We start from the raw sequence: 56,437 nt of genomic DNA, 5'->3' as shown, positions 1-56,437 counted from the left end.
GGTGACGTCGCAATGACCGACCACATGGGCGTCGAGTTCGCGCGCCAGGGGCTCGACCCGCTTCTTCAGGGCATCGCCCTGGTAGCTGAAGGCGAGCTTGGCCCCATGGGCATGGGCGCTCTTGGCGATGCCCCAGGCGATGGACCGGTTATTGGCGACACCGAGCACCAGACCGCATTTTCCGGCGAGCAAGCCGCCGACGTGATCGTGTACCGGGTTCGTGTCCGCCATGAGTCACCTGAGCGAGAGGCTGTCGCGCGCTGGAGCGGACCCATCCGCAGCCGGGGGAAGCGCTCGCGCCGAGGCATCCTTAGCGGAGGTGTGCCGGTGACGGAAGTCCGAGCCTAGACCTGTCCAGAGCCGGTGCGCGCCGCCCGGCGGTTCTTAGCGTAGGCGAGGAGGGATTCGTCCTCACCCGCGGGCAGCGAAATCGCCGTGGTGGCGAACAGGTCGCCGCGGGTGCCGTCCTTCTTCGGAAGGCCTTTGCCTTTGAGACGGAAGGTCCGACCCGAACTCGTCATCGCCGGGATGCGCATCTCCACGGCGCCGCTCAGCGTGGGGACCCGGATCGGGCCGCCGAGGATCGCATCCTCGAGGGGCAGGTCCACGGACGTGCGCAGGTCCGCCCCCTCCATGGAGAAGCGCGGATGCGGAAGGATGCGGATGGTCAGGAGGGCATCGCCCGGCGAAGAGCGCGGACCGCCGGCCCCACCGAGGCCGCGCAGGCGGATGGTCTGCCCGTCCACGACGCCCTTGGGTACCACGACGTCCACGTCGCGCGCGCCGAGGGAGATGCGCAGCTTCTCCTCGCTCGCCACCTGTTCCAGGGTCACGGAAAGCTCGGCCGCGAGATCCTCGCCCTTCATCGGTCCTCGGGCGCCGGGGCCCGCGCCTCCGCCGCCGCGGAACGTGTCGCCGAACAGGTGCGAGAAGATGTCCTCGCCGATCCCGCCGCCGCCGGCCCGGCTGCGTGCCGCGCTCTCGAAGTCGAATCCCGAGGCACGGCCGCCACCGGGGCCGCCGCCAAAGCCGCCGAACCCTTCGAACCCGGATGCGCGCGGCTTCCCGTCGCCATCGATCTCGCCACGGTCGAACTGGGCGCGCTTGGTCGCATCGCCGACGATCTCGTAGGCGCTGTTGGCTTCTGAGAAGCGGTCTTTCGCCTTGGCGTCGTTCTTGTTGGTGTCGGGATGATAGGCCTTGGCGAGCTTGCGATAGGCCTTCTTGATGTCGGCCTCGCTGGCGCCCTTGGCCACACCCAGAACGTCGTAGGGATTGCGCATCGTCTGATATCGGTCTCGGTGCCGCACGGGGCCGGGCTCATGCCCGCTCCCTGTCGAAGTCATCCGCTATGTGGAATGGCTGTTGCTTCTCTGCAACGGTCGTCCGACAGGATTCGTCGGTTCGATCCACGCGTCAACCCGCTGGTCCGCCGGACGATCCCCGGCATCGGACGATCTAGGCCTTAAGCCTTCGATTTTGCCATGCGGACGCGGGTCAACTCCCATTCGCCGCCCGAGGGCTTGCAGCCGGTGCCGCGAACGAACCGGCTGCGGACGGGCGCGATGACCGAGGCGAGGAAGTCCCGGCAGATCAGGTCGTTGGCGACATAGGGAAGGCCGGTCGGGCTGATCGATCCGCGCAAGGACGAATCCGGATTGTCCCATTTGACCGGGCGGCCGTTGCCCTGCGGATCGAGCGCCACCGCCAGGGCCGCATGCGCCCGGCGCCAATCCTCGTCGGACATCTCGCCGCCGAAGCTCTTCGGGCGCTTGTCGATGCTGCCCGTGACCAGGGGCTCCGGGACCGTCACGGCCGGCTCTTCCTTGGTCTCACTCTGAAACGTGAGAATGGGAATGCCGCAGCCGGCCAGCGACAAGGCCAAGACCACGCTGCCCGAGGCCAGCACGGCTGCGCATCGGGCACGAGCGGGCCGGGGTGCGACGATGGCGCGGGTGAGGGTAGGTTGGGCTTTACTCTCGCTCCGACGCATTACACCTGTTCTCACGACGTGACTCGAACAACGACAAATCGTGTCCCACGTCGGTGCCCCCGACCCGGATCTCACCAACAGGATTACGCCTTGGATCGGTTAAGGATCGATGAGCCGGCCGCGTCCGGCGCTGTCCCACCCCTCCCCGACCCGCTCGGGCCCGGTGGAGACTTCACGCTGTCCACAGACCCCTGGGCGCTGTTCGCCGCCTGGATGGGCGAGGCCGAGCGCTCGGAATCGGAGGATGCCAACGCCATGGCGCTCGCCACGGCCGGCTCCGATGGCCTTCCCGACGTCCGGATGGTCCTGCTCAAGGGCGTCGATGAAACCGGTTTCGTCTTCTATACCAACGTCGACTCTGCCAAGGGCGAGGAACTGGCGCAGAATCCGCAGGCCGCGCTCGTTCTGCACTGGAAGAGCCTGCGCCGGCAGGTCCGCGCGCGCGGAGCCGTGAGCCCTGTGACGGCCGAGGAAGCGGATGCCTATTTCGCCAGCCGCCGCCGCGAGAGCCGGATCGGCGCACATGCCAGCCGCCAGTCGCGCCCCCTCGCCGACCGCGCCACCCTCGAGGCGGAGGTCGCCGCCCTGTCGTCCCGCTACGAGGACCAGCCGGTCCCGCGGCCGGAAAACTGGACGGGCTTTCGCATCGCACCGGTCTCGATCGAGTTCTGGCAGAATGGACCCTACCGGCTCCATGACCGCGTCCGCTTCACCAGGTCCGGCGGCGGCTGGAGCGGGGCCAGGCTCTATCCTTGAGGAAAGGGGCGCTTTCTGGAAGGGTTCCAGCCTTGCTGCGCCGCGGGATCGACCCTGGATTTCCCCGTCGGCGCGGCTTAGACCTGGGCACGGCACGGCGGTTTTTTCGAGTGTTTACCGCCTCCCGATCCTGAAGGAACGGCCTTGGCCACATCGAGCAACGAACGCCGTCGCATCATGCTGCTGACGGGCGCGAGCCGCGGAATCGGCCACGCCACGGTCAAGCGCTTCTCCGCGGCCGGTTGGCGGGTGATCACCTGTTCCCGCCACGCCTTTCCCGAGAACTGCCCGTGGGAGATGGGTCCGGAGGATCACCTCCAGGTCGATCTCTCCGACCCCGAGGATACGATGCGCGGCGTGGCGGAAGTCGCCGGGCGCCTGGCCGAAGAGGGCGGTCTGCTCCACGCGCTGGTCAACAATGCCGGCATCTCGCCCAAGGGCAGCAACGGCGAGCGCCTCGGCGCCATTGCCACCGAATTCGGCGACTGGCGCAAGGTGTTCCAGGTCAACGTCTTCGCGCCCCTGCTCCTGGCACGCGGCCTGTGTGAGGAACTCACCCGCGCCAAGGGCTCCATCGTCAACGTCACCTCGATCGCGGGTTCCCGCGTGCATCCCTTCGCGGGGGCGGCCTACGGCACGTCGAAAGCGGCCCTGGCCGGCCTCACCCGCGAGATGGCCAGCGACTTCGGACCCCTCGGCGTCCGCGTGAACGCGATCTCGCCCGGCGAGATCGATACGGCGATCCTGTCGCCGGGCACCGACAAGATCGTGGCGGGCATCCCGCAGCGCCGCCTCGGCACGCCCGACGAGGTGGCGAAGGCGATCTACTTCCTGTGCACCGAAGCCTCGTCCTACGTGAACGGTGCCGAGCTGCACATCAACGGCGGCCAGCATGTCTGAACGAGGTGCGCTCTCGGCGCTCCTCGCGGCTCCAATCCTCGCCGTCTCGCTCCTGAGCGCCGAACCCGTCCAGGCGGAACCCGTCAAAACCGACCCTGTGGTGACGATCCTCGACCTGCCCTTCACGGCCCGCGCCATGCGCGGACCCGGCAGCGAGGTCTCCCTGGCGGTGGCGACGTCGGGTCTTCTCCCTCTCGCCCGCCCCAAGGGATTGAAGGGCGAGGTGGTGGAGGATGTGCCCATCGCCGTCATATGGGGCGACGAGGGCGGGGCCGCCCTGACATTCAGCGATGGCAAGGTCGCGACGATTCTGCTCGGTGCCGAAGCCGTGGAGGGGCTCGCCGCATCGGAGACCCCGCGCGGCGCTATCGCCGGCTCCCGCCGCGCGACCCTCGGCCCGGTCAGCGCCCACCTGTCCGAACCCGTTCGTCCCAATGCCAGCGAGCCCGAGCGCGCCGGCACGCTCACCATCCGCGAGCGCCAGCCAATTGGGATGAGCGCGGACCCGAAGCCCGTCCCCATCGTCACCACCGCCGTCTCGGCCGGTTCCGATGCGGCTTTCGCCCTGCGCCGCCCGGTGGTGGCGCTGATGGACGGCCGGCCGGTTTTCGTGGCGGTGACGTCGCAGGACGGCGGATCGGCCCTGGCCCTGGTCGGCAAATCCGCGGCGGAGTCCGGCAAGCCCTCGGCAGAGCCCGGCAAGCCCTCGGCGGAGACCGACAAGGCTTGGTCCATCCTCGCCCGGAGCCCCGTCCAGGCCACGAGACCGGGGGGGCAGGCATTGAAGGTCGCGGCGATCGGTCATTTCTCGGCGGCCGGACGGCCCCAGATCGCCGCGGTGGCGGCACCCGACGGGGCCGGAATCCTCCAAATCTGGACCTATGACGCCAATGCCCTGCGCCTTGCCGGCGAGGCGACCGGCTATACCGACCTGTCGCCGGGCGAGGGCGGGACCGATCTCGCGTCCGTCCTCGATGCCGATGGGGATGGCGTCCCGGAACTCGCCCTGCCGGTGGCCGACCGCAGCGCTCTCGCGATCCTGTCCCTGAAGGACGGCATCCGCGAGGTGAGGCGAATCCCTCTGCCCGGCCTTGCCGCCTTCGGTGTCGCCGCCATCGGCCAGGGCGCACGCACGCGCCTCCTCGTCGGCCTCGCCGACGGGCGCGTCGCGCTCATCTCTCCGCAACCGTGAACCCGCGAGCATCATGAGCGAAGCAGCGAGCGAGGACGGCTCCGACGTCCGGCTCTTCCCGGCGCGACCCTTCGTCGGCGCATCCATCGCCGTCATTCGCGACGGGCGGGTGCTTCTGGCCGCGAGAGCCAACGAGCCCCTGCGCGGGGTCTGGACCCTTCCCGGTGGCCTGGTCGAGGCCGGCGAGACGCTGGCGCAGGCGGCCTTGCGCGAATTGCACGAGGAAGTCGGCGTCTCGGCCATCGTCGTCCGGTCCCTGATCCCGACCGAGATCATCCTGCGCGCCGAGGACGGCCGCGTGCGTCACCATTACGTCGTCCATCCCCATGCGGCTCTCTGGGCGTCGGGAGAGCCGGCACCCGGTCCCGAGGCTCTGGACGTGCGCTGGGCCCTTCTCGAGGAGCTCGCCGATCTCGCGACGACGCCGGGGCTCCAGGAAACGGTGGCCGAGGCCTTCGCGCTGGTCGGTGACCATGCGGGACCCCGATGAGACGGGTTCACTCGTCGGTACTGTGGAGAACGGGATCGTCGGGAGAACGTTTAAGCCTGACGGATGAGGGGCACGGGAGCGAAGGACGAGGAGTGACCGTGTCGGGTGTGAAGCGACGTCCGTCTCAGGCGGTCCTGCTGGTGCTCGCAGGATTCGTGTCGAGCGTGCCCGACATCGCCACGGCGCAGCAGCGACCGGCCTCCGCACGACCTGCGCAGAAATCCTCGGAGAAGGATAAGGAGCCCCCCGCTCCGGCCGAGCCGCCGCCCGCTCCCTACGACCGCGATCTGATGCGGCTGTCCGAGATCATCGGCTCGCTCTCCTTCCTGCGCAGCCTGTGCGCGGCCTCGGATGCGGCGGAATGGCCGACCCGGATGAAGGCGCTGATGGATGCGGAGGGGGTGACGCCGGGGCGGAGGGACCGGCTCGCCGGAGCCTATAACCGTGGTTATCGCGGCTATTCCCTCACCTACCGAGCCTGCACGCCTTCCGCGAACGAAGCGGCGTCCCGCTATGTCGTGGAGGGCGAACGCCTGTCCCACGCCCTGGCCAGCCGGTTCGGGGGGTGAGAATATTGTTGCGTTCGGGCAACAAGGGATGGGCTGAGGAAAAATTCGTCGTATTCGACCGTCCGCGTTAACCGCTTCGCAATTCCCGACTTCCCGGCGCGCCGGCCTCGGCCTATGTTTCGGATATCCGCCGGGCCATTCTTCGGCGCAACCGATGTTTTCGCCATGCAGATCGATACCGCTCCCGCGCCTTTCGAGGCCGATCTCGACGACAAGCGCGCCGCCCTCGGCTACGTGTCGGAAGCGTTCGCGGAAGGCTGCCTCGACGGGCTCGACGGCGATTGCATGGCCCAGGCCGCGCTGTTCGCCGCGTTCCAGGAGCTGGTGATGACCTACGGCGAGGACGCCACCGCGCGCTACGCCGAGGGTTTCCCGGACCGCATCCGCGGCGGCGCCTTCACCACGGCGCCCCAGCATTAAGCCGAAGCGTATCGATTTTTCGACGGGTCCCTGACAAGAGATGCCTTTGGGGCGTCGATGCCAGCCTTAGGCTCCTGATTTCCAGATTCGCCGATGCAGGGACGACGGGAGACGAACTCCTGTCGGATGCGTCATGAATTGGGTGTCGGATCTCTCGATCCGTCACGGGCGGCAGGAAACCGGTCGGTCCGGGAGGATCTTCCGATCCGGATGGCGTCTTCCGCTTCCTGGTTGAGTCAAGCGGCTCCCGGTGCCGGTATGTGGATGCCGACCGGGCTCATCTCGGGCATCGTCCGCTCTTTGCTTCGCCGGTCACGGGTGAGAAGAAGGAGGGCGGAACAGACGGCCGCCCCGGCGATGAGATCGACGAAGTAATGACCGCCGATCGGAACCGTCGATATGACGACGAGGGCGTTCCAGACCGCGACGGGCACCGCGAGGACGCGCATCTCCCTCCAGGCATGAGCCGTCGCAACCGCCACGGCCGTGTGGAAGGACGGAAAGGTCACCACCCCTGCCGGCTGGGTGACGTCGATGGTTCTCGTCGCGCCGTTCCGGTACGCCTCGAAGGCGTGGAGGTGGTAGATGCCGGCCCCGTCCGGAAGTCGCGCCAGGATGTCGGATGACAGGTTCAGTGCCTCGAAAGCTCCCACGGCGGGAGCGATCCCCGAAGCCAGAGTGCAGACGAGCGCCGCGCCGACGATGCAGGCGCAGAAGCGCCACGCGCTGTGTGATCGAGACGCGAGGACGAGTGTGAACAGGGTCACGAAAATGAGGGCGATCGAGCTCTCATAGGCTGTCATCAGCACCAGAACGACCAAGTCCCACTGGGACACCCATTCAACGAAGGCCTTCGCATCGAGCCCCATCGCGCGATCGAGGGCGATGAGGTGGTGATCGATCAGGGGGGCGCCCGTCCCCAGGGCGGCCAAGGCGATCATACCGGTCATGCCGAGAGACCAGCATGTCACGGTCGTTGTCCCGAGGAGGTCGGCGATGATGCGGTTTGGTCTTATCGCCGTGTAAAATAGCTGGATTCCGACCATCAGCGATATGGCTGCGAATCCGATTGCCAGCGGCAGAATCTCAAGACGAAATCCGAGCAGGAGCGGCATCGCCAGGCCGTAAGCCGTCGCGAGCCCACCAAAGATCCATGACAAAGCTTGGTTACGCCGCATACGCCCCACCCCAGATGCTATTCAGGGTAGCATCGGCGGGTTGACGTTTTGTTACGGCGTCGTCTTCGGCAGCACCGCTTAAGCGGTAGGGACGAGCGCTACGGTGCGGTCGGCAACGCCTCGTCGAAGACCACCGCCTCCCCGCTCGATGGGCCGACGAGTTCGCCCTGCCACATCACGCGCTTGCCCCGCACGAGCGTGCCCACCGGCCAGCCGGTGACGGTGACGCCGTCATAGGGCGTCCAGCCGCATTTCGAGGCGATCCAATCGTTGCGGATGGTCTCGCGGCGTTTCAAATCCACCACCGTCACGTCGGCATCGTAACCCACCGAGAGGCGGCCCTTGCGGCTGATGCCGAACAGGCGCTTCGGGCCGGCGCTCGTCAGATCGACGAAACGGGCGAGGGAGAGGCGCCCGTTGGCGACGTGGTCGAGCATGATCGGCACCAGAGTCTGTACGCCGGTCATCCCGGAGGGTGAGTCGGGATAGGGCTTGGCCTTCTCCTCGAGCAGATGCGGCGCGTGATCCGAGCCTAGGATGTCGGCGACACCCTGTGTCAGCCCATGCCAGATCCCGTCGCGATGGGCGGCGTCGCGCACCGGCGGATTCATCTGCACCAGGGTACCGAGGCGCGCATAAGCCTCGGTGCCGTCGAGGGTGAGGTGATGCGGCGTCACCTCGACGCTGGCGACGTCCTTGTGATCGGCGAGATAGACCATCTCCTCCGCCGTGGAGATGTGCAGGATGTGGATGCGCGCGCCGGTCTCCCGCGCGATCCGCACCAGGCGCTGCGTCGCCTTCAGCGCGACCTCGGGCGAGCGCCAGACCGGGTGCGAGGACGGATCGCCTGGAACCCGCAGGCCCTTGCGCTCGCGCAGCATCGGCTCGTCCTCGGCATGGAAGGCGGCACGGCGGTGGGTACGCTTGAGGATCTCGGCGACGCCGGCATCGTCCTCTACCAATAGCGCGCCGGTGGAGGAGCCGACGAAGACCTTGATGCCGGCGGCCCCCGGCAGGCGTTCGAGCGCGGCGACCTCCGTCGCGTTCTCATGGGTGCCGCCGACCCAGAAGGCGAAGTCGCAATGCATGCGATGGTGGCCCCGCGCGACCTTGTCGGCGAGGGCCTCGGCGCTGGTGGTCAGCGGGTTGGTGTTGGGCATCTCGAAGACGGCGGTGACGCCGCCCATCACCGCGGCGCGGGATCCCGATTCGAGGTCTTCCTTGTGGTCGAGGCCGGGCTCGCGGAAATGGACCTGGGTGTCGATGACGCCGGGCAGCAGGTGCAGTCCGGTGCAGTCCTGGCGTTCGCCCTCCGCCCGGGACAGGTCGCCGATGGCGGCGATCCGCCCGTTCCTGATGCCGAGATCGGCAGCGTGCTCGCCGTCGTGATTGACGATCCTGCCGCCGGTGAGGAGGAGATCGAAGGGCTGGTCCATCGGGGTCGCTCCTGATCGGCGTTGAGACACGGCTGGCGGCGGCTTATGTCAGCCTCGTGCGGCGCGCAACGCCGCGCCCTGCACTCTCGCCCTGTAATGCTCGTTCATGACGCGTACCGGGAAGGCGTCGCAGGATGTCGTTCGAGGAGTTCACATGCCGATCGCCCTGCTGCCGGACCGCGCCGTTATGACTATCGCGGGCGAGGAGGCCACGAGTTTTCTCCAGGGCGTGGTGACCTGCAATATCGAGACCCTCGAACCGGGAGAGGCGCGCCTCGGCGGGCTGCTGACCCCGCAGGGCAAGATCCTGTTCGATTTCCTGATCTGGAGCTCCGGCGACGGCTTCCGCCTGGATTGCCCCGCCGAACAGGCCCCGGCTCTGGCCAAGCGCCTCACGCTCTATCGCCTGCGCGCCAAGGTGACGATCGCCGTCGATCCGACGCTGGGGATCGCCGCGTCATGGGACGGTGCCGAGACCTCTGCCGACACCGAACGCTTGCGCGAGGGACGCCTCGCTTCGTTGGGCGAGCGCCTCGTCTTCTCCGAAGGTGCGTTCTCGGCGGATGCCACGGAGGCCGATTATCACGCGCACCGTATCGGGCTCGGCATCCCCGAGGGTGGTCGCGACTTCGCCTATGGCGAAGCCTTCCCGCACGAGGCACTGATGGATCAACTCGGCGGCGTCGATTTTCGGAAAGGTTGCTATGTCGGGCAGGAAGTGGTGTCGCGCATGCAGCATCGTGGCACCGCCCGCACCCGCATCGTCCCCGTGATCTCCACCGAGGGCGAGGCATTGATCTCAGGCGCCGAGGTGAGTGCCGGGCCGCGCGGGCTTGGCGCGATCGGCAGCGTCTCGGGTTCGCGCGGACTCGCCATGCTGCGCCTCGACCGTCTCGCCGACGCGGTCGCCGCCGGAGAGCCGGTTCGGGCCGGCGGTACGATTCTCGGTGTCGAGAAGCCGTCCTTCGCCACTTTCGCTTTCCCTGAAGTCTCACCGGCCGGCTGACGCCGTCGTCTGGCGTTCTGCATTCGTTCCGGTTAGGCTGCGTTCATGCCGCACGATTCCACAGGCCTGATCCAGCATCCCGACGGCTGCCCGCGCTGCTGGTGGGCCGGGCTCGACCCGGTCTACGTCGCTTATCACGACACAGAATGGGGCGTGCCCGAGCATGACGGCCGAGCCTTGTACGAAAAACTGATCCTGGACGGGTTCCAGGCCGGCCTGTCCTGGATCACCATCCTGCGCCGCCGCGACGGCTTCCGCCGGGCTTTCGCCGGGTTCGGGCCGGAGGCCATCGCGCGGTTCACGCAGGATGACGTCGAGCGTCTGATGCAGGATTCCGGCATCATCCGGAACCGCGCCAAGATCGTCGGCACCATCGCGGGCGCCCGCGCCTTCCTCGCCCTCGAGGAGCGTGGGCCGGGCTTCTCGCGGTTCCTGTGGGATTTCGTCGGCGGCAGGCCGATTCAGGGGGAGGCGCGGGACAGGGCCGGCATCGCCACCGAGACGGAGGTCTCACGCCAGATCTCTCGCGCCCTCAAGGCGGAAGGATTCAGCTTCTGCGGCCCGACCATCGTCCATGCCTTCATGCAGGCGGTGGGCATGGTGAACGACCATCTCGTCGGCTGCCACCGCCATGCGGCCTGCGCGGCCATGGGAGCCCAGCCTTGAGTTCGGTCGCTCCGCGCGCTTGGCAGCGGATGCTGTCGGGCCGCCGCCTCGATCTCCTCGATCCCTCACCCAAGGATATCGAGATCGCCGATATCGCCCACGGCCTTGCCCGGGTCGCGCGCTGGAACGGCCAGACCGCCGGGCCGCACGTCTTTTCCGTGGCCCAGCACGCTCTGCTGGTGGAGGCGCTCGGCGCGGTTCTGGCACCCGGTCGAAGCCGGGTGCAGCGCCTCGAACTTCTTCTGCACGACGCGCCGGAATATGTGATCGGCGACATCATCTCGCCGTTCAAGGCGACGATCGGCCCGTCCTACAAGACGGTGGAACTGCGCCTGATGGCGGCGATCCGCCTGCGATTCGGCCTGCAGGATCCAACCGAGGAGGAAGCCCGCCTCGTCAAACGCGCCGACGCGGTGGCGGCCTATCTCGAGGCGACGAGGCTCGCGGGCTTTTCCGAGGACGAGGCCGGCATGATCTTCGGTCGTCCCGAAGCAACGGGTCTGGAGGTGTCGGCATTGATCGAGCCCTGGTCCACCGCTGAAGCGCAAGCCCGGTTCCTCGCCAGATTCCAGGCACTTATCTCCGGTTCATGATGTCGTATATCCACGTCTGCCCCCTATCCCAGTTGACGTCCAGCCTGGCGTGCACCGGCGCCAGCCACCTGATGACGTTGATGAAGGTCGGGACCGCGATCGCCCGGCCCGACATCATCGGGGAAGGTCGCCACTGCGTGATCGAGGTCAGCGACATCGTCGCTCCCCTCGATGGGCATGTCCTGCCGGGCGAGGTGCATGTGCGCCGCATCCTCGATTTTGCCGCCGCCTGGGACCGGGACCAGCCTCTCCTGATCCATTGCTATGCCGGCATCAGTCGCTCCACCGCGGCGGCCTACATCGCCGCCTGCGCCTTGGCGCCGGAGAGGGACGAGGCCGAGATCGCCCGTGCCTTGCGTGCTGCATCGCCATCGGCGACTCCCAATGCCCTGTTCGTCGAGATCGCCGACCGGCTGCTGGCGCGCGATGGGCGGATGTCGGCCGCCATCGCTGGGATCGGTCGAGGGGCCGACGCGTTCGAGGGAACGCCGTTCATGCTCGCCCTGGCGTGACGCGAGACGAGGCTCCCCCCCCCAGGTCGAGAATGGCAGGAATTCAGTGTGGCCGAAACGACGCCACCCTTGACGAAGTGCCGCCGCATGGGGCAGCCCACGCCCCCTTGGGCTTGTCGGGCAGGCGCACGCAGGCTTAGACCGGCAGGATGAGGGGTAACCTGAGATGACCGCAGCGCGATCTGCCGTGGCGGCGACAACCGATTCGAAGGCGTCCGACGAGGGCCTCGACCTGCCGTTCGAGAAGGCGCTCGAACAGCTCGAAGAGATCGTGCGGCGTCTTGAGAAGGGCGATGTGCCCCTCGACGAATCGGTCGCGATCTACGAGCGCGGCGAGGCCTTGAAGCGGCATTGCGAGGGCCTGCTGCGCAAGGCAGAGGCCCGGATTCAGACGATCACGCTGGGTCCCGACGGGCGGGCGGCGGGCGTCGCTCCCCTCGATGTCGGTTGAGGCCGAGAGGTCGCGATGCGTCTCGGTTCTCTAAAGAATATTCATCTGCCGCAAATCTTTGCGCGCATGTCTTTCCTCCGGGCGTGAGGTTGCTTCGGTGTCACGGATAGAAACCTCGATCCTCGACGGGCTTGACGAGCCGTCTTCTCTTCGTGCGCTTCCGGAGAGCGCGCTCCAGGGTGTGGCGGACGCGGTGCGTCTTGAGATGATCGACGCGGTGTCGGTGACGGGCGGTCACCTCGGGTCGGGTCTCGGCGTGGTCGAGCTGACGGTGGCGTTGCATCACGTGTTCGACACGCCCGACGACCGGATCGTGTGGGATGTCGGTCACCAGGCCTATCCGCACAAGATCCTGACGGGGCGGCGCGACCGGATCCGGACCCTGCGCCAGCCGGGCGGGCTGTCGGGCTTCACCAAGCGTTCGGAGAGCGTCTACGACCCGTTCGGCGCAGCGCATTCCTCGACCTCGATCTCGGCGGCGTTGGGCATGGCGGTGGGGCGCGATCTCGACGAGGCGTCGGCCAAGGCCAAGGGCGCGCCCGCACCCAAGCGCCGCAACATGGTGGCGGTGATCGGCGACGGCTCGATGTCGGCGGGCATGGCCTACGAGGCGATGAACAATGCCGGCGCGCTGCATTCGCGCCTGATCGTGATCCTCAACGACAACGACATGTCGATCGCCCCGCCGGTGGGGGCGATGTCGGCCTATTTCGCGCGCCTGGCCTCGGGCGGGACCTATCGCTCCCTGCGCGAGACCGCCAAGCAGCTCGGCAAGCTCCTGCCGAAGGCACTCTACCAGCGCGCCGCGGCGGCTGAGGAATATGCCCGCTCGCTGGTGGTGGGCGGCGGCACGATGTTCGAGGAGATGGGCTTCCACTATGTCGGCCCGGTCGACGGGCACAATCTCGACCATCTCCTGCCGATCCTGAAGAACGTGCGCGATTCGGATGAGGGCCCGATCCTGCTCCACGTGGTGACCCGGAAGGGCAAGGGCTACGCGCCGGCGGAGGCCTCGGCCGACCGCTACCACGGCGTCGTCAAGTTCGACGTGCTGTCGGGGGTGCAGGCCAAGGCCAAGCCGAACGCGCCGGCCTATACCCGCGTCTTCGGCGAGAGCCTGATCAAGGCGGCGGATGCCGACGACAAGGTGGTGGCGATCACCGCCGCGATGCCGGGCGGCACGGGCATCGACCTGTTCGGCAAGGCGCATCCCGACCGGACCTTCGATGTCGGCATCGCCGAGCAGCACGCGGTGACTTTCGCCGGCGGGTTGGCGACGGAGGGCTACAAGCCGTTCGTGGCGATCTACTCGACCTTCCTGCAGCGGGCCTACGACCAGGTCGTGCACGATGTGGCGCTGCAGAACCTGCCGGTGCGGTTCTGCCTCGACCGGGCCGGCCTGGTGGGGGCGGACGGCGCGACCCATGCGGGCGCGTTCGATCTCGCCTATCTGTGCTGCCTGCCGAACATGACGGTGATGGCGGCCTCGGACGAGGCCGAGCTGGTGCATATGGTGGCCACGGCGCACGCCCATGACAGCGGCCCGATCGCCCTGCGCTATCCGCGCGGCGAGGGTGTGGGCGTCGACCTGCCCGAGCGCGGCGTACCGCTGCCGGTCGGCAAGGGCCGGATCGTGCGGCGCCCCGAGGGGGCCCGCGTGGCGCTGCTCAGCCTCGGCACGCGCCTCGGCGAGGCGCTGAAGGCGGCCGACCAGCTGGAGAGCGCCGGCATCGCCGTGACGGTGGCGGATGCGCGCTTCGCCAAGCCGCTCGACGAGGCGCTGATCCTGGATCTGGCCGCCTCCCACGAGGTCCTGATCACCCTGGAAGAGGGTTCGGTCGGCGGCTTCGGCGCGATGGTGCTGCATCTCCTGTCGGAGAAGGGCGCGCTGGATGCGGGCCGGGTGCGGGTGCGGACGCTGACGCTGCCGGACCTGTACCAGGACCACAACAACCCGGACACGATGTACGCCGAAGCCGGCCTCGACGCCGACAGCATCGTCAAGACCGTCATGGCCACCTTGCCGGAACAGAAGGCACGGTCCGGCGCCAAGCTCGTGAGCATCGGCAAGGCTCAGCGCTGACCTTTCAGCGCTGAGCCAGACAAGACACAAGGCGCCCGCTCATGCGGTCGCCCTGATGTCCGTCTCGGCCGTCGTATCCCCTCGAAGCCGTGCCTCTAAGCCTTGCCTCGCAGCCATGGGTCGAGGATGCGAGGGTGGATTACTTGATCACCGAGCAGGCGATCCGGGCACCCGCACCGCCGATGGGCTGGCTGGTATGGTCGTCCGCATTGGCGTGGATGATCAGGGCCGATCCGTCGGCATCCTTCAATCCGCCCTCCCCCGTGAGCGGCGTCTCGCTCGACACTTCCGCATTCACCGAACCGTCCGCATTGGCATAGACGTTCGGCAGGTCGCCTTCGTCGGGACCTTCCGGGTTGAGCAGGCCGTGCTTGCTCTGGTCGTGGTTCACGTGGGCCTTCGACTTCTCGAACTTTTCCATGTCCGAGCAATCGGCCACGGCGTGGAAGTGGATGCCGTGCCAGCCCGGGGGCAGGCCGCCGGGTTGGATTGCCAGACGCAGCACCAACGCGCTCGCCCCATCGCGGATGGCGATCGTTCCGATCGGTTCACCCTTCCCGTTGACGACCTTGCTCTCGTAGGTCTGCGGAGCGGCCGAAGTCGCGGGTGCGGCTGCCGCAGGAGCCGGTGGCGCAGCAGTCGGGGCCTGTGCGAGGGCGGGTGCGACGCCGCCCACCAGGGCGAGGACCGACAGGAATCGTCTCATGGCGTTTCTCCTCTCCACGCCGGGGCGATTGTGGAGCTCTACAGGGGAAATCCCGGCCGACCGTTGCCGACGAAGATCGCATGGGCGAGGTCGCCTTCGCCTTCGGGTCGGTAGCCATGTGTGTCGGCCGAGCCCGGACGGCAACCGGTTTTGATCGGCACGGCCCTTGCTGCGACCTCCGATCTCGTGCGTGGACCGAACCAATGTCGACTGCCGCCTTCTCCACTGCGGTCCCCGCGACCCGCGCGCCGCTCTACACATCGCTGTTCTTCCAGGTGGTCGTGGCGCTGATCCTCGGTATCGTCCTCGGCATGGTCGCCCCCGGCTTCGCCCAAGGCCTGAAGGTGTTCAGCGACGGCTTTCTCAAGCTGATCTCGATGATCGTGGCGCCGATCGTCTTCTGTGTCGTCGTCCACGGAATCGCCGGAGCGGGCGACCTCAAGAAGGTCGGCCGGGTCGGGGTGAAGGCGCTGGTCTATTTCGAGGTCATGACCACGGTGGCCTTGGCCCTCGGTCTGATTCTGGCCTACCTGTTCGGCCCCGGCCACGGCATGAACATCGATACCTCGACTCTCGATCCGAAGGCGCTCAACACCTACGCTGAGAACGCGCACAAGCTCCAGGGCGGCGGCCTCTCCAGCTTCATCCTCAACATCATACCCACCACCTCCTTCGATGCGCTGGCCCGCAACGACGTCCTCCAAGTGCTGTTCTTCGCCATCATCTTCGGCATCAGCCTGGCTCTTGTCGGCGGAGAGGCGGGTGCCCGCGTCACCGGTCTGATCGAGGCTCTCTCCACCGTCCTGTTCAAGGCGATGGGGCTCATCGTGCGGCTGGCGCCCCTCGGCGTCCTCGGCGCCGTCGCCTACACGGTGGGTCGCTACGGAATCGGTTCGCTGCAGCAACTCGTGTCGCTCGTCGCCTTGTTCTACGTGGCGGTCTTCTTCTTCGTCGTGGTCGTGCTCGGTGGCGTGATGGCGCTGGTCGGGATCAACATCTTCAAATTCCTCGCTTATCTACGCGAGGAGCTGACCATCGTCCTGGCGACGGCCTCCTCCGATGCGGTGCTGCCGCAGATCATGCGCAAGCTCGAGCATCTCGGCGTCAAGGATTCGGTCGTCGGCCTCGTGGTGCCCACCGGCTATTCCTTCAACCTCGACGCCTTCTCGATCTATCTCACCCTCGCCGTGGTCTTCATCGCGCAGGCGACGAACACGCCGCTGAGCTTCGGCGACCTCCTGCTGGTGCTCGGCATCTCACTCGTCACCTCTAAGGGCGCCCACGGCGTGCCGGGCTCGGCCATCGTGATCCTGGCCGCGACCCTCAATGCGGTGCCGAGCATTCCGGCGATCGGCCTCGTCCTGGTCCTGTCGGTGGATTGGTTCGTCGGCATGGCTCGCGCGGTCGGCAACCTCGTCGGCAATTGCGTCGCCACCGTCGTGGTCGCCGCCTGGGAGGGGGATCTCGACCGCGAAAGGGCCCATCGGGTGCTGGCCGGAAACGGGCCCACCGATGCCACGCTGAGCTAAAGCCCCGCATTCGCTTCGCAAGCGAACCTTCATCACCGTGCGGAATGAGCCGGCCGAATGACCCGGTCAAGCCGCGACGGGTCGAAGCTTCAAATCCATCGCGGTTTGGCACAGCATCGTGGACGCGATCATAAGGTTTCGTTAAGCTCTTTCGACCGTCCGCCTTCAATTGCGGTGCGGCGAGTGCGGAGATGGATCGCTGTTTCGCATCCGATCTCTCGGCACCAGCCTGGAGAGGGTCGATGGCAGTCCAGAATCATCGGTTTTCCGCCATCGTCTCATCGATCGGCATTCTGGCGCTCGGCGCCACGTTGTTCGCGAACCCCGCTTCTGCCGAGGACGCGACGCCCGCACCGGCGGGACGGACATGGACCGATCCGCCCGAACGCAAGGCGGCGCCCTCGCCCGTCGTCGGCCGCGAGGAGACCAAGCCGCAAGAGGTCCGAAAGGCGGACGTCGCGGCCAGTGGAGGACAGGGTCCTCGGATTCGCCGCGACGTGGCTGGCAGAACCCGGTCGGCGACGGCGAACCGGCAGGCGATCAGGAAGGTATCCTCACCCAAGATCGCCCGGCGCGTCGTGCCGGCCGATCGCCAGGGCATCCGAGCCGTTGCCGTCAGGCCTCCCGTCGCTCGGATCGCGCGGGCGCAATCCTGGACCGTCCGTGCCTATCAGCCGTCCTACGTGGAAGCGTCCGGCTTTCGTTACGGCTATACCTCGGACGAAATCCCTGTCTATCGCCGTCGAGACGAGGGCTTCACGGATTACCGGGCTGCTCGACTCCGGCAGGCACGAGAGGCCGGTTATCTCGTCGTCCGCGCCGGTGATCTGAACAGCTTGCGCGGGCGCTCGTTCGAGACCATCCGCGAGCCGGAAGATCGGGACGATCCCGAAGAGTGATCGTTCCGGACGAGCCTGCATCGGCGGGCTCACGATCGGAGTTTAGCCGGCGGCATCCGCTCACGCGAAATGCCCCGCCGGATCGAGCCGGCGAGGCATCGTAGAGATAAAGTCGAGGATCGACGGTTTAGCGAAGTCGGCCGGGGCGCGCCGGCTCGAAGACGATGCGGCGGTGGAATGCACACCAGCTCTTGCCGTCCGGCGCCGGTGCGCCGCAGCAGACCGCACGATCGTTCGGCTCGCCGATGATGAACTTGCACACGAAGGCACCCGACTGTGCGAAAGGCACGCGCAGTTCGGCCGACGGTTCGGCAATGGCGTCTGCATCGCCGATCTGTGACAGGCGAACGAGTTGATTCATGTAAGACGTACTCGCAGGATCTGCGTCTCTGGCGGGCGCGCGCCCGATGGGACCGTGGATTGAAATCCGCCGTAACTGACGGTCCTTCAGCCCCGAGGCATAACGACGATGCCCTGGTTCCTTCCGATCCGTCCCGTGACTTTTAACAGGCCACGATACGACGTTGTCATGATGCCGTTGTATCTGGGGTTCTTTAGCCCTTAAAACAAGTCTCGACGCGCAAACGTGCTGCAGCGCACAGGAATTGGCGCTTTTTGGTGAGGTGAACGACGAAGCTCACCCTCCTTAGCGCTCAACCTCTTTCTTTTTCGAGAATGTCGACCGCGCGAATCGTTTGCAGCCAGCATTGCTGTGTCGAGTGATTCGCCTGCCGCGAGGCATGTTTGGCAGGCATCGACGTCGACCTGTCATGGAACTGATACGGTATCGGCTCAGAGGGCTCCCGCACCATCATCGTCGCGCGGAGAGCCTTTCCGATGTCCGATTCTCTTTCAACACAAGCCTTGCCGGCGGCCGATGCCCGCCCGGGACCGCGTCTCGACCATGGGGTCCATTCCGGTGGCGTCATCGCATTTCTGGCGGTCCTCGTGGCGGGTCTCGCCTACGCCCTGTTCAGCCTGATCCAGGATATGAACGCCGTCGGCGAAACGCCTCTGGCCATCGGTGCCTTCGCCCTTCTGGCGCTGGCGCTGCTGATCGCCCTCGCCTTCGAATTCGTGAACGGCTTCCACGATACCGCCAATGCCGTGGCGACCGTGATCTATACCCACTCCATGCCGCCGCTCGCGGCGGTGGTCTGGTCCGGCTTCTTCAACTTCCTCGGCGTCATGCTGTCTTCCGGCGCGGTCGCCTATGCCATCGTCACCCTCCTTCCCGTGGAGTTGATCCTTCAGGTCGGCTCTGGGGCGGGGTATGCGATGATCTTCTCGCTCCTCATCGCCGCGATTTTGTGGAACCTCGGCACCTGGGCGCTCGGCCTGCCGAATTCCTCCTCGCACGCCCTCATCGGCTCGGTGATCGGCGTCGGTCTCGCCAATCAGCTCATGGCCTCGGATGGCCACGGTACGTCGGGCGTTGAGTGGTCGCAGGCCTTCAAGGTGCTTCAGGGTTTGCTGATCTCACCGGTCCTCGGCTTCGTGATGGCGGCGGGGCTGCTCCTCGCCATGAAGGCCCTGATCAAACGCAAGGATCTCTACGAGGCGCCCAAGGGCGAGACCCCTCCCCCTCTCTGGATCCGTGGCGTGCTGATCTCCACCTGCACCCTCGTATCGTTCTTCCACGGCGGCAATGACGGGCAGAAGGGCATGGGGCTCATCATGCTCATTCTCATCGGCGCAGCGCCGACCGCCTACGCCCTCAACCGCACCATGTCGGACGACATGACCCCGGTCTTCGTGGAGCAATCTCACGGGGCCAGCGCCGTGTTTCAGGCCCACGCCGACGGGCGGGGATTGCCCGAGCCCGCTTCCGCCCGCATTCAGGTCGCCGAGGCCTTGCGCACCAAGGACCTGAACCAGCCTCAGGTCTATGCCGCGCTCGCCTCGCTCTCCGACGATATTGCGTCCTCGGTCCAGAAGCATGGCGCGATCCGTCAGGTGCCGGCGGCAGCGACGCCGAACCTGCGCAACGACATGTACCTCGCCTCCGATGCGATCCGCCTGCTGCGCGATGCCGGTGCGAGCCTGTCGGTGGAGGAAACCAAGACCCTGAAGGCCTATTCCGGCCTCCTCAACGACGGCACCCGCTATATCCCGACCTGGGTGAAGGTCGCGGTCGCCCTGGCACTCGGCCTCGGCACGATGGTCGGTTGGAAGCGCATCGTGGTCACCGTGGGCGAGAAGATCGGCAAGACGCATCTCACCTACGCTCAAGGGGGCTCCGCCGAGATGGTGGCCGCAGGCACGATCGGCCTCGCCGAACTCTACGGGCTGCCGGTCTCGACGACGCATATCCTGTCGAGCGGTGTCGCCGGTACCATGGCGGCCAACGGATCGGGCCTGCAGGTCTCGACGATCCGGAACATGGCGCTCGCATGGGTCCTGACGCTGCCGGCAGCGATCACGCTCGCGGGGAGCCTCTTCTTTCTGCTACGCCACGTTTTCTGAGACCGGACCCGGTCGCGGCATCTCACGCCGCGGCCTGTCGTTCGGCCGCCATAAAAATAGCCCCCATGCGCGCTGGTGCATGGGGGCTTCATCGTCCGTTGCAGCCTGCGGCCGCCGCACTCGCGGCGCTTATGCGCCGCGTCTGCTTACTTGATCAGCTTGACCAGGGCCTTGCCGGCGGGGGTCTTCAACTCGGCGGCATCGAGGGTGCCGTCGTTGTCGGGATCCGCCGCCTTGAAGCGGGACTCGACGAGGGCGAGGTACTCTTTCTTGTCGAGGGTGCCGTCCTTGTCCGGATCGGCTTCCGCGATCGCCTTCTTGCCACCGCGGCCCTTCAGCTCCTTGGCGTCGAGGGTGCCGTCCTTGTCGCCTTCGAGGGCGTCGAACTTGGCGCCGGCGACGGCCAGGACTTCCTTGAGGTCGATCGTGCCGTCATTGTCGGTGTCGATCATCGAGATGACCTTGTTGCCCTTGGCGGAGGCAGGCGAGGTGATGGCGATGGGAGCGGCCAGAGCGGCGATGGCAAGGAGAAGGGGGAGTTTGGAGCGAGCGATCATGCGTAAACCTCCTAAAGTTGAGTCAGCCGGGCGGAATTATCACATGATTTTGCGGATGCGAAGGTGTGATATTGCAGGACAGTATCCCATCCTCAACTCACTTGCGGACGACACGTCCCTCGTTGCGTGCCGACCATGGCCGCCTGAGAATGCTGCCACGAAAGCTTTGATCATCGACCGGCGAACGAGTTCTTCTTCCGCGTGGATCAAGAATGAGGTGAAGAGCAGCAAAGGAGAGCGCAGATCGACATGTTCCACCCCGTAATCAAAGTTGCCACACGTCTTCTCAAGCGCGTCTCACCCTGGAATGTCTTCAGGTCTCGGCGGTCCAGGTTCCTAGACTGTCAAACGGCCTTCGAGAGAGCCGATTGGCAGACGATCCTGACCCTGGCCCGCGACGCCGATCGCGTGAAGGAAAGCCCTCCGCTGATGGCCATGTTCATCCGTGCGGCTGGCGAGACGCAGGATGCGGACGCGCTTGGCTGGGCCGAAGGCCAGTGCCTGGACGCCGGATGGCCCCATGCGGACCGTCACGCGGTGAGCCGCAAGTTCCTGCTGCTCGGTGAGAGTGCCGCTGCCTGGAAGATTTTCACGGCCGATCCATCGGTGTTTAAGGACCCGAAATTTGCACGTCAGGCGAAATCGTTCCTGGCACATACCAAGGATGCCGCCCTTCGATCGGAGATCACGGCGGCGCTGTCCGAGGCCGGCTACGTGTCGCCCGGGTCCGCCACCGAATCCAGGGCGGCGACGGCGATCACGTTTCCGTTTCCCGATTCCGAGCGGCGTGCTCAAGGTACCGTGGAAATCCGGTCGAGCGAGCGGACCCCGTCCCATCACGCCGCCGCCGTCATCGGCGACATCGAGGGTTTCGGAAAGAGGGCCGCACGGGCAAAGCCGCCCGAGATCATCGAGTACCGTGACGTGTTCGTGGATCGGGACGGCCAGATCTGGCGCGAGGACGGCAGCGTCGTCGTCTCGAAGGGCTTGCCTGTCTCGCGCCTGTCGCGAGAAGGGGCGCCCACCATCACCGCCGGCTTCTTCGCCATCAAGGGTACGCGCGGGATCTATCACTGGCTGGTGGATCGCCTGCCGCTCTTCTCCTGGATGCTCGAGGACGCGGCGCCCGAAGCGGCGATCCTCCTCAGCGACCAGGCGCCACCCTTCGAAAAGGAGACGCTGCGCTTGTCCGGCCTGCCCCAGCAGGTGGTGGATGTCGGCGACGCTCTCTTCGTTCGCCGCCTGCTGGTTGCCCGCAGCGGCATGCAGGGCCTCACCTATTGGGAGCGCGTGGCGCCCATCATCGAGCGGGTGAAGCAATCCGCCCGCGCCATCGCCATCCAGGAGAACGCGACGGCTCCCGACGCGCTCTACATCTGCCGCCGTGATTCCGACAGACGCGCCTTGCGGAACGAGGCTGAGATCGAGGCGCAGGTCGTGGCGAGAGGGTATGCGAGCGTGATGCTCGGGAGGATGCCGCTATGGCAGCAGATCTTCATCGTGTCGTCGGCGACGCGGATCGTCGCTCCTCATGGGGCCGGCCTGGCGCACATCGTGTTCGCGGAGCCCGGCACGCGGATCACCGAGATCATTCCGATCCAGGATGGCACCTATCGTCTGCGCCTCAACTTTGCCCGCCTCAGCCTTGTGATGGGCCATCGCTACCGGGCCTGGATGGAGCCCCATATCGGCGCCCTGAACAGCTGGGACGTCGATGGTCCGGCATTTCTCCGCTTTCTCGACGAGGATCGGTCCGGTGGCGGCTCTCCCGGTAAGGCGGGAAACGCCGACGATCGGTCGCGACCGCCACGATAGGGCCTATTTCCCGCGACAGGTCCGGCGACACCGAGACTGTGTGGGAGACGCTCGGCAAGGGCATATGACTGGCTTTGACGATATGGTGCGAGAACTGGACTCGGCGACCGGACCTTGCGGACAGGGTCGCGAGGTGGGATATCCGTGCTGGGTTATCGACTAAGCCTTTGTCAGTGCGCCATTTCTCGATGCGGGCTGTTGCTTCCTGGCGTAGCATCGCTCTAGATTCGAGCAGGGAGATCGACGTGGGGCCTCGACCTGAAACACGCGCGGCGAGACGCTGCGTACCGGTCTCCCGGCGAGATGGGCGTTCATGCTGATCTTCGAGAACGTCTGGGTCAGCTCACTCCAATCGCGGTCGCATGCCGTCCTTTGCGGGCTGACCGCTGCCATCCCGACGAACCGGCGTGTCGGTATCCTATGCGCCTCGAAGGTGGAGCGCCGCGCTTTCTGCGACACCATCACGGGGGTGCGACGGCCCGCCATCGGCAGGCTTCGGCGGGAGGCGAACATCTCGAGCCCCGTGGGCCGAATGGCCGGAATCGTGTCGCATCATACGCTGAGGCGGAACTGTGTGTTCGCCGCCAAGATGCACCGGATCGACGCGGCGAGTCTGATCAAGTTCGTGTCGTTCGTGGCCAATATCGATGCCTTTATGGATGTGGAATACAAGAACGTCCCAGCCGATATCAGCGTGGCCTTCCGGTATGCTCTCTCTTACGGATTGCCCTACGAGACCTATCTCGTCGAAGGCGATGTCGTACCCCATACGGCCGAGTTCACCGACCGTTTCACGGCCGTGATCAAGCAACGGCTGGCGACGAGCGGATTCATCGTCATCTCGCCGAACGTCAACATGATCCGTGAGTTCTGCGACGTCGTCGGGGTCGTCCAGAGCGACAGGATCTCGCTCTACTCCAATGCCGAGCGGGCGATCCACGAATACAACAGGCTGCTCGACCAGAACAAACCGGACGTGGATGCCAGCGAAACGCTGCTGTCGCGGATCCGGCGCGCGTTGAAGCAAGAAGATTGGCCGATGGTCTCCGCCATCGCCACCTCCGAGATGCAGGACAATCCGGATAGCCCGACGGCGATCTGGCTACATGGCGAGATAGCACTCTCGCGGGGAGATCGTCGGCGCGGCATCGACCTGATCATCCGTGCCTGCCAGGCGAAACCATCCTTCGAGGAGCCCTGGAAGGCGTTGGTTCGCGTCGCCGACGACGAGCAGGACGAGGAGAGACTCAAATTCCTGGCGTCCGTACTCATGACCAGCGGTCAAAGCCGAGTCATGCGGATGGCGGCGAAGATCATCGAGCAGACCGGCACCGACGAGGCGGCCGTGGACGCTTGGCGGCAGGTCGCAGCGGCGGCCCAATCCGATCTCGGCATCCTGATCGAGGCCGGTGACCGCCTGCTCCGGGCCGGTGCGGCTCGCGACGCGGCCGAGATCTTCGCGGTCGCCTACGCCGCGGATCCGACGAACGGACGCCTTCTGATGCTGCTCTACCGCAGTGAATTGGCTTTCGCCGACGATCAGCGCTTGGCCGAATTGACGGCACTGATCGCGGTCGTTTGCCCCGAGGAGAGCGAGCGCGCCGTCCGCATCGCCCTGCGAGCACGTCGATTGGGAATCAAGGCGGTCGAGGATGGTCGTTCGCTGGTACTGCCCGACGCCGAGGTGGACGATACGGTGTTGGGCAGGAGCGGGCGCGCGATGAAGCTCCAGGATTGGGGTGCCCTCGCCGAGATCGCCGATGACGAGCTTCAGCGCGATCCGGAAAGTGCCACCGCGATCTGGCTCTACGGCGAGATCGCCATCGCCAAGGGGAACCGCCAGCGCGGCGGCGATCTGATCCTGCGCGCCTGTCAGTCGGATGCCGAATTCGAAGAGCCCTGGAAGACCCTCGGTCGGCTGGCCGACGAAGAGAAGGACGAGGAACGGCTGAGCTACTACGTCTCGGCACTGATGACCAACAGCCAGGGCCGGATCAGGCGGATGGCAGCCAGAGCCATCGAGTCGACGGGTGACGAGGAGTCGATCCTGGCGGCCTGGCGTGCGGTCGCCCATGTGTCCGGGGCGGATCCCAGCCTGATGCTGGAGGCGGGCGAGCGCTTGTTCCGCTATGGGGCCGCGAACGAGGCGGCCAAGATCTTCTCGCAGGCTCTCGATACCGATCCCGGGAACGGGCGTATCCTGATGTTGCTCTTCCGCAGCGAACTGAGCTTCGCCGATAACGAGCGGATGATCGTGCTTGCAGGCAAGGTCAATACGATCTGTCCGGATGAGAACGATCGCGTCATCCGCCTGACCATGCGCGCGCGCAGGGGCGAGCTGGGCAAGCTGATCCGGGAGCGGCTGGCGGTCTCCGTCTGAGGCGGCGTGAATCGCCGCCCCGTAAGCTAGCAGACGTCCGCCTTTCGGGGATTGAGTCCTATGCCTCCCGCACTCCGGGCTTGTGCCCCGGATCGAAGGTGAAGATCACACCCGCCTGTTCCAGAACCTGGCGTATTGCTTTCACGGTGTCGCGTCGCGGGCGGATAGTCGCGTCAGAATCCTCGATCCGCACGATCGTCGACACCGAAACGTTGGCGCGTCGTGCCAGTTCGTCCTTCGACAGGCCGGTCAACCCGCGTGCGGCCCTGACCTGGGCAGAAGTCAGCTCCTCGCCGCCGCGACCGATATCGGTCGCAGGGCCGCGGACGTCGGTGGTCGATGAGGCGGCCTGGAAGCGGCTCTGCCCCGGCACGCTCAAGCACACGCCGACCCACTCCTTCACCGAGCCATCCCGGTTCATGATCGGCACGCCGCGGGCGTTGAACCAGCGATAGATCCCGTCGATGCAGAGGACGCGGTAATCGGTGTTATAGGCTGTGTCGTGGCTGAGCGCCGTGCGCCAGGCGAAGTTCGTTCGCTCCCGGTCGTCGGAATGCAGGACATTGATCCAGCCGAGTCCCTGGAACTGCTCGCGGCTCTGCCCGGTGAGGTCTTCCCAGAGCGGCATGTCGATCGCCTTCCCGTCGGAACTGACGATCCAGACCACTGCGGCCGTGGCCGAGATCAGGGCCTTGGCGCGATCATGCCCCTGTTCCGCGGAATGCTTGGCCTCGTGGCGGTCGGTCACGTCCTCGACGACGCCGATCGCCTGGCTCGGACGGTTGCCGGGGCCGAGCACCACCTCGGCGTGACTGGCGATCCAGCGCAGTGTCTGATCCGGCCGGATGATGCGGAACTCCCGCTTCAGAGGCCGGCCCTCGCGCAGCAACGTCAGCATGTCCGTATGCGCTGCGCGATCGTCGGGATGCATCATCGCCTCGACGACACCGAAGCTCAGCGCGATCGATGGGGACAGGCCGAGAACCCTGTGGAGCCCGATCGATCCGTTGATGCCGAGCCCATCGAGGTCCGCGGACCAGAAGCCGACCTCCGTGGTACTTTCCAGGAGCTTCAGCAAACGGCGGGACGGCAACCGACGTGATGCACCATCCGACCGTCCGGATGGATCCATCAGCGACCGTGTCGACATGGTTGCTCCTTCCCTGGCTGATGCGCCGTCTAACGTGAACGTTTTTGTGCCAGGATGTTCCGAAGCAATATGTCGGTGCGTGTTTTTCGATCGCAACACAACCCGGTGCGCATCGGAAAAGAAACACTTCCGCATCCGTCTCCAGCGATTTTCGCTGCCGTGACGTCGAATGCCAGCGTCGTGACCCGTTTTCGACCGGCCGAGCCCGCTTGCCGCGTCTCGAGAATCGGCGCCGATGAGGCACATTCAAGCAATCGCCCCATCGTTTGGACGCAACCGCATATCGCCTGCCGATGATCGACGCTGTTCGGATCGCCGTTGGACGCGCCCAGCCCGGCGATCCGCCTCGATCTCGCTGGGATAGGGGCCGCTCAGCCGGTCTGCGCCGGCGCGTCGGCAAGGGCAAGGAGGGTCTGGAGCAGGACGTCGGCGCCGGCGGTGCAATCGACTTGGGTCGCCGATTCGGCCTCGTTATGGCTGATCCCATCGCGGCAGGGCACGAAGATCATGGCCGTCGGGGCGAGTCCAGCGATGTTGCAGGCATCGTGGCCGGCGCCCGACACCATACGGCGATGGCTGAGACCCAGTCCCCTGGTCGCCGCCTCGACCGCCCCCACCACCCCGGTGTCGAACGGCACCGGTTCCTTGCGCCAGATTCGGGTGAGCACGATCTCGAGCCCGCGCCGGACGGCGATGGCTTCCAGCTCTGCCCGTAATTCGCTCTCGACCGCGTCGAGGGTCTCGCTCTTCGGGTCGCGCAGGTCGAGGGTGAAGCGGATGCGACCGGGTATGACGTTGCGCGAAGGCGCGCCGATCACCGCTTCGCCGATCGTCGCCACAGCGGTGGGGCCGTGTGCATGGGCGATGCGCTCGACGGCCAGCGCGATCTCGGCAAGGCCGTTGAGGGCGTCACGCCGGCGCGGCATCGGGGTGGTGCCGGCATGGCTTTCGAATCCTGTCACCACACCATCGAACCAAGCGATCCCCTGCCCGCCCTCGACGACGCCGATGGTGGTCTCCTCGGCTTCCAGGATCGGGCCCTGCTCGATATGTAGTTCGACGAAGGCTCCGATCTGGCGCTCACCGACGGGCTCGGTCCCGAGATAGCCGATGGTCTCCAGTGCCTGCGCCACGCTGATGCCGGCGGCGTCGAGCCGCGAATGGATGTCCTCCACGGTGAATTCCCCGGCATAGGCGGCCGACGCCATCATGGCGGGGGCGTAGCGCGAGCCCTCCTCGTTGGTCCAGTTGACCAGAAGGAGCGGCGCGTCGGTCTCGATGCCGGCATCGTTGAGCGCGCGCATCACCTCCAGCCCCGCCAGTGTACCGAGGATGCCATCGAACTTGCCCCCCGTCGGCTGCGTATCGAGGTGCGAGCCGCAGGCGATGGGCAATCTCGTCATGTCGCGGCCGCGCCGGAGGGCGAATTGTGTGCCGAGCGCATCGACGCCGACGTCCAGCCCCGCGGCTTCGCAGGCGTCCCGAAACCAGTCGCGGACCCGCTTGTCCTCCTCCGACAGGGTCAGCCGATTGATCCCGCCGGCCGGGGTGGCGCCGAACCGGGCGGTCTCCATGATCGTGGACCACAGGCGTGCGCCGTCGACGCGGAGATTGTGGGTCGTGCTCATAGGAGTGTCCGTTGTCGTCTCGACCCAGATAAAACGATCGGTGCCGCGCGTCTCCCTCCTCCGCTGAGGTGGGAAGGGCCGATCACACCGACGCCGCCGTCAATTCTGCCCGCTGCGACTGGAAGCTACCCGCCGCATCGTCGGTCTTCCAGCAGGCGGCGCGATGCCCCGGTCCGGCCTCGACCACAGGTGGGTCGCCGACGCGGCAGCGATCCTCGGCGAGGAAGCAGCGCGGTGCGAAGGGACAACCCGGCGGGCGGTTGGCGAGATCGGGCGGGCTGCCGGGGATGGTCTGCAGTCGGGAGCCCTTGGCCAGGGCTCCGTCGGCGCGGCTGCGCAGGAGGCCGATCGTGTAGGGATGATGCGGGTTCAGCACCACCTGCCGGGCCGAGCCTTCCTCGACGATGCGGCCGGCATACATGACGGCGATCCGGTCGGCGACTTCGACGGCCGCGCCCAGATCGTGGGTGACGAAGATGGTGGAGAGCCCGAGCTCCGCCTGCAGGTCACGCAGGAGCAGCAGGATCTGGATCTGCACCGTGGCGTCGAGGGCCGTGGTCGGTTCGTCGGCGAGGAGGACCTTCGGGTTGCAGGCAAGGGCGAGGGCGATCATCGCGCGCTGGCGCATGCCCCCCGACATCTCGTGCGGATAGGCGTCGAGGCGCCGCTCCGGGCTCGGGATGCGCACCCGCTCGAACTGTTCGAGCGCGCGGGCGCGCGCCTCGGCGGCACCGACCTTCTCGTGCTGGCGGATCGCCTCGATGATCTGACGGCCCACCGTGTAGACGGGATCGAGGGCCAGAAGCGGCTCCTGGAAGATCATCGCCACTTCACGCCCGCGCAACGCGGTCAACTCGCGCTTGCCCATCGCCATCACGTCGCGGCCGGCGACGACGATGCGGCCCTCGATCGCCGTCTTGCGCTCGGGATTGAGCCGCATGATCGCGCGCAGGGTCACGCTCTTTCCCGAGCCGGACTCGCCGATGAGGGCGATGGCCTGCCCACGAGCGAGAGTGAGATCGACGCGATCGACCGCGCGGACCTTGCCGCCGAAGGTGACGGAGAGCCGCTCGATCGCGACGGCGGGTTCGCCCTTGGCGGTCGTCATTGCGTCGCTCATGCCGCCACTGCCCCTCCGGTCGGTGCCGCGGAATGGCCCGATCCCGGCTGGCGGGCGAGGCAGGCCACGCGATGGACGGGATCGACCGGGCCGAGGGGCGGGACATGGCTCCGGCAGACATCCTCGACGATGCTGCAGCGTGGGTGGAAGCGGCAGCCCGGCGGCGGGTCGATGGGATTGGGCGGGTCTCCGGCCAGGGGCGCCACGGTGGTGCGGTTGTCCGGGTCCATCGAGGGCATCGAGGCCAGGAGTGCCTTGGTATAGGGATGGGCGGGGGCGGCCAGCACGGTATCGGCTGGGCCGATCTCCACCACCTGCCCGAGATACATCACCGCCACCCGGTCGCAGATGAAGCGCACCACGTTGAGGTCGTGACTGATGAACAGGTAGGTGAGGTCGAATTCCTGCTTGAGGTCCATCAGCAGGTTCAGCACCTGCGCCTCCACGGACTTGTCGAGGGCCGAGACCGCTTCGTCGAGGACCACGAGGCGCGGCTCGAGCGCCAGGGCGCGAGCGATGTTCACGCGCTGGCGCTGACCACCGGAGAGTTCGTGCGGGTAGCGGGCGGCGAAGCGTGCCGGTTCCAGGCCGACGCGGGCGAGCAGGCTGCGCGCCCGCTCGATGGCCTGACGCTTCGGCACCCCGTGGACCTGGGGCCCGAAGGCGATGGAGCCCTCGATGGTCATGCGCGGATTGAGCGACGAATAGCTGTCCTGAAAGACCATCTGGGCCTGGGCGCGGAACTCCCGCAAGGGCAGCGCCCGGCTGCCGATGCGCTCGCCGTCGAACAGCAATTCGCCCTTGTCGTGCTGGGTCAGGCCCATGATGAGCCGGGCGGTGCTGGACTTGCCGCAGCCGGATTCACCGACGACGCCCAGCGTCTCGCCCTTCTTGATGTCGAAATCGACGCCGTCCACGGCGCGCACGACGGCCTTCCTGCCGCCGACCCCCTTTTTGACCGGAAAATGCTTCACCAGCCCCTCGACGATGAGGAGCGGCTGGCCGGGGCCGCCCCGGTCGCGGGCGGAGGGGACCGGATTCGTTGCGGACTGCGTGCTCATCTACTTCACTTCCATCGCCGAGCGCAGGCCGTCCGAGAACAGGTTGAACGAGATCGAGACGATGAAGATGGCGAGGCCCGGCAGCGCAGCGACCATGGGATTGACGTAGATCGCCGTGCGCAGGGTGTTGAGCATCAGGCCCCATTCGGGCTCCGGCGGCTTCACGCCGAGGCCGAGGAAGGACAGGCCCGAGGCGAGGATCATCGACACGCTGATGAGACTGGTGGAGTAGACGAAGATCGGACCCAGCACGTTGCCGAGCACCTGCGCCCGCAGGATCGTCAAGGTCGAGGCGCCCGAGAGGCGGGCCGCGTCGACATAATCGCGTGAGCGGATCTGGGTGGTCACACTCTCCGCGACGCGGGCGATCTGGGGCGTGAACACGCAGGTCAGCGAGACGATGGAGTTGAACACGCCCGCGCCCAATGCGCCCGAGAGCGCGATGGCGAGCAGCACCGAAGGGAAGGCGAAGAACACGTCGATGGTGCGCATCAGAACGGTGTTGAGCCAGCCGCCGACATAGCCGGCGAGGATGCCGATGCCGGACCCGAGGATGAAGGCCAGGATCACCGGCGTGACGCCGATGAACAGGGAAAGGCGCCCGCCCAGCATCAGGCGGCTCAGCATGTCGCGTCCGAGCTCGTCCGAGCCGAGGATGTAGGTGGCGTCGCCTATGGGTTTGAGCCGCCGCACCATCGAGCCGCGATACGGGTCCATGGGAGTGATCCACGGCGACAGCAGCGCGATGGCGACGATGGCGAGGATGACGAAGGCGGCCGTCATCGCCACGGGGTCGCGCAGGAGCTTGGCCAGCACGTTGCCCCAGAACCCGCGTGAAGCGACGAAGGCGTCCGGTGCGGCGGTGAGCGGGGGCGCGCCGCCGGCAATGTCGATGGCCGATGCGGCCGGACTGGTTCCGAGTGCCATCAGCCCCTCTCGATGCGCGGGTCGAGTGCCGTCTGCACGACGTCGACGATGAGGTTGAGCGCGACGAAAAACATCGCCAGGACGAGGATGGCGCCCTGCAGCAGCGGCAGGTCGCGCTGGAAGATCGCGGCGTTGAGGAGGAAGCCGGTGCCGGGCCAGGCGAACACGGTCTCGATCAGGATCGAGCCGCCGAGCAGGTATCCGAGCTGAAGCCCCATGATCGCCAGCGCGGTGGGGGCCGCGTTCTTCACCACGTGCTTGAACACGCCGAATTCCGAGAGCCCCTTCGCACGCAGCGCCCCGACGAAATCCTGGGAGAGAATGTCGCCGACGAGCGCCCGGACGGTACGGGCGATGACGCCCATCGGGATCACCGACATCGTGATGGCCGGCAGGATGATGTAGCGCAGATGCTCAAGATCCGGCCTCCAGTTACCCGATCCGTCGGGGCCGGCTCCGGTAGAGGGCAGCCAGCCGAGCTGGGCCGAGAACACGATCACCATGACCATGCCGAGCCAGTAATGCGGCACGCTCACCCCGAAGACCGAGATGGCGGAGGCGGCCCGGTCGAGGGCGGAATCGCGAAAGTAGCCGGCGACGAAGCCGAACAGGCAGCCGAAGGTGAAGCCGATCAGGGTCGCGACGGAGGCGAGGATCAGGCTGTTGACCACCGCGCGCCCGACCTCGTTCAGGACCGGGCGGCCGCTGGCGATCGATGTGCCGAGATCGCCGTGGAGGACCTTCCAGAGCCAGAGCGCGTACTGGACCGGCAGCGGCTTGTCGTAGCCGTAGGCGGTCCGCATGGCGTCGATCGTCTCTTGCGTGGCGTCCACCGGCAGGACGGCGCTCAGGGGATCGCCGGGCGCCAGATGCACCAGCAGGAAGCAGACGATGCTGACGCCCAGCGCCACCGGGGTGACGGTGAGCAGGCGGTGGAGGATGAAGCTCAGCATGGGAGCATCCGGATGACCTCGATCCATTGTGGCGGCACTCCCCCCCTGGCGGGAAGGAGATGGAGGTGGGGGACCAGCGGCCCTCACCTTTCAAAGGCTGGCGGAGCCAGCCCCACCCTCGGTCCCTCCCCGCGAGGGGAAGGACCGACGCTCTCACTTCCCGACCGTGATCGGCGAGAAGTCCTGGAACCAGTTCTGTGCTTGGACGAAACCCTTCACCTTCGGGCTCATGGCGCGCGGGTTGGTGTCGTGGGCGACCATGAGGAACAGCGCCTCGTTGACGTATTTCTCGTGGATCTTCTCCAGCACCTTGGTCTGTTCGGTCTTGTCGAAGGCGTTGCGGGCTTCGTCGAAGAGCTTGTCCATCTCCGGGTCGCAGTAGAAACCCCAATTGGTGCCGTTCGGCGCGGCGAGGTTGCACTGGGCGTGCCGGACGAAGCCGGTGAAGGGGTCCTGGATGAAGTAGGAGAAGTTCAGGCCCGTGGCCTTGCGCGCCGATTCCGCCTTGGCACCGCCGCGCCACAGGTTGATCAGGGTGTTCCACTCCACCACCTCGAAATCGACCTTGATGCCGACTTCCGCGAGGTTCTGCTGGATCACCTCGTTCATCGGCAGCGGCTGCATCTGGCCCGAGCCCGATGGCGAGATCAGGATCTTGGTCACGAGCGGCTTGTCCGGGCCGTAGCCGGCCTCGGCCAGGAGCTTCTTGGCCCCCTCCGGATCGTAGGTCGGCTTGAAGGTCGGATGACCGAACCACTGGTGGCCGGGCGGCATGAAGCCTTGGGCCGGGATCATCAGGCCGCCGAGCATATCCTTCATGCCCTCGCGGTCGATGGCGAGGTTGGCCGCCTTGCGAATGCGGATATCGTTCCAGGGCGAGCCCTCGATCCGCGACAGGTGCCAGGTCCAGTTATGCGGATAGGCATTGGTGACGATGCTGAAACCCGCGCCCTTGAGCGAGGCGACGGCGTCCGGCGGGGGCGCCTCGATCCAGTCGACCTGACCCGATCGCAGGGCCGCGACGCGGGCATTGGCCTCCGGCAGCGGCACCAGCACCAGCTTGTCGAGCTTGGGCACCCGCGCCTTGTCCCAATACTCGGCGTTGGGCGCCATCTCGGCACGCTCGCGCGGAGCGAACAGGGTGAGCTTCCACGGTCCCGTCCCCGACGGGGTCTTGGCGAAGGCGTCCCAGCTCTTGCCGACTTTCTCCCATTGCGCCGGCGAGGACATCATGATCCAGGCGATCTGGTAGGGCAGCGTCGCGTCCGGCACCTTGGTGGTGATCTCCACCGTCATCGGATCGACCACGCGGTAAGTGGCGACACCTGGGATTCGCGAGCGCCCCTGCGCCGATTGGCGCGGATCGAATTGCGGCGCATCGTTCTTGAGGAGTTTATCGAGGTTCCACACCACCGAATCGGCGGTGAAGGGCGAACCGTCATGGAAGCTCACGCCGGGGCGCAGCTTGAAGATCCACTTGGTCTTGTCGGCGGCATCCACCTCCCAGGAGGTGGCGAGACCGGGGGAGAGGTCGGAGGGCTTGGTCGCGCTCGACAGGTCCCAGTTGATGAGCCCGTCATAGACCGTGTAGCCCATGAAGCGCATGCCCTCGCCGCCATTGTCGGCTTGGCCGGTGGTGAGCGGGATGTCCGATGCGGTCATGCCGATCCGCAGCGTTCCCTGCGCCCAGGCCGCCGGAACCATGCTGCCGGTGACGAGCGCCGCGGCCACGAGCCCCACGCGAAGATGTTCTGCCAAGCCTCTCATCGTGTTGCGCTTTTCCTCGATGACCATTGCCGCTGACCGATTGTCGGGGGCAAATCTGGTATGCAAGGTACCGGCCAAGAGGCACGATCCACGGCGGATCGGAGCGAAAATGTATACAGCTGCCGCCGCAGCGCTTGGCCGCCAGGGGCATCGCGAACCGCATGGCGATGGTGCACTGCACGCGTGAAGATGGGTTCTGCGCGCCGTCGATCGGCTTTAAACCGGCTGTCACCGGGCATGCCGCCCGGCGGATCGTGTTACGGTGCCCCTCCCTTCCATCCCGACGGCCAAGACGGGCCCCAATATCAAGGCTGGCGGTGCCGCCTCCGAGAGCCTTCGGCGCCGGCGCGCCGCCGGTTTCCTCTTAGGCCGCGGATCTCTCTCCGCTCCGGGATCGAATCTGGCGCGCTTGCCGATCGCCCTCGACCCACGCGGTCTCAGCATCATGGAGGGGATTCGGGCGGCCTGCGCCTTCGGCACCGTCATCCTCGTCCATGAATTCGTGGCGTGGCCACCCCTCCTGATCATGGCGCTCGCGGCCAATCTGACCTGCTTTGCCGATATCGGCGGTCCGATGCGCTCGCGCCTCATGGTGCTCGCGGTGTTCTCGGTGCTGGCCGGCGTCGTATGGAGCCTGTTCGGGCTGATGCAGCCGCATGGCCCCGCCCTCGTCGTGCCGGTCGCGACCCTCGTCATCTTCTGTTGCACCTATGCCCGCGTCTGGGGCGTGCAGGAGCAAACCGCCGGCAACGTCCTCGTGCTCGTCCTGGCCTTCGCCCTCGACCGACCGCTCTCCGGCAGCGAAGCCGCCGTCGCCGGAGCGATGGTGCTGGCCGGCGGCCTGTGGGCGACGGTGCTGGCGCTCGCCTTGTGGCGCCTCAACCCCTATCGCCCGACCCAGAGGGCGGTGGCCGAGGTCTGGCGCCGGCTCGCCCTGCTCAGCGGCGACCTCGAAGACCTCGCGGCCTCGGAGAAGGCCGATGCGGCCGGGTTCGACGACCATGCCCGCGCCCATCGTCGCGGCGTGCGCGAGGCGATCGAGCTCGCACGCAGCCTGATCGTCGACCTCGCCCGCAGCCGCGAGCGCGTCTCAGACCGAACCGCCCAGGCCCTGATCCGGCTCGAGAGTGCCGAGCAGGCCTTCGCCGCGCTGATTGCCCTGTCCGACCGGATCGAGGCCGATCTCAACCCCAACCGCCAGGTCCGGACGCGGCGCCTGCTGCGGCGGCTGAGGCCGCTCCTCCTCGTGGTCGCGCGGGCGATCCGCGACGACACCATTCTCGATCTGGCGCGCATCGAGCGTTCGATCGAGCGGGCCGGGCGTGGCTTCTCCTCCGATCCGGCCCTCAAGGCCCTCGCCGAACGCATCCTCGACCGCGTGCGCATCGGGGCCAAGCTCTCGACGCCGGAAGGGTATCGCCCCGGCGGCACTCTGCTGGGCAGTGCCAGCCTGCCGCTGCGCCGGCGTCTGCTCGGCCCGCTGAAGGCGAACTTCACCCTGGCTTCGCCCAACCTGCGGCACGCGATCCGAGCGAGTGTGGTCACGGCACCGGTCCTCGGCCTCACCCTGCTCTGGCCGGGGCCGTTCACCCACTGGCTCACCATCACGGTGGTGCTGACGATGCAGCCCTTCTACGCCGCCACCTGGCAGCGAGCCCTGGAGCGGATCGGCGGCACGGTGCTCGGCGGCATGCTCGGCGCCCTGCTCGCCAGCGTCGCCACCACGACCCTGACGCTGGCGGCCCTGATCTTCCCCTTGAGCATCATCGGCTTTGCCGCGCGGCAGGTGAGCTACGGCGTCTTCATCGCCTGCCTGACGCCCCTCGTCGTATTGCTGGTGGAAGTGATGGAGCCGGGCCATGCCTCCTGGGAAGTCGCGGGCATGCGGGCGCTCTTCACCCTCCTCGGCGGTCTCATCGCCGTGGCGAGCAGTCTGCTTCTGTGGCCGGTCTGGGAGCCGGATCAGGTCCGCCTCGAACTGAAGAAGGCGGTGAAGGCGCATGCCGATTTCGCGCGCACGGTGCTCTCGAACCGGGCGGAGGCCGAGCGGAGCGGGGCAGCCGAACAGGCGGCGCGGGCGAGCGGCCTCGCCCTCAATACCCTGGAGGCCGCCCTCTCCCGCGCTCTCCAGCAGCCGCGCGCCGGACGACATCCGCAGGTCGAGACCGCCATGGTCGCCGACGCGACATTGCGCCGGATCGGCGCGCGCCTGTCGGCGCTGCGCTATGCCGCCGAGCCGAGACGCGACCCGAAGAGCGATGCCGAGAACGAGGTGGAGGCGTGCCGCGCCTGGACCCTGTGGATCACCACCACCCTCGCCCGGCTCGCCGAGGATGGCAGCGCCCTCCCCGCCCATCCCGACCTGCCCCGCGCCGACAGTCTCGTCCGGCTCGTGACGCAGGTGGAACTCCTGACCGAGACCCTGCGCCCGACGCATTCGCGCGAGGAGGCGCACCTTGCGGAGGCTGCCGCCGGGACGGCCGGACGCTAGGTCTTTCCGCGGGCTCGGGGCTAAAGAGTTCGTCGTCTCGCGATCCCGTTCTCAGACTGGGCTGATCCTTGGAAGACCTTCTCCACCGATGGCTGCAGGCGACCGGCTCGATCCGGGCCGACGTGCTGGCCCTGTTCGGTATCGCTCTGGCCCTTCTCGTCTCGGTCCACGCCCTGCTGCGCAAGCGAGAGATCGGCACCGCCATCGGCTGGATCGGCCTTGCCTGGCTGTCGCCGATCTTCGGGACGATCCTCTATGCGATCTTCGGCGTGAACCGGGTGTCGCGTCGCGCGCGACAGTTGCGGGTGCGGCCCTCGCAGCAGGTGGGCTCCCCCGCCATCCCCGACGCGACCGTTCCCGATGATCTGCGGCCCCTGGACCGCGCCGTCCGTCGGATCACGAAACTCTCCCTCCTCGGCGGCAATGCGCTCGAGACAATGCGCAACGGCGACGAGGCCTACCCGGCCATGCTGGCGGCGATCGAGGGCGCGCGAAGCAGCATCGCCCTGTCGAGTTACATCTTCCGCAACGACGATACGGGGAGCCGCTTCTTCGAGGCGATGCTGGCCGCCAGGCATCGCGGCGTCGAGGTCCGTGTGCTCATCGACGGGATCGGCAGCGGCTACTTCTTTCCGGCGATGGCGCGGCGCCTGCGCCGGGCCGGGGTGCCGGTGGGTCTGTTCATGCATTCCGCCCTGCCCTGGCGGATGCCGTTCCTGAACCTGCGAAGCCACAAGAAGATTCTCATCGTCGACGGGCGCATCGGCTTCACCGGGGGCATCAACATCGCCGACGAGAACCTCGTGGCGACGTCTCCGCCCGACCCTGTGCGCGACAGCCATTTCCGCATCGAGGGACCCGTGGTCGAGCAACTGACCCAGGCCTTCGCCAGCGACTGGGCCTTCGTGACGGGTGAGGAACTCGACGGCGAACGCTGGTTCCCCCCGCTCGGCCCCGCCGGCGAGATTGAGGCTCGCGTCGTCACGTCGGGACCGGACGCGGATATCGAGAAGATCGAGTTCGCCGTGATGTCGGCGATCACCTGCGCCCAACACAGCATCCGCCTGGTGACGCCCTATTTTCTGCCGAGCGAAATCCTGTCCACCACCCTCGCGCTCGCCGCGACACGGGGCATCCGGGTCGATGTCATCATCCCGCGCGCGAGCAACCATCGTTACGTCGATTGGGCGACGCGGGCGCATGTGGCGCCCCTGCTCGAGAGCGGCGTGCGGATCTGGCTCGACGAGCCGCCCTTCGACCATTCGAAGCTACTCGTCGTCGATGGCGAATGGAGTTTCGTCGGCAGCGCGAACTGGGACATGCGCAGCTTCCGCCTGAATTTCGAGCTCAATGTCGAAGTCTACGACCGGGCTTTCGCCGACCGGCTCGACCGGTTTATGCGGACGAAGATGGAGGCGCGCCTGACGTCCGAAGACCTGGCGCGACGGTCGCTTCCCGTCCGGCTGCGCGACGCAGCCGTGCGACTATTGCTGCCATACCTCTGATATCGTGTGCCGTCGGCTGTGCCGGGGCGGGGGCGAGGTGCACCACGATCGGCCGGTGATCGGAGGCGCCGCGCGGCAGCACCGTGCGGCCGAGGCAGGCGAGCCCGCGCACCAGGCAGCGATCGATGCGGAGCGGCACGATGTCTACCATGGCATGGGTCGGAATCCGCGGTCCGGCATCGCGAAAACCCGGCAGCAGCGCCGGGCCGACGAGATTGTAATCGCCGATCACCGCCGCGCGTGCGGGCAGGCTCTGCTCGATCCGCCGCAACTGGCGCCGGTTGAGCACCTGGCCATGCGAGAGGTGGACGTTGGCGACGCCGAAATCGCCCATGTCCAGGATCTGGCAGACCCGGTCGACGAGGGCGCCGGACGGCAGCTTGACGACGATGGGCGGGGCGGCCCAGGGATGCGGGCTCCACATCGCGAGTCCGTGGATACGGCCGGGCAGCGGCGCCCAGGCATAGTGCCCGCCGAGCCGCTCCTTGATCGACGCAATCTCCTTCGTCGCCTCCTGCATCAGGAGGAGGTCGGGCTGCTCGCGCTCGATCAGTTCGACGATGCCGTCCACCTTGGCGCCCGTGCGCCGCAGCAGATTCCAACTCACGATCTTGCGGAAGCGGTTGCGGTCGGGCGCGCTCAGGGCGCGCAGATCGGCGCAGCGGGCGGATTCGGAAACGGCGTAACGGCGGTCGTTCAGCATGCCGCCCCATGGGAGCAGCCCGTGTCTCTTGAGTGGCACCCGCCCGCCTCCCGCCTTTTCCCGGTCGTCGTCGCGTCTCAACGCTTCGTCTGGTCCAAACGTTTCTCGTCAGCGTTTAACGTCAGCGTTTCTTGCCGAGTTCGGCGGCGATATCCTTGACCATATGGCCGACTTTGCGATGGGCGGAGGTCAATTGATCGCGCGTGACGCCCCAGCGCTTCATCCAATGCTCGACGGCCTGCCGCTCGGAGAGGTCGAGCCTGTCCTTGTCGACGAAGCCGCGTTTGTCCTTCAATCCTGCCATGGCCCGTTTCTGTCCTCGGCGAGCGTCGCTCGTGATGCGTGACCGCGCACGCCTCTTATAGGATTGTCGGGGCGTAAGACGAATGAGGAGGGCCGAAGACGGAGAAGGCCTCCCCCATTCATGAGAACGGAGAGGCCTTCGGGGTCGGGAGACCCGGTCATGCCGGGCATCCCCTTAATTGAGGGCCGATGCCTCCCGCGTCGGCTCGGCACGAAGCCGACTCACGGCGACGGTATCGCCGGTGCGGCTGATCTCGATGGCATCGGCCGTGGCGCCGAGCTCCTGCGGGGTCGAGAGAGTCACGCTCTGGCCGGAGCCCAGGATCGTCTCGAACCGCACGGCACGGCCCGTCTCGGTGCGGGCCAGGGTCACGACCACCCGGTAGCCCTTGGGCTCGGCGGTGTAATAAGCCACGCCGGAGAGTTCGCCGAGGCTGACGCTGCCACCGTCGAGGGGTTTGATCGTCTCGGCCGAGGCGGTGCCCGTGAGAGCACCGGCGGTGAGGACGGCGGCGGCGATGAAGGTTCTAATGGTCATGGTGTCGGGTCTCGCTCACTGTGCAAGGAGCGTGTCGCCCTTGCTTCTGGAGCGAATATGCTGTGCGATGCAGCATGGATCAAACAGATAGGATCGATAATGACTATTGATCACGTCGATCTATCGCGCATCGATCTCAACCTCCTCGTCGCCCTCGACGCCCTGCTCACGGAACGGAGCGTCACCCGTGCCGCCGCTCGGATCGGTGTCGGTCAATCGGCCATGAGCAGCAGTCTTGCCCGGCTCCGCACCACCTTCGGCGACGAATTGCTGACCCGCGCGCCCGAGGGGATGCGGGCAACACCCCGTGCGCTCGCTCTCGCCGAACCCGTCCGGACCCTGCTGCGACAGATCCAATCCCTTGTCCGCCGCGACGAGGCGTTCGATCCGCGCAGCGTGACGCGCACCTTCACCATCGGCCTGCCCGATTCCACAGAGGTTCTGCTCGGGCCGCGCCTCCTCGCCTATCTGCGTCGGCACGCACCGGGGATCAGCCTGCTCCTGCGCTCCATCGACCGTATCCGCATCCTGCAGGAGCTCGACGCGGACAGGGTCGATCTCGGTATCGGCATGTTCAGCCAGGGTCAGATCCACCACAAGCAGCGCCTGCTCTATCGCGACCGCTACGTCTGCCTGTTCAACGCCGACCTCCTCGGCGTGACGCCGCCGATTTCGCTCGATGATTATCTGCGCTTTCCCCATGTGCTCACCAGCCTGAAGGAGACCGCCCACGGGGTGGTGGACGATGCGCTCGCCCTCCTTGGTCTGCGACGCGACTTGGCGGTGACGACGCCGCGCTTCCTCGCGGTGCCGTTCCTGGTCCGCAGCGCGCCCGTTCTCACCACCATGCAGGAGCGCCTCGCCACCCTTTTCGCCGGAACGCTCGGCCTCGCCGTCAGCCCCGCGCCGGTCGCCCTCGACGAGGTGGCGATCTCGATGCTGTGGCACGCCTCCTACGACAACGACCCCGCCCATCGCTGGCTGCGCCAGACTTTGCTGGACCTCGCCGGCGAGGAGAGGCAGGCGGGGTAATGCGCATCGAACCGGTGTCGACGTGGCTGCCGTCGACGATCTACCGGCGATAGATCGTCGGTTCGACGATACCCTTTCGGTGGATCAGATCGCCGTCCGATCCGGGACCGTATTGCGCCAGCCTACCCGCCTCATCGAAAATCCGTTTCTTGCCAATATGCGTAAGTGCATGCTTTGGGGAGGCGCATCATCGACTGCTCCGCGGGAGCATGGCTCCGGGAAAGAGACCGCATGGGTTTGGTAGCAGGAGGGGTCGCTGACGTCCTCGGAGGCTTCGGCGCATGGCGTATGTGGTGGATGCTGGCCAAGAACGACGTGATCCGCCGGTATCGGCGGTCGCGCGTCGGTCAGTTGTGGCTGACGCTCAGCATGGCCGTCATGATCTTCGGAATGGGCGGGATCTACGCGTCGCTGTTTGGCACCTCCATGGCTGCTTATCTGCCGCATCTCGGTGCCGGGCTCATTCTCTGGGGCTTGATCTCGCAAACGATCATCGAAAGTTGCTCAAGTTTCACGGAAAATGACAGCATCATTCGACAGGTAGCGCTGCCTCGTTTTACGTACATACTGAGAACGATTTCTAGAAACCTCTTCGTATTTGCTCACAACCTGATTATTTTGCCGGTATTATTTGTCGTCATGGGCTCGCCAATTGACTGGGACATCATTCTGTTCGTCCCAGGCCTGTTGCTGGTGCTCGCAAATCTGGCCTGGATTGGCTACCTCCTGGCGATCCTGTCGGCACGATTTCGCGACATTCCGCAGATCGTCGCGAGTGTCGTGCAGGTCGCGTTCTTCGTCTCACCGGTCGTCTTCAAGCCGTCGCAACTGCGTGTCGACCACCCGGTGCTCATCCTCAATCCCTTCGCCAGCATGCTCGACGTGATGCGCGAGCCCCTGCTGGGCCATGTGCCGAGCGCGACGTCCTATGTCATCCTGCTAGGCCTGCTCGTGGCCGGATGGCTGTTCACCCTGGCGTTCGCGGGAAAATATTCGCACCGCGTCGTCTACTGGCTCTGAGGGCATCATGGCTCATATCGTGCTGGACAAGGCGAGCGTCGAGCTCGCCGTCTACAATTCCCGCGGCCGTGCCCTGAAGAGCGAAATCCTGCGGCGTACGGTCGGTGGCGGTCTGCAGAACGACCGCGACAGCAGCATCCAGGTGGTGAAGGCGCTGAGCCAGGTCAGCTTCGTGGCGCGCGATGGCGATCGCATCGGGCTCGTCGGCGGCAACGGCGCCGGCAAGACGACGCTCCTGCGGGTGCTCAGCCGCGTGTATCCGCCGACATCGGGCATGGTCTCGATCGAGGGGCGCATCTCCTCCCTGATCGACCTCTCCATGGGCATGGACGGCGATGCCACGGGCTATGACAACATCGAGATGCGCAGCATCATGCTCGGACTCGACCACAAGCAGGCCCAGGCGATCGTCCCCGACGTCGAGGAATTCAGCCAACTCGGCGAGTTCCTGTCCCTGCCGATCCGTACCTATTCCAGCGGCATGCTGCTGCGGCTGGCCTTCGCCGTCAGCACGGCCGTCCATCCCGACATCCTGATCCTCGACGAAGTGATCGGTGTCGGCGACGCGGCCTTCGCGGAGCGCGCGGAGCAGCGGCTCCACGGCATGATCCAGAAGGCGAGCATCATGTTTCTCGCATCCCATGACAACGCCGCCATCAAGCGCTTCTGCAACCGGACGCTCTGGATGAAGGGCGGCACGCTGATGATGGACGGCGCGCCGGAGGAGGTTCTGGCGGCTTATGCCGCGGATGTGACAGTTTGAACGGTCGTCAAGTTGCTGACGGTTTTCTGGACAAAAATTTTTTGATTATTCAATGCTAACGGACCTGCGAAGCTGGTTTGGCAGTAGCTGATGCGGACAGTCCCACGATATACGGCCCTTCTGCTGCCGGGATTATCAGTAACGTACGCAGAGCTATATTATATCTCAGGCGATAACGTTGCTTAGGGTAGCTCTGAGCACATTGCGAACAAGATACTGGCCAATAAAGATCGGCGGTCGATCTCCTCTCGACGTAATGCATGGTCTAAGTCCACGACTTTCGACATTACTATGTTCACTTTTTTGCGGATGCTAATGCCGATAATAGGCCTCGCAAACCTCGATTTAAATACCCTTCGCGGGCGGAACGAAAATAAGCTATAGTTTTTCTAGGGTTACGAAAAAAGAGTGACGCGCCTCGCAAAGCTCGAAGTGCGAGCAGCGCCTTCCTTTCTCTACCGGAAAGAGTATCCAAAGTTATTGAACTTCTAGATATGGATGGCAATGACATGATCGGTAATGCTGTCGATTTGCTCTGTGCTAGTAAATAAGAAAGCTCGGCTAATGAGCGATTCCATTTCGTTCTATCTTTTTCGTTAACTGAATTAGGAATAGATCCGGCAGGATCTCGAATGGATATTCCAGAAAACTGTTTATCCAAAACTATTGGCGGGAATTTTGTCGATTGAAGAGAGAATAACTGCAGCGCGTAGTCCTCTAAATATTCCAAACGAGTAAATACTCGTTCAGGGGTAAGTTTCAATAAATCGGTCGATATGATCATTCCGCAGATCGGGATATGATTGACGCCGCCAAGGCTGCCACTCCAAAACTTTGCTGGGAAATGGCGATCCTCATGAATTGAATATCCGGATGCCATGATCGGACCTTCAGAGGCAAACGTCTCCATAAAATGTTGACTGTTCACAAACACAACGGACGATGGTGGGCAAGTGCATAATATGAGAGCAAGCCGGCCTGCCTCATTCGGAAAAATCCAATCGTCATCATCGACGATCCATGTGAAATCAGACTCTTCAGCTAAGATTCCATCTCTAATAAGCAGAGATCGGGAATCTCTAGCTTGGTAAGGTGAGACAGAAACGATTTTATCAGCCCACTGGCTGACAAAGCTTGGTATCACATCGCCTTTGTCCGTAACAACAACAATATTTGTTGAGACGTATGGCCGAGTCGCAACAGAAAAGGACTTGGCAGTCTGTAGAGTCCTTTTGAGCATTTCTGGGTGACGAAATTGCGATCTTATGAGGATATTCAGTTTTTTCTGGCGACGAGACGCTGCAGAGTTCGACAACGCCGCCATCTCCAGATCTATACGATTACTCGCGGTGCTCAGCGCAACGCTTAACGGGCCGTTAGATGTTGCGATCTGATTGTTTAACAACTTTGTCGCGAGGTAGGTTTTGATCGACGGTGTCTCCCGCGATTTGCTGAAGGACAACGTGTTGTCTTTGCTGCCATGGAAGCAGGCCATCTGGGGGGCTATGACGATCGCCAGTCCTTTTGCGGCGCATTCAATACTTAAAATAATACTGTGTAACTCAACACCGGCGAAATCGGGCAGAGACAAACGAGCGCGTCGCAACGCGCGGCAGTTGAGCAGAATTGCCGAGTTATCGACGGTTTGTGCCGGAACAATGAATTCGGAGGCATTCGGCCCCGCTTGACTGTCGAAATTGTACCGTATGACATTCGAGGCGTTGTGCCCGAACGAGAACGCGGAAATACCCGAATTTCCACAAATGCCCCAGTTAGGCCATTCGGCATCAAGTTTTTCTACGAGATCAGATGCAATGCTGGAAAAATCGTCAGGCAAATATGTATCTTCTTGAATGAGAAAAGCGTAATCGGCCGAATCGTCATCTATGATATTGCTGACCGTAGACAAATAAGATCTTATATTATGATGGAAGACGGGAGGCAGGCTTTTGTGGGCGGCCCTGAAGCGAGCTTCGCTATGCTTGTTCTTGGCCAGGACGTGAAACTTCATTTTCTTATCTCGTGGAATTGGCATAACCCAAGGACTTTGATTTTATTAGATCGAGTCGATGTTACCTGGGTGGCTTTCGGGAAATCCGCGAAGTTCGTCTGCACATCCTCTTCTAACAGCTTGACAAGTTCGGGGTCGACTGATTTTCTGATGTATGTCCAAGCTTGAATTTCTCCACTATCTCCAAAAAATTTGCGTAAAAGCAACGGAAAATTTCTTAGAGAATAATATTTCTCTCTCTCCAATAAGTCTGGCCGATAGTAGCGACCCCCCGAAAAGTGTATGATGCAAGATGCGGGTTCATAGTAAACTGGAAATCCGGCATTCCACATTGCCCAACTCAAGTCTACATCTTCCATATACATAAAAAAACGTTCGTCCATGCCCCCAACAAGACGATAGGCTTCGCTGTTTATCAAAGCGAACGCGCCGCTTGCCCAAGGCGTTTCCAGTGTGAAAGGGTCATATTCCTTCGGGTGTTCATACGGCCATTGCCGGCCTTCCACGATTCCCGGTTTCTTGGCTCTTTTCTCGAACAACGCCACCAACGCATCGATGCACCCAGCGGTCGCAATGCAGTCGGGGTTGATAATGATAAAAAAAACGTCTTCGTCTAAAATTTCAAAGATCTTGTTGTGGGCTTCCGCGAATCCAAGATTTTTCCCCGTAGGATTGTCCAGATCGGTCAAGTGGACGGACCCAATTTGACATGTTCCGATTCGGACGTTGGATTCGGATAAGTAGGGCATACAGTTAAACTTGATGTCATGCTCGGAAGCGTCGTTCAAAGAGGGTGCGAGAACCTCTCGGATATGATCGACATGGTCTGGCCCATACACGCAGTTGACATTAATCACGACTAATCACTCCGAACCCTTTCGTGGTGCCCATTCCAGCCGCGTTTGCTGAATTCATTGTCTTTAAATTTGATTAAGTTCTGTCGAATTACTGTGCATTCGATACCTGGTGTGGTAGAATAGTGTTCAATGTCGGAGGTTGGCGATTTTTCTGAACACGGCTTCCGGTGCGCCTGCCCGTCCTCGTGCTCCGTCAATCAGTCCGTGCCAGATCGCTGTACGCGATTCGCGAGAAAACCGGTTGTGTTTGAGATAGACTGCCAAGCGGAGCGGGAGTGCAAGAAGAGTCTTGGCTTTGTGGCTCAGGGGAACATGCGGCATGCGCAGCATGACGAGCTGGTTGCGGAGAAAGGTGTAGAGCCGTCGCGGCGGCTGGTCGGTGAGCAGCAGTCCGAAGGATAGCCGGATCAGGCCACGACCGAGTTCGTGCGCCATCAGTACGTCCTCCGCGATCCAGGTCGAGTAGCCCCGGTGGTTGGCGCGCATGCACCATTCGACGTCAATGGCGTCGATGAAGAAATCCGCTCGAAACGGACCGACAGCGCCTGCCGCAACGCAATTGATGAGGGAACCCGACGAGATCACGAACTGGACGCGGGATGAGTTGGGCGCGACCGCGAGACCTTCCCGTCTGGGCGGAGATCTCAACGCTTCACCGGCCCAGTCCGTCGGTCGCGGGCCGACTATGGCAGGCTTCTCTCCGGCCTCCGTGAGCTGAGCATGTCGTGCGGCGAGCTTCGGGATCGCCCCCGGCGGTGGCAGGCTGTCCTGGTCGAGAAGTAGAAGGAAGGTCGCGCCCTGCCCCGAGGCGTGGTTGAGAAGGTCGTTGTAGGCAGCCCCGAGGCCGATATTGCTGCCGGGCCGCATCACCATCAGCAACGTACCGGCTGCCGAATTCCGCAGGCGCTCCTCCATCTGCGGGGAGACAGCGGAATTGGCGTAAATCACGATCTCCCGCACGTCGGGCGCCAGCACGGCGGCGAGTCGAATGAGATTCGCCTCATCCGGATGATAAATGACGATTCCTGCAATCGTCTGCAGTTGCGCGGACAAGGCTGATTCCCGATGCGGCACGTCGCGGGCTCGACTTGCCAGTCCCCGAGCCGGCACGCAAGCCGGAGACTTGCACAGTGCCGTGACCCGACGTTTCGGAGGCGATCCGACGTGCCATGGAACCGGAGGTCCTCGGGATCGTTCTCATCTGGCTAAGAGACTCTTCCTTCACCCGCCCGGCTCGCGCCGCGGCGGGTTTTTCGTTTCAGGGACATGGAGAAGCGATCCTCCGCCGTGCTGCCGCGTTGCCTTGGTTCGAGCCACATCCTGAATGGGAGACGAGCCATGAGTGATGCCGCCACCGCCAGCGACAGCCCCTTCATCAAGGGGCGGAATGCCCGCCTCTACGGCCAGACACGCGACAGCTGTCCCTATTCCGATGGCAGCGACGATCATGCCGCCTGGATGCAGGCCTATGACGAGGCGGCCAGCGATGTTAGCGCGAGCGAAGCGGGTACCGTCGATCCACAGACAGCGACCTGATCATGAGCCGACCGAGTCGAGAACTGCCGCCGGACGGCTCGGGTCGTTCTGCAGAGTGAGCCCATCGTCGTCGAGCCCTTGTCCGGCTGAGGAGAGGGCTCGAGGATCTGGGGCAAATCATGAGGTAATCGGTGTGGCCTGAGCCATCCCGGCGCCGGAGAAACCCATGATTGGACGACGCCCGAACCGCGGCGACGGTGCCCGCGCCCTGTCCCAGCACATCCTGCCCGCGGCGGGAACGATGATCGGCGTCTGCACGACGCTGGTCGGACTGGTGAAGATCGCCGAGGCGCAGATCGGCCCGAGCCATGTCGACGAGGCCGTTTCGCTGACGGCGATCCTCTTTCTCGCGAGTGCGGCGGCTTCCTATCTCTCGATGCGCCTCGACGACGATCGGCCTCTCGCCATGCGGCTGGAGCGTGTCGCCGACATTTGCTTCGTCATCGGCCTTCTTGGACTGTCCACGATCACGCTCCTTTTCGCTTATGAGACGATCTGAGCCGGTAATCAGCCCTGGAAGCACCGTCGAGATCTTCGATAGACGGGGACGTCGCCGCGGATTTCGCCGGGATGCCTGTGTATCGCGGACGAGGACGCTCATTACTACTCTTGCGAGCTGATCGCTGCCGCGCCACAACCTCGTGCCGATCAAAATACGGCGCTGGGGGACGGCATGACGGGGCGAGTTTTGAGAGCTGCGGCCATGGTTGCGGCGGGGTGTGCCATGGCCGGCCTCGGAGCGTGCGGCAGCATCACGCGCGGGACGTCGGAGAAGATGGCGTTCCAGACGGAGCCCCCGGGCGCCATGATGACCAGCACCAAGGGCTATGCTTGCCCGGCGACGCCCTGCTCCCTCGATGTGGACCGCTCCGACGAGTTCGACGTCACCTTCGCCAAGCCCGGCTTCCGGCCTGAGACCATCCCCGTGCGGACCCAGGTCGTGGGAACCGGGGCGGCCGGCATGGCGGGCAACGTCATTGCCGGCGGCATCATCGGCATTGGCGTCGACGCAGCCACCGGCGCTGCGTTCGATCATTTCCCGAGCCCGGTCGTTGCCACCCTGGTGCCGGACAGTTTGCTCAGCGCCCAGCGCGTGCGCAGGCGCCGCGGCAAGCCGGGCGTGTGATGGCGGCCCACGTCGCGCTATGAGGCCACCAGGGAGCGAAGGGCGTCGGAAAGGTCGGACAGGCTGAGCTGGCCCTTCTGCAGCACCCGGTCGGCCTGACCGGCGAGACGACGGCGGTCGTCGGCGGTGACGTCCTTGGCGGTCAGCACGACCACGGGGATGTCCCGCCATTCCGGCTTCGCCCGCAGCGCGCGCAGGAAGCCGAACCCGTCCATCTCGGGCATCATCAGGTCGAGGAGGATGAGACAGGGCTTCTTGACCGCGACGGCCTCCAGCCCGGCGCGGCCGTGCTCGGCTGAGGCCACGCGCCAGCCCTCCCGGGTCAGCATCGCCGTCATCCGCTCGCGCACGTCGGCATCGTCGTCGACGACGAGCACCGGTCCATCGGACGCCGCCGCCTTGAACCGCTCCATCGCCTCCTTCAGGTGCCCCCATTCGATGGGCTTGTGCAGGTAGTCGGTGGCGCCGAGGGAGAAGGCGAGGCTCTGCTCGTCGAGCACCGTCACCATGATCACCGGCGTCGCCCCGAGATCGGGGTCGGCGCGCAGCGCGCGCAGGACCGACCAGCCGTCCATGCGCGGCATGGTCACGTCGAGGAGGATCACCCGTGGGCGCAGGGCGCGCGCCCGTTCCAGACCCTCGCGGCCGTCGGCCGCGCTCGCCACCTTGAAGCCGTCCTTCTCAAGGAATCGCGTGAGCAGGTCCCGCGTTGCCGGATCGTCGTCGATGACGAGGACCTGATCGCCGGTCTTCGCCGCCTCCGGCGTGAGCGGGGCTGACCCGTCGCGCGTCACCTCATCCACTGTCGCTCCGGTTTCGCGGTACTGCGCCGGAATCCGGATGGTGAAGGTGGTCCCCTCGCCTTCGCGGCTCGCCACGTCGATCTGCCCCCCGAGCATGGTGGCGAAGGCCCTCGTGATGGCGAGACCGAGCCCGGTCCCGCCGAAGCGGCGCGTGGTCGAGGCGTCGGCCTGGGTGAAGCGCTCGAAGAGCTTGGCCTGCTGCTCCGGGTTCATGCCGATCCCGGTATCCGTCACGCGGAAGACGAGCCAGCCCGCACCGGCGACGCTCTCATGCACGGCGGAGAGGGTGATCCGCCCGTTCTCGGTGAATTTCGCCGCGTTGCTGAGCAGGTTGATCAGACACTGGCGCAGCTTGGTCTGATCGGTATGGGCAAGCCCGAGATCCTCGGCGAGGTCGAGGATGAGGGCGTTGCCCTTCTTGGTCACGAGGGCATCCACGGTGGAGGCCACCTCCCGCACCATCTCGCCGACGGGGAACGCCTCGGCATAGATCTCCATCCGCTCGGCTTCGATCTTCGAAAGGTCGAGGACGTCGTTGATCAGACCGAGGAGATGGCGGGCATTCGCCTCGATCTTGCGCATGTCGGCGAGGAGGCTCTCCTGACCGAGATCCTCCATCTCTTCCTGCAACATCTCGGAATAGCCGATCACCGCGGAGAGCGGGGTGCGCAACTCGTGGCTCATATTGGCGAGGAACTGGCTTTTCGCCCGATTGGCCTCCTCGGCCGATTCCTTGGCGGCCTCCAGCGCGTGCTCGGCCTCCTTGCGCGCGGTGATGTCGGTATGGGCGCCGACCCATTCACGGACCGTTCCCGCCTCGTCGAGTATGGGGACGCCGCGCACCGCCATGTAGCGCCACACCCCATCGTGTCGGCGGAGGCGGTGTTCGATCTCGTAGAGCGTGACGTTCGAGACCGCGTGGTCCCAGGCGACCTGCGTCTTGTCGCGGTCGTCGGGATGGATCGCGGCGAGGAAGCCGTGGCCGGCGGCCTCCTTCGGCGTCTGTCCGGTGAAGCGGGTCCATTCGGACGGAGCGACGCTGAAGCCGCCATCCGGCGGGGTCGCCCAGACGATGGAGGAGGTCGCCTCGGTGAGGGAGCGGAAGCGCTGCTCGCTCTGGCGCGTGCGCTCCTCGGTGAGCTTGCGCAGGGTCTCGTCGGTAACGACGAATCCGACTCCGTCGACGGTGCCGCTGGAGATTCCGGCCGAGCCCGGCAGTGGATAGACGCTGACCTGGAGATGGCGAACGCCGCCGGGCGCGCTCGGGGTCGGTACGGCGACGTCGATATCGGGGGTAATCAGTCCCTTGTCGCGCGCCGCCTCGAACTTCGGACGGAGCAGGTCTTCGAGTTCCGGCATCGCGGTCCAGATCGGGCCGCCGAGCATGGCCTGGAATCCCCGCGCGTTCATCGTCTCCAGGGCACGGTTCATGTGGCGGATCGCCAGGGTGTGGTCGAGGAAGCCGAGGCCCACGGGCGCGTTGGCGAGGACCCCGTCGAGCAGCGCCGTCATGCGCTGGCTGTCACGCCGACGCAGGAGCGCGACGCGACCGAGGAGGCCCATCGCGGCAAGGGCCGCGGCCGCGCAGACCAGGGAGAGGATCAGGCCGCGCCAGTGTTCCGTGGTCTCGGAGCGTGCGAGGCTCGTGACGGCATGGTCCTGACCGACCTGCGTCGCCTCGCGGATGCCGTCCATCATGCGCTTGCCCTCCCCGGTCCGGACCAGGGTCACGGCGGCGTCGAACCCGCTGGCGTCGCGCGCCTCCACCACACGGCGGGCGAAATCGCGCTCGCCCTCGACGAGGCTCCGCAAGTCGCGGCGGCGGGCGGTCCCGGGATCCGCCGATTCCGATTCCAGCCGATCGAGCTCGGCGATCTGGCCGTCGAGGGTGCCGAGTGCCCGCCGATAGGGGGTGAGGTAGTTCGGCATCCCCGTCAGGGTGTAGCCGCGCATGCCGGTCTCGAGGTCCTTCATGGTCGAGAGCAGGCGCTCGTTGAGCGTGATGATGTCGTGCTGGCGCGCGGCTTCCATGCGGCTGCGCTCGGCGAAGAAATAGTTGGTGATGCCGGCGGCCACGGCGACGGCGAACAGCGCGAAGGCCACGGGCGAGCCTGGAATTCCCCGGAGGGAGCTCGGGCCGCGCCAGCGCCAGAGGCGTCGGGAGGAGGTCGGGTTGTCCATCGGGGCGGCTCGCGGTGGTGTCGATTGCGGGTCGGTGGATCGCGTCCGGCCGAAGGGCCGGCGGATTGGCCTATCGTCTCAGCCGGTTGCCCAGCACGAAGCCGAACAGGCCCATCAGGATGATGCCGGCGGCGCCCTCGATCCCGACGAGGAGGTTGGTGAAACGACCGACCGGCTTGATGCCGATCTCCGGCGGGTTGGCCGTCATCATGTTGAGGGCGCTGTAGCTGAGGAGGTCGAGGGGATTGTAGGTCGCGGCGCCGCTGCCGCCTTCGGGGATCAGCCCGCCGGCGATGCCGAACAGGGCGCCGAACAGGACGATCAGGATGACGAAGGCGCGGGCGATGCGCGACAGGCTCTCGCCGTAATCGCAGAGCCATTCCACGAACCGGTCGGCGATCCAGCGGTAGCCCGATTGGAGGACCGGCTTCCAGGTCCGGGGCGCCCGTGTCCGCCTTGCCCAGGCGGCCCTCGCCTCGGCACCGGCATGGAGGCGGCCCATGCGGCGGCCGCGCTTGTAGGCCCAGCTCGCCTCGTCGTGGCTGCCGATGCTCTTCATGTTGTGCTCGATGGCGAGGTAGCTCGCCTGCGCGGCCTCGTACTCGCCCGCAATCTCCTCGCCGACCGCGCCGCCGAGCTGGTCCACCCGGAACCGGACGCCGGTCAGGAGCGCACCGGAAAATCGCGCATGGCGCAGGCGGCAGGACATCAGGTTGAGGCGGACGAGGTTGGTGTCGGAGAGATCGGCGCCGGAGAGGTCGGCCCCGTCCAGGGCGACTCCGGAGAGGCTGGCGCCGCGAAGGCGCGAACCAGCCAGCCGCGCCTTCTTCAGGCTCGCCCCATCGAAATTGGCGAAGGTCAGATTCATGTCGGAGAGGTTCGCCTCGTCGAGCCGTCCACCCTCGAACCGGCTGTAATCGGCATCGGCCCCGGTGAAGTCGGCGCCCCAGAGGTCGGCGCGGGCGAAGGTCGCCCCGTCGAGGAGGGCGCGCTGCAGGCGCGCGAAGCGCATCGTCGCCCCGGTGAAGTTCGCATCCTCCAGCATCGCGTCGGGGAAATGCGCCTCGCCGCCGACGATGCCGGTGAAGTTCGCGCCGCTGCAATCGGCCTCGCTGAAATTCGCCTCCTCCAGGATGGCCCCCTCGAACCAGGCGGAGCGGGCCAATGCCCCGACGAAGGAGGCGCCCGACAGGTTGGCACCCGACAGGTCGGCCTCCACCAGATCGGCGCCGTCGCATTGCGCCCGCGCCAGGGCGAGGCCGCGATGCTTTGCGTCCCACCAGACCGGAAGCGCTTCGCCCGGAGGAAGGCGCGCTAGCAGCGCCTCGCGCCCGGCCTGGAGACCGGACAGGGCGAGGCCATCGCCGTCGGTGCTGAACGGTTGCCCACCGGCTTCCACGATGCGGGCGAGAAGCCCGTCGGTCGCGGCATGGGAGGGCGTGGGAGCGGGATCGCGGTCGGACATGGGACTAGTCGCGTCCGGCCCGCGCCGGCGCGGCAAAGCGCAGGGCCGCGTCGAGGGCGTCGTTGAGCGAGGTCACCAGCACGTCGGCGGAGGTGGTCCGGCGCAGGCGGTCGATGGTCGAGGGATCGCGCTCGCGCCAGAACCCGACGAGCACCTTCACGCCGGGCAATTCCTTGCGTGCCTGACGGACGGTGAGGCGGATCTGCGAGAGGCTGACCGGCTCGAGATAGGAGAAGCAGATCATCGCGATCTCGTCCGCGCGCTCCGGGCGTGTGTCGGCGCGCAGGTCGGCGAGTGAGGTCATCTGCGCGGCGAGGCCGTGCCGCCCGAGGATCTGGCTCAACATCAGCGTCGCCGCCTCGTCGAACGGACCGCGGCTCGACACGCAGAGGATCGGGGAGCGTCCGCGCCAGTTCGCGGCGAGTTCGTCGTGGGCCAGCACGATGCCGGCGCTGCTGCGATCCGGCCCGGCCGCGGCGATGGCCGCCTCCGCCTCGGCGCTGCCGGCGGAGCCCGACCGCTTGATCGGCGCGAGCTTGAGCCTGTCGACCACGGTGCGGATCGCCGCTCCGACTTCGCCTTGGCGCGCCCGGTCGAGGGCACCTCGGGCGAGGTCGTCCTGCGCCAGGCGAAGGCCGGCGAGCACGACCTCGTCGTAATAAGTCACCAGCGCCCGGGCCTTCAGCACCTGCCGGCCCTGCTCGATCGCCTCGGCGGGGTCGCCGGCGAGCATGCGCTGATAGAAGATCTCGGGGGGCGCCAGGGCGGGTTGGTCGCCGAGGATGACGTCGAGGAACCAGAGCCGGTCGACATGGCGGCCGAGGACGACGAGGCAGACCGTGATCGGCGTCGCGAGGACGAGGCCGATGGGTCCCCATAGGAAGGTCCACACGGTGGCCGACAGGATGACGGCGAGGGGCGAGAGGCCGGTGGAATGGCCGTAGAGCAGCGGTTCGACCACGTGGCCGGCGATGGGCTCGACGATGAGGAACAGGAGCGCGGTGGCGATAACCATCGACCAGCCCGGGTCCACGGCCGCCGCCAGGATGAGGGGCAGCAGGGCGCTGATGGCGCCACCGATATAGGGGACGAAGCGCAGGATCGCCGCAAGGACGCCGAACAGGATCGGGCTCGGCACGCCGATGAACCAGAGACCGGTGCCGATGACCGCGCCGAAGGCGATGTTGAGGGCGAGTTGGGCGAGGAAGAACCGGCTGAGCCGGTTCGTGGCATCGTCGATGGCGGCCGTGGTGCGGCGCAGGTCGCCCGAACCCGCGAGCCGGATGGCGCGGTTCCGTAAATCCTCGCGCTGGATCAGGATGAAGATCGTGAACAGCAGGATCAGGCCGGCGGTGGCGAGCGGGTGCAGGATCGGCCCGACGAGAGTGCCGAGCGTCGTTGTGAGTGCGGCCTGCGGTGTCGTGACGACGACGTGGAGCGGATTGGCGTGGCTTCCTGCCCTGCCCGGACGTTCATCGTCGTTCGGGGGCGCCGGCTGCAATTCCTCGCCGAGATCCTGCACCATCTCGACGATGCGCGACAGCGTCCCGCTCCCCGACGTCGCCTCCTTCACCGAGGCGATCTTCTCCCGGATGGTGATCTGGTAGCGCGGCAGATCGGCGGCGAGTTGCCCCGCTTCGGTAGTGATGAGCAGCCCGACGCCGATCATGGCAGCGAAGGCCGCGACCACCACGAGGGGCGCCGCCGCGGCACGCGGAACGAAGGCCCGCCTCAGGAGGCGCACTGCCGGAACCAGGACGAAGCTCAGAAGGATCGCCAGGACGACCGGGACGATGATGTCGCGCCCGAAATAGAGCATCGACGCGATGGTGACGACCATGAGGCACGAGGCCAGGATCGTGAACACCGGCATCGCCTGCCGCAGCAGGCGCGCGGTGATGGGATCGTCACTCATGCCTAAAGTCGCTCATGCCGACCGTCACTCATGGGGATGGGGTCTCGTCTCGACGCGTGTCACCGGAGGCCCCGTCGCGACGAAGCCCGTATTACCGAACGGTGCCGGGAGGTCAGTCCGGAGATGCAGCAGTGCCGAGTGCCGCGCCGATCTGTGTGAGGAGCTTGGAGAAGTCGATGGGCTTCGGGTGATAGTCGTCGCATCCTGCCTGGATCGCCTTGTCGCGGTCGCCCAGCATGGCATGGGCTGTGAGCGCGATGATGGGGATGCTCCTCGTATCGCCGCTGGATTTCAGCGCGCGGGCGGCCGACCAGCCGTCGAGGACCGGCAGGTTCATGTCGAGGAGGATCACGTCCGGGCGTCCGGCGCGTGCCTGCTGCACGCCGGCCTCGCCGTCATGCGCCATGATGACGTCGTAGCCGCGACGTTTGAGACGGCGGGAGAGAAAGTCCCAGATCTCTTCGTGATCTTCCACCAGCAGGATCTTGGCCATCAACGAAACTCCGGCATCATTTCAACCCAACGACTGGGATATGTTCTCACGTCATCTGTCGTTCGGGACACCGGGTATCCCTCTCGTTCGATCGCTCATGTGCAGGACGTCCGTCCTCACGCCCGGCGCCCCGGCCATGATGTCCCGTGCCCGGCCCCGGTCGAGATCCAAGGCTGGGCCATGTCCGGGCTTTCGGGATGTCCGCAACGTCATCGTCCCCGTCTCGTTCGACCCTGCATGGACGCGCCTGAAGGCGGAGCGTCCCGGTTTTCCGGGCGTGACGATGAACTGCAACGCACCAATCGCATTTCCGGTCCGTGAGCTCGACAATTCTATCGCCCTGCACGGGCAGGGAATGCGACGCGATGCTGCTCTGCGGGATGACAGCGGTAGACAGGCCTCGGCACCGGGCTGGAGAACCGATGTCGCCGACCGCTAAAGCGCGCTCGCGATGAGCGTCGCCGCCATGATGGCGGTGGCATCCTCGACGATCGCCGCAGGCCGGTCCGAGCCGAAGGACGCAGCGATCCGCGCCCTCGCCGCGGCGCCACCCAGCGTACCGATGACGGCACCCGCCGCTCCCGCGAGGCTTCCGGCAATAGGATGCCCCGAAGCGATGCCGATGGCGCCGCCGCAGAGCGTGCCGCTGACGATGCGCGCGGCGAATTGCATCGGCACCGTGCGGCTCGGCGTGCCGGGAAGCTGGTCCGCCACGAACTCGGCGAGCGCGAGGACGGTGAGGATCATGGGTGTATAGCGATAGCCGAGGAAGGCGAGCCAGCTCCCGTCGAGAGAGAGCCAACCGAGATGCGCGGCCCAGGCAATGGCGGCCGGTGCCGTCATGGTCCGAAGACCCGCCACGATGCCGATCGATCCCGCGAGAACAAGCCCGGTCATGGAAATCCTCCGGCTGCGATGACGGCATCGATGTCGATGCGCCGGATCGCCGATACGGAGACAGTCGATCTGTTGCTGCCCAGGTCAACCCTGCTCAGGTCAAACCTGCTCAAGTCGACCGTGGCCGATCTTACCCTTGCGGCCGCGATCGACCCGTCATCCAGCCCGAACGAAGGCCCGATCCCCGCCACATGCTTGGGCGGGCCTTCGAAGGATCAGTTGCCGTCGATCTGGCGGCCGAGCTGCGCGATCGCCTTCTGGTAGACCGTGGCCGCGTTCCATCCCTGGATCGCCGCGAAGTTCGGCTCGCCCGGCTGGTAGCCCGCCCCGGCTCTCCAGCCATGGCCCTTGAGGAAGTTCGCGGTGGCGTTCAGCGCGTTGGGGGCGCTGTCGAGGCTCCCGCCGGTGCTGTAGGTCAGCACGTTCTTGGGCAGGAACTGGGTGTGGCCGACCTCACCATGCGCCGCGCCGCGGGTCGAGGCGTTGAGGATGCCGCGATCGACGAGGGTGAGCGCCGCATAGAGCTGATCGGTGAAGAAGGCCGAGCGGCGGCAATCATAAGCGAGCGTCGCCACGGCGGACAACGTGTTGATGTTGCCGCGAACCGCGCCGAAGCCCGTCTCCATGCCCCAGATCGCCAGGAGAGGGCCGGACGGCACGCCGTAACGCTGCTCGATCGACTCGAACAACGCCGCGTTGGTCTGTTTCAGCTTGCGTCCGCGGGCGACGATGGTCGGGCCGCCGCGCTTGGCCAGGAATTGGTCGAGCGTCAGGCGGAAGCTCTTCTGGCCCCGGTCGGCCGAGATGGTCGCCGCGGAATAGGAGGTCTCCATCAGCGCGGCCAGGCTCGCGGCGCTGGCGCGTCCCCTCGCCTCTTCCGAGAACTGGGTCTTCCACGTCTCGAAACCGCTGGCCGTGTTGCCGCATTGGGCCGCCTGCGCCGTGCTGCCTAAGCAGGCCAGGGCACCGAGGCCGGCAGCGATCGAGGCCGCCTTGTAGCCGCGTCTGGTCATCCGAAACTCCCTCGTCACGGCAGCTTCACGAATACCGCCGACTTTGCCGCCCGACCTAAGCTGTTCCCGAGATGAAGGCTACAACCTTGCGGAGATGTCGAGGTGCCTGGTGTCGGTTTCGCGCGAGATGTGATCGTAAGGTAACCGGTCCGGTCACGGGATCGACCCTGAGCGGAGCCGTTTTACGGTTCCGGGGCATGATCGAGCTTGCCTTTCCCCGATGGAAGCTCCGATGGGCCGGGCACGTCCACCTGCCCATCGGAAAGACCGTTCAGAAGGACAGCTTCATCCCGGCCACCACGTTGCGCGGTGCCCCGGCGAAGACCGACCCCGTGGTCGCGGCGAGGATGGCCGCGCCATTCTGCAAACCGCTCGTGGCGTTGAGCGAATTCGCGATGTTCTGGGCCGAGGAGACGTAGGTCTCGTCGAAGACGTTGCGGACCTCCGCATAGAGGCTGATGCGTTTGGCGTAGCCGCCGGCGAGATCGGCCGCGTAATGCACGTTGGCATTGACGACGGTGTAGCCCGGCGCCTTGAGCTGGTTGGCGTTGTCGATGAAGAACCCGTCCTGAACGACGGCCT

Annotated in this window: 53 protein-coding genes (2 of these 53 only partly in view); 25 read left to right on the top strand and 28 right to left on the bottom strand. The window is 65.7% G+C overall.

From position 1 onward, the window contains the following. The 3 genes from fabI to A3OK_RS0104690 all read right to left on the bottom strand — a co-directional run. A protein-coding gene (gene fabI, locus A3OK_RS0104700; protein ID WP_019903779.1) for an enoyl-ACP reductase FabI crosses the window boundary here: on the bottom strand, positions 1–231 show its beginning. 615 nt of this gene lie to the left of the window's left edge; the window shows 231 of its 846 coding nt (coding positions 1–231); its start codon is at positions 229–231; its stop codon lies off the left edge, out of view. 113 nt (positions 232–344) lie between these two features. Then, positions 345–1,283, bottom strand: coding sequence for a DnaJ C-terminal domain-containing protein (locus tag A3OK_RS0104695; protein ID WP_019903778.1), 939 nt, complete (start codon positions 1,281–1,283; stop codon positions 345–347). A gap of 182 nt (positions 1,284–1,465) precedes the next feature. Continuing rightward, positions 1,466–1,993: an RT0821/Lpp0805 family surface protein gene (locus A3OK_RS0104690; protein ID WP_026596940.1), complete on the bottom strand. Its 528-nt coding sequence runs from the start codon at positions 1,991–1,993 to the stop codon at positions 1,466–1,468. A 177-nt stretch (positions 1,994–2,170) separates the two neighbouring features. Here A3OK_RS0104690 and pdxH point away from each other — a divergent pair, with 177 nt between their 5' ends. The 6 genes from pdxH to A3OK_RS0104660 all read left to right on the top strand — a co-directional run bounded on the left by pdxH (position 2,171) and on the right by A3OK_RS0104660 (position 6,320). After that, complete coding sequence (gene pdxH, locus A3OK_RS0104685) at positions 2,171–2,749, top strand: pyridoxamine 5'-phosphate oxidase (RefSeq protein ID WP_026596939.1); 579 nt, start codon at positions 2,171–2,173, stop codon at positions 2,747–2,749. A 177-nt stretch (positions 2,750–2,926) separates the two neighbouring features. After that, positions 2,927–3,649: an SDR family oxidoreductase gene (locus tag A3OK_RS0104680; protein WP_036302148.1), complete on the top strand. Its 723-nt coding sequence runs from the start codon at positions 2,927–2,929 to the stop codon at positions 3,647–3,649. Beyond that, entirely contained in the window at positions 3,642–4,841 is a 1,200-nt protein-coding gene (locus A3OK_RS0104675) for a hypothetical protein (RefSeq protein WP_019903774.1), read from the top strand. Before A3OK_RS0104680 ends, A3OK_RS0104675 begins: the two co-directional genes overlap by 8 nt. A 13-nt stretch (positions 4,842–4,854) precedes the next feature. Further along, positions 4,855–5,331 (top strand): NUDIX hydrolase, encoded by a 477-nt coding sequence (locus A3OK_RS0104670; RefSeq protein WP_019903773.1) that lies wholly within the window; start codon positions 4,855–4,857, stop codon positions 5,329–5,331. 155 nt (positions 5,332–5,486) lie between these two features. Further along, the gene (locus tag A3OK_RS0104665; RefSeq protein ID WP_245259413.1) at positions 5,487–5,900 is read left to right on the top strand and encodes a TIGR02301 family protein; all 414 of its coding nucleotides are present in this window, start codon (positions 5,487–5,489) and stop codon (positions 5,898–5,900) included. A gap of 165 nt (positions 5,901–6,065) precedes the next feature. Then, a complete protein-coding gene (locus tag A3OK_RS0104660; protein WP_019903771.1) occupies positions 6,066–6,320 on the top strand; it encodes a hypothetical protein in 255 nt (84 codons plus the stop codon). Positions 6,321–6,556: 236 nt separating this feature from the next. Here A3OK_RS0104660 and A3OK_RS0104655 read toward each other — a convergent pair whose 3' ends face one another. Together A3OK_RS0104655 and A3OK_RS0104650 are read right to left on the bottom strand one after the other, a co-directional pair. After that, the gene (locus tag A3OK_RS0104655) at positions 6,557–7,270 is read right to left on the bottom strand and encodes a phosphatase PAP2 family protein (protein WP_196805423.1); all 714 of its coding nucleotides are present in this window, start codon (positions 7,268–7,270) and stop codon (positions 6,557–6,559) included. A gap of 326 nt (positions 7,271–7,596) precedes the next feature. Beyond that, complete coding sequence (locus A3OK_RS0104650; RefSeq protein WP_019903769.1) at positions 7,597–8,934, bottom strand: dihydroorotase; 1,338 nt, start codon at positions 8,932–8,934, stop codon at positions 7,597–7,599. Between the two features lie 154 nt (positions 8,935–9,088). Here A3OK_RS0104650 and A3OK_RS0104645 point away from each other — a divergent pair, with 154 nt between their 5' ends. From A3OK_RS0104645 to dxs, 6 genes are all read left to right on the top strand, one after another. Next, positions 9,089–9,940 (top strand): folate-binding protein YgfZ, encoded by an 852-nt coding sequence (locus A3OK_RS0104645; RefSeq protein WP_019903768.1) that lies wholly within the window; start codon positions 9,089–9,091, stop codon positions 9,938–9,940. A gap of 45 nt (positions 9,941–9,985) precedes the next feature. After that, the gene (locus tag A3OK_RS0104640) at positions 9,986–10,606 is read left to right on the top strand and encodes a DNA-3-methyladenine glycosylase I (protein WP_019903767.1); all 621 of its coding nucleotides are present in this window, start codon (positions 9,986–9,988) and stop codon (positions 10,604–10,606) included. 29 nt (positions 10,607–10,635) lie between these two features. Further along, positions 10,636–11,199 carry an HD family hydrolase gene (locus A3OK_RS0104635; protein ID WP_019903766.1) on the top strand — a complete coding sequence of 188 codons (564 nt, stop codon included), beginning with the start codon at positions 10,636–10,638 and terminating at the stop codon, positions 11,197–11,199. Then, on the top strand, positions 11,199–11,711 hold the full coding sequence (locus tag A3OK_RS0104630; RefSeq protein WP_026596936.1) for a protein-tyrosine-phosphatase: 513 nt from the start codon (positions 11,199–11,201) through the stop codon (positions 11,709–11,711). The genes A3OK_RS0104635 and A3OK_RS0104630 overlap by 1 nt, the downstream gene beginning before the upstream one ends. Positions 11,712–11,877: 166 nt before the next feature. Further along, a complete protein-coding gene (locus A3OK_RS0104625; protein ID WP_019903764.1) occupies positions 11,878–12,162 on the top strand; it encodes an exodeoxyribonuclease VII small subunit in 285 nt (94 codons plus the stop codon). 97 nt (positions 12,163–12,259) lie between these two features. After that, positions 12,260–14,245: a 1-deoxy-D-xylulose-5-phosphate synthase gene (gene dxs / locus A3OK_RS0104620; RefSeq protein ID WP_026596935.1), complete on the top strand. Its 1,986-nt coding sequence runs from the start codon at positions 12,260–12,262 to the stop codon at positions 14,243–14,245. A gap of 139 nt (positions 14,246–14,384) precedes the next feature. Here dxs and A3OK_RS0104615 read toward each other — a convergent pair whose 3' ends face one another. After that, a complete protein-coding gene (locus A3OK_RS0104615; protein WP_019903762.1) occupies positions 14,385–14,951 on the bottom strand; it encodes a superoxide dismutase family protein in 567 nt (188 codons plus the stop codon). A 203-nt stretch (positions 14,952–15,154) separates the two neighbouring features. On the opposite strand from A3OK_RS0104615, the gene A3OK_RS0104605 reads away from it, so the two are divergent. Together A3OK_RS0104605 and A3OK_RS0104600 are read left to right on the top strand one after the other, a co-directional pair. Continuing rightward, positions 15,155–16,480: a dicarboxylate/amino acid:cation symporter gene (locus A3OK_RS0104605; RefSeq protein WP_019903760.1), complete on the top strand. Its 1,326-nt coding sequence runs from the start codon at positions 15,155–15,157 to the stop codon at positions 16,478–16,480. A 242-nt stretch (positions 16,481–16,722) separates the two neighbouring features. After that, positions 16,723–17,379, top strand: coding sequence for a hypothetical protein (locus A3OK_RS0104600; protein ID WP_019903759.1), 657 nt, complete (start codon positions 16,723–16,725; stop codon positions 17,377–17,379). 127 nt (positions 17,380–17,506) lie between these two features. On the opposite strand, the gene A3OK_RS0104595 is transcribed toward A3OK_RS0104600, so the two are convergent. After that, on the bottom strand, positions 17,507–17,740 hold the full coding sequence (locus tag A3OK_RS0104595; RefSeq protein ID WP_018043414.1) for a GcrA family cell cycle regulator: 234 nt from the start codon (positions 17,738–17,740) through the stop codon (positions 17,507–17,509). Positions 17,741–18,216: 476 nt separating this feature from the next. Here A3OK_RS0104595 and A3OK_RS0104590 point away from each other — a divergent pair, with 476 nt between their 5' ends. Continuing rightward, the gene (locus A3OK_RS0104590; protein ID WP_026596934.1) at positions 18,217–19,845 is read left to right on the top strand and encodes an inorganic phosphate transporter; all 1,629 of its coding nucleotides are present in this window, start codon (positions 18,217–18,219) and stop codon (positions 19,843–19,845) included. A 146-nt stretch (positions 19,846–19,991) separates the two neighbouring features. Here A3OK_RS0104590 and A3OK_RS0104585 read toward each other — a convergent pair whose 3' ends face one another. Then, on the bottom strand, positions 19,992–20,402 hold the full coding sequence (locus tag A3OK_RS0104585; RefSeq protein WP_019903757.1) for an EF-hand domain-containing protein: 411 nt from the start codon (positions 20,400–20,402) through the stop codon (positions 19,992–19,994). 429 nt (positions 20,403–20,831) lie between these two features. Between A3OK_RS0104585 and A3OK_RS0104580 the strand changes: the two genes are divergently transcribed. Then, positions 20,832–22,217, top strand: coding sequence for a glycosyltransferase family 61 protein (locus tag A3OK_RS0104580; protein WP_019903756.1), 1,386 nt, complete (start codon positions 20,832–20,834; stop codon positions 22,215–22,217). A gap of 313 nt (positions 22,218–22,530) precedes the next feature. Further along, entirely contained in the window at positions 22,531–24,597 is a 2,067-nt protein-coding gene (locus tag A3OK_RS0104575; RefSeq protein WP_019903755.1) for a hypothetical protein, read from the top strand. A gap of 58 nt (positions 24,598–24,655) precedes the next feature. Here the strand turns inward: A3OK_RS0104575 and A3OK_RS0104570 are convergent, their stop codons facing one another. The 7 genes from A3OK_RS0104570 to A3OK_RS0104540 form a co-directional block, all read right to left on the bottom strand. Then, positions 24,656–25,993 carry a PAS domain-containing protein gene (locus tag A3OK_RS0104570; protein ID WP_245259311.1) on the bottom strand — a complete coding sequence of 446 codons (1,338 nt, stop codon included), beginning with the start codon at positions 25,991–25,993 and terminating at the stop codon, positions 24,656–24,658. 125 nt (positions 25,994–26,118) lie between these two features. Further along, positions 26,119–27,375, bottom strand: a complete 1,257-nt coding sequence (locus A3OK_RS0104565) for a Zn-dependent hydrolase (RefSeq protein WP_019903753.1) — start codon at positions 27,373–27,375, stop codon at positions 26,119–26,121. 82 nt (positions 27,376–27,457) lie between these two features. Continuing rightward, on the bottom strand, positions 27,458–28,495 hold the full coding sequence (locus A3OK_RS0104560; RefSeq protein ID WP_026596933.1) for an ABC transporter ATP-binding protein: 1,038 nt from the start codon (positions 28,493–28,495) through the stop codon (positions 27,458–27,460). Beyond that, positions 28,492–29,556 (bottom strand): ABC transporter ATP-binding protein, encoded by a 1,065-nt coding sequence (locus tag A3OK_RS0104555; protein ID WP_019903751.1) that lies wholly within the window; start codon positions 29,554–29,556, stop codon positions 28,492–28,494. Before A3OK_RS0104555 ends, A3OK_RS0104560 begins: the two co-directional genes overlap by 4 nt. Then, positions 29,557–30,483 carry an ABC transporter permease gene (locus A3OK_RS0104550; protein WP_019903750.1) on the bottom strand — a complete coding sequence of 309 codons (927 nt, stop codon included), beginning with the start codon at positions 30,481–30,483 and terminating at the stop codon, positions 29,557–29,559. Further along, positions 30,483–31,436, bottom strand: coding sequence for an ABC transporter permease (locus tag A3OK_RS0104545; RefSeq protein ID WP_019903749.1), 954 nt, complete (start codon positions 31,434–31,436; stop codon positions 30,483–30,485). Before A3OK_RS0104545 ends, A3OK_RS0104550 begins: the two co-directional genes overlap by 1 nt. A 153-nt stretch (positions 31,437–31,589) precedes the next feature. Further along, positions 31,590–33,140: an ABC transporter substrate-binding protein gene (locus A3OK_RS0104540; RefSeq protein ID WP_245259412.1), complete on the bottom strand. Its 1,551-nt coding sequence runs from the start codon at positions 33,138–33,140 to the stop codon at positions 31,590–31,592. A 325-nt stretch (positions 33,141–33,465) separates the two neighbouring features. Between A3OK_RS0104540 and A3OK_RS0104535 the strand changes: the two genes are divergently transcribed. Both A3OK_RS0104535 and cls read left to right on the top strand, forming a co-directional pair. Then, positions 33,466–35,694, top strand: coding sequence for an FUSC family protein (locus A3OK_RS0104535; RefSeq protein WP_019903747.1), 2,229 nt, complete (start codon positions 33,466–33,468; stop codon positions 35,692–35,694). Between the two features lie 68 nt (positions 35,695–35,762). Then, the gene (gene cls, locus A3OK_RS0104530) at positions 35,763–37,199 is read left to right on the top strand and encodes a cardiolipin synthase (protein ID WP_019903746.1); all 1,437 of its coding nucleotides are present in this window, start codon (positions 35,763–35,765) and stop codon (positions 37,197–37,199) included. Here the strand turns inward: cls and A3OK_RS0104525 are convergent. The 3 genes from A3OK_RS0104525 to A3OK_RS0104515 all read right to left on the bottom strand — a co-directional run bounded on the left by A3OK_RS0104525 (position 37,090) and on the right by A3OK_RS0104515 (position 38,743). Continuing rightward, positions 37,090–37,941 (bottom strand): endonuclease/exonuclease/phosphatase family protein, encoded by an 852-nt coding sequence (locus tag A3OK_RS0104525; RefSeq protein ID WP_245259310.1) that lies wholly within the window; start codon positions 37,939–37,941, stop codon positions 37,090–37,092. The two genes, cls and A3OK_RS0104525, sit on opposite strands and share 110 nt — an antisense overlap. An 82-nt stretch (positions 37,942–38,023) precedes the next feature. Next, entirely contained in the window at positions 38,024–38,206 is a 183-nt protein-coding gene (locus tag A3OK_RS0104520) for a DUF3606 domain-containing protein (protein WP_019903744.1), read from the bottom strand. A 174-nt stretch (positions 38,207–38,380) separates the two neighbouring features. Further along, positions 38,381–38,743 (bottom strand): hypothetical protein, encoded by a 363-nt coding sequence (locus tag A3OK_RS0104515; protein WP_019903743.1) that lies wholly within the window; start codon positions 38,741–38,743, stop codon positions 38,381–38,383. Between the two features lie 99 nt (positions 38,744–38,842). Between A3OK_RS0104515 and A3OK_RS0104510 the strand changes: the two genes are divergently transcribed. The 3 genes from A3OK_RS0104510 (at position 38,843) to A3OK_RS0104500 (ending at position 41,558) form a co-directional block, all read left to right on the top strand. Further along, complete coding sequence (locus A3OK_RS0104510; RefSeq protein WP_019903742.1) at positions 38,843–39,775, top strand: LysR family transcriptional regulator; 933 nt, start codon at positions 38,843–38,845, stop codon at positions 39,773–39,775. A 231-nt stretch (positions 39,776–40,006) separates the two neighbouring features. Then, positions 40,007–40,795, top strand: coding sequence for an ABC transporter permease (locus A3OK_RS0104505; RefSeq protein WP_019903741.1), 789 nt, complete (start codon positions 40,007–40,009; stop codon positions 40,793–40,795). Between the two features lie 7 nt (positions 40,796–40,802). Next, complete coding sequence (locus A3OK_RS0104500) at positions 40,803–41,558, top strand: ABC transporter ATP-binding protein (protein ID WP_019903740.1); 756 nt, start codon at positions 40,803–40,805, stop codon at positions 41,556–41,558. A gap of 295 nt (positions 41,559–41,853) precedes the next feature. Here A3OK_RS0104500 and A3OK_RS23885 read toward each other — a convergent pair whose 3' ends face one another. The 3 genes from A3OK_RS23885 to A3OK_RS0104495 form a co-directional block, all read right to left on the bottom strand. After that, positions 41,854–43,569 (bottom strand): hypothetical protein, encoded by a 1,716-nt coding sequence (locus A3OK_RS23885; RefSeq protein ID WP_155911950.1) that lies wholly within the window; start codon positions 43,567–43,569, stop codon positions 41,854–41,856. Next, positions 43,566–44,258, bottom strand: a complete 693-nt coding sequence (locus A3OK_RS23880; RefSeq protein WP_155911949.1) for a hypothetical protein — start codon at positions 44,256–44,258, stop codon at positions 43,566–43,568. The genes A3OK_RS23885 and A3OK_RS23880 overlap by 4 nt, the downstream gene beginning before the upstream one ends. Positions 44,259–44,552: 294 nt before the next feature. Beyond that, the gene (locus A3OK_RS0104495; protein WP_019903739.1) at positions 44,553–45,479 is read right to left on the bottom strand and encodes a glycosyltransferase; all 927 of its coding nucleotides are present in this window, start codon (positions 45,477–45,479) and stop codon (positions 44,553–44,555) included. Between the two features lie 285 nt (positions 45,480–45,764). Here A3OK_RS0104495 and A3OK_RS0104490 point away from each other — a divergent pair, with 285 nt between their 5' ends. The 3 genes from A3OK_RS0104490 (at position 45,765) to A3OK_RS0104480 (ending at position 47,088) form a co-directional block, all read left to right on the top strand. Then, positions 45,765–45,962 carry an Rmf/CrpP family protein gene (locus tag A3OK_RS0104490; RefSeq protein WP_019903738.1) on the top strand — a complete coding sequence of 66 codons (198 nt, stop codon included), beginning with the start codon at positions 45,765–45,767 and terminating at the stop codon, positions 45,960–45,962. A gap of 166 nt (positions 45,963–46,128) precedes the next feature. After that, entirely contained in the window at positions 46,129–46,461 is a 333-nt protein-coding gene (locus A3OK_RS0104485; protein ID WP_019903737.1) for a hypothetical protein, read from the top strand. 306 nt (positions 46,462–46,767) lie between these two features. Continuing rightward, complete coding sequence (locus tag A3OK_RS0104480; protein ID WP_245259309.1) at positions 46,768–47,088, top strand: translation initiation factor 2; 321 nt, start codon at positions 46,768–46,770, stop codon at positions 47,086–47,088. A gap of 17 nt (positions 47,089–47,105) precedes the next feature. On the opposite strand, the gene A3OK_RS0104475 is transcribed toward A3OK_RS0104480, so the two are convergent. From A3OK_RS0104475 to A3OK_RS0104440, 7 genes are all read right to left on the bottom strand, one after another. Next, positions 47,106–50,072, bottom strand: coding sequence for a response regulator (locus A3OK_RS0104475; RefSeq protein ID WP_019903735.1), 2,967 nt, complete (start codon positions 50,070–50,072; stop codon positions 47,106–47,108). Between the two features lie 70 nt (positions 50,073–50,142). Then, positions 50,143–51,537: a pentapeptide repeat-containing protein gene (locus tag A3OK_RS0104470; protein ID WP_019903734.1), complete on the bottom strand. Its 1,395-nt coding sequence runs from the start codon at positions 51,535–51,537 to the stop codon at positions 50,143–50,145. A 4-nt stretch (positions 51,538–51,541) separates the two neighbouring features. Next, complete coding sequence (locus A3OK_RS22345) at positions 51,542–53,452, bottom strand: AI-2E family transporter (protein WP_019903733.1); 1,911 nt, start codon at positions 53,450–53,452, stop codon at positions 51,542–51,544. Positions 53,453–53,564: 112 nt separating this feature from the next. Continuing rightward, a complete protein-coding gene (locus A3OK_RS0104460) occupies positions 53,565–53,945 on the bottom strand; it encodes a response regulator (protein WP_019903732.1) in 381 nt (126 codons plus the stop codon). Between the two features lie 435 nt (positions 53,946–54,380). Further along, positions 54,381–54,842, bottom strand: a complete 462-nt coding sequence (locus A3OK_RS0104455; protein WP_019903731.1) for a DUF4126 family protein — start codon at positions 54,840–54,842, stop codon at positions 54,381–54,383. Between the two features lie 215 nt (positions 54,843–55,057). After that, on the bottom strand, positions 55,058–55,855 hold the full coding sequence (locus tag A3OK_RS0104445; protein ID WP_019903729.1) for a lytic transglycosylase domain-containing protein: 798 nt from the start codon (positions 55,853–55,855) through the stop codon (positions 55,058–55,060). A 271-nt stretch (positions 55,856–56,126) separates the two neighbouring features. Then, positions 56,127–56,437: the 3' end of a TonB-dependent receptor gene (locus A3OK_RS0104440; RefSeq protein ID WP_019903728.1), read on the bottom strand. Its footprint extends 1,996 nt past the window's final position; only the last 311 of its 2,307 coding nucleotides appear in the window; its start codon lies off the right edge, out of view — the gene reads right to left on this strand; it ends in the stop codon at positions 56,127–56,129.

The sequence above is a fragment of the Methylobacterium sp. 77 genome (assembly GCF_000372825.1).
Classification (GTDB): Bacteria; Pseudomonadota; Alphaproteobacteria; order Rhizobiales; family Beijerinckiaceae; genus Methylobacterium.
The sequence above is the reverse complement of the archived record's forward strand: the minus strand, read 5'-3'. Positions and strand labels throughout refer to the sequence as shown.

Excerpts from the sequence above, each read along its gene's own strand:
- A3OK_RS0104590 (WP_026596934.1), top strand. The coding sequence starts at position 18,217 with ATGTCCGATTCTCTTTCAACACAAGCCTTGCCGGCGGCCGATGCCCGC.
- A3OK_RS0104680 (WP_036302148.1), top strand. The coding sequence starts at position 2,927 with ATGCTGCTGACGGGCGCGAGCCGCGGAATCGGCCACGCCACGGTCAAG.
- A3OK_RS0104645 (WP_019903768.1), top strand. The coding sequence starts at position 9,089 with ATGCCGATCGCCCTGCTGCCGGACCGCGCCGTTATGACTATCGCGGGC.
- A3OK_RS0104655 (WP_196805423.1), bottom strand. The coding sequence starts at position 7,270 with ATGACCGGTATGATCGCCTTGGCCGCCCTGGGGACGGGCGCCCCCCTG.
- A3OK_RS0104570 (WP_245259311.1), bottom strand. The coding sequence starts at position 25,993 with ATGTGCCTCATCGGCGCCGATTCTCGAGACGCGGCAAGCGGGCTCGGC.
- A3OK_RS0104555 (WP_019903751.1), bottom strand. The coding sequence starts at position 29,556 with ATGAGCACGCAGTCCGCAACGAATCCGGTCCCCTCCGCCCGCGACCGG.
- A3OK_RS0104600 (WP_019903759.1), top strand. The coding sequence starts at position 16,723 with ATGGCAGTCCAGAATCATCGGTTTTCCGCCATCGTCTCATCGATCGGC.
- A3OK_RS0104630 (WP_026596936.1), top strand. The coding sequence starts at position 11,199 with ATGTCGTATATCCACGTCTGCCCCCTATCCCAGTTGACGTCCAGCCTG.
- A3OK_RS0104625 (WP_019903764.1), top strand. The coding sequence starts at position 11,878 with ATGACCGCAGCGCGATCTGCCGTGGCGGCGACAACCGATTCGAAGGCG.
- A3OK_RS0104660 (WP_019903771.1), top strand. The coding sequence starts at position 6,066 with ATGCAGATCGATACCGCTCCCGCGCCTTTCGAGGCCGATCTCGACGAC.
- A3OK_RS0104640 (WP_019903767.1), top strand. The coding sequence starts at position 9,986 with ATGCCGCACGATTCCACAGGCCTGATCCAGCATCCCGACGGCTGCCCG.
- A3OK_RS0104470 (WP_019903734.1), bottom strand. The coding sequence starts at position 51,537 with ATGTCCGACCGCGATCCCGCTCCCACGCCCTCCCATGCCGCGACCGAC.
- A3OK_RS0104565 (WP_019903753.1), bottom strand. The coding sequence starts at position 27,375 with ATGAGCACGACCCACAATCTCCGCGTCGACGGCGCACGCCTGTGGTCC.
- A3OK_RS0104550 (WP_019903750.1), bottom strand. The coding sequence starts at position 30,483 with ATGGCACTCGGAACCAGTCCGGCCGCATCGGCCATCGACATTGCCGGC.
- A3OK_RS0104510 (WP_019903742.1), top strand. The coding sequence starts at position 38,843 with ATGACTATTGATCACGTCGATCTATCGCGCATCGATCTCAACCTCCTC.
- A3OK_RS0104635 (WP_019903766.1), top strand. The coding sequence starts at position 10,636 with ATGCTGTCGGGCCGCCGCCTCGATCTCCTCGATCCCTCACCCAAGGAT.
- A3OK_RS0104670 (WP_019903773.1), top strand. The coding sequence starts at position 4,855 with ATGAGCGAAGCAGCGAGCGAGGACGGCTCCGACGTCCGGCTCTTCCCG.
- A3OK_RS0104475 (WP_019903735.1), bottom strand. The coding sequence starts at position 50,072 with ATGGACAACCCGACCTCCTCCCGACGCCTCTGGCGCTGGCGCGGCCCG.
- A3OK_RS22345 (WP_019903733.1), bottom strand. The coding sequence starts at position 53,452 with ATGAGTGACGATCCCATCACCGCGCGCCTGCTGCGGCAGGCGATGCCG.
- A3OK_RS0104545 (WP_019903749.1), bottom strand. The coding sequence starts at position 31,436 with ATGCTGAGCTTCATCCTCCACCGCCTGCTCACCGTCACCCCGGTGGCG.
- A3OK_RS0104520 (WP_019903744.1), bottom strand. The coding sequence starts at position 38,206 with ATGGCAGGATTGAAGGACAAACGCGGCTTCGTCGACAAGGACAGGCTC.
- A3OK_RS23885 (WP_155911950.1), bottom strand. The coding sequence starts at position 43,569 with ATGAAGTTTCACGTCCTGGCCAAGAACAAGCATAGCGAAGCTCGCTTC.
- A3OK_RS0104505 (WP_019903741.1), top strand. The coding sequence starts at position 40,007 with ATGGGTTTGGTAGCAGGAGGGGTCGCTGACGTCCTCGGAGGCTTCGGC.
- A3OK_RS0104485 (WP_019903737.1), top strand. The coding sequence starts at position 46,129 with ATGATTGGACGACGCCCGAACCGCGGCGACGGTGCCCGCGCCCTGTCC.
- A3OK_RS0104575 (WP_019903755.1), top strand. The coding sequence starts at position 22,531 with ATGCTGATCTTCGAGAACGTCTGGGTCAGCTCACTCCAATCGCGGTCG.
- A3OK_RS0104595 (WP_018043414.1), bottom strand. The coding sequence starts at position 17,740 with ATGAATCAACTCGTTCGCCTGTCACAGATCGGCGATGCAGACGCCATT.
- A3OK_RS0104560 (WP_026596933.1), bottom strand. The coding sequence starts at position 28,495 with ATGAGCGACGCAATGACGACCGCCAAGGGCGAACCCGCCGTCGCGATC.
- A3OK_RS0104500 (WP_019903740.1), top strand. The coding sequence starts at position 40,803 with ATGGCTCATATCGTGCTGGACAAGGCGAGCGTCGAGCTCGCCGTCTAC.
- A3OK_RS0104490 (WP_019903738.1), top strand. The coding sequence starts at position 45,765 with ATGAGTGATGCCGCCACCGCCAGCGACAGCCCCTTCATCAAGGGGCGG.
- A3OK_RS0104480 (WP_245259309.1), top strand. The coding sequence starts at position 46,768 with ATGATGACCAGCACCAAGGGCTATGCTTGCCCGGCGACGCCCTGCTCC.
- A3OK_RS0104695 (WP_019903778.1), bottom strand. The coding sequence starts at position 1,283 with ATGCGCAATCCCTACGACGTTCTGGGTGTGGCCAAGGGCGCCAGCGAG.
- A3OK_RS0104540 (WP_245259412.1), bottom strand. The coding sequence starts at position 33,140 with ATGGTTCCGGCGGCCTGGGCGCAGGGAACGCTGCGGATCGGCATGACC.
- A3OK_RS0104615 (WP_019903762.1), bottom strand. The coding sequence starts at position 14,951 with ATGAGACGATTCCTGTCGGTCCTCGCCCTGGTGGGCGGCGTCGCACCC.
- A3OK_RS0104445 (WP_019903729.1), bottom strand. The coding sequence starts at position 55,855 with ATGACCAGACGCGGCTACAAGGCGGCCTCGATCGCTGCCGGCCTCGGT.
- A3OK_RS0104515 (WP_019903743.1), bottom strand. The coding sequence starts at position 38,743 with ATGACCATTAGAACCTTCATCGCCGCCGCCGTCCTCACCGCCGGTGCT.
- A3OK_RS0104690 (WP_026596940.1), bottom strand. The coding sequence starts at position 1,993 with ATGCGTCGGAGCGAGAGTAAAGCCCAACCTACCCTCACCCGCGCCATC.
- A3OK_RS0104605 (WP_019903760.1), top strand. The coding sequence starts at position 15,155 with ATGTCGACTGCCGCCTTCTCCACTGCGGTCCCCGCGACCCGCGCGCCG.
- A3OK_RS0104455 (WP_019903731.1), bottom strand. The coding sequence starts at position 54,842 with ATGACCGGGCTTGTTCTCGCGGGATCGATCGGCATCGTGGCGGGTCTT.
- A3OK_RS0104650 (WP_019903769.1), bottom strand. The coding sequence starts at position 8,934 with ATGGACCAGCCCTTCGATCTCCTCCTCACCGGCGGCAGGATCGTCAAT.
- A3OK_RS0104675 (WP_019903774.1), top strand. The coding sequence starts at position 3,642 with ATGTCTGAACGAGGTGCGCTCTCGGCGCTCCTCGCGGCTCCAATCCTC.
- A3OK_RS0104585 (WP_019903757.1), bottom strand. The coding sequence starts at position 20,402 with ATGATCGCTCGCTCCAAACTCCCCCTTCTCCTTGCCATCGCCGCTCTG.
- A3OK_RS0104460 (WP_019903732.1), bottom strand. The coding sequence starts at position 53,945 with ATGGCCAAGATCCTGCTGGTGGAAGATCACGAAGAGATCTGGGACTTT.
- A3OK_RS0104580 (WP_019903756.1), top strand. The coding sequence starts at position 20,832 with ATGGCCATGTTCATCCGTGCGGCTGGCGAGACGCAGGATGCGGACGCG.